The 57,671-nt window shown below is 59.8% G+C and carries 50 protein-coding genes and 2 pseudogenes (2 of these 52 only partly in view); 25 read left to right on the top strand and 27 right to left on the bottom strand.

The genetic code is table 11. The features are described from left to right. Positions 1–144, bottom strand: partial view of a hypothetical protein gene (locus tag RHEC894_RS17270; RefSeq protein WP_010066508.1) — the start only. It extends 393 nt beyond the left edge of the window; the window shows 144 of its 537 coding nt (coding positions 1–144); its start codon is at positions 142–144; its stop codon lies beyond the left edge, outside the window. Positions 145–234: 90 nt separating this feature from the next. Between RHEC894_RS17270 and RHEC894_RS17275 the strand changes: the two genes are divergently transcribed. Next, positions 235–708, top strand: coding sequence for a cupin domain-containing protein (locus RHEC894_RS17275; RefSeq protein ID WP_085738186.1), 474 nt, complete (start codon positions 235–237; stop codon positions 706–708). Between the two features lie 6 nt (positions 709–714). Here RHEC894_RS17275 and RHEC894_RS17280 read toward each other — a convergent pair whose 3' ends face one another. The 5 genes from RHEC894_RS17280 to RHEC894_RS17300 all read right to left on the bottom strand — a co-directional run bounded on the left by RHEC894_RS17280 (position 715) and on the right by RHEC894_RS17300 (position 6,690). Beyond that, entirely contained in the window at positions 715–1,824 is a 1,110-nt protein-coding gene (locus RHEC894_RS17280; RefSeq protein ID WP_085738187.1) for a sn-glycerol-3-phosphate import ATP-binding protein UgpC, read from the bottom strand. Between the two features lie 12 nt (positions 1,825–1,836). Continuing rightward, a complete protein-coding gene (locus RHEC894_RS17285) occupies positions 1,837–2,751 on the bottom strand; it encodes an ABC transporter permease subunit (protein ID WP_085738188.1) in 915 nt (304 codons plus the stop codon). A gap of 10 nt (positions 2,752–2,761) precedes the next feature. After that, positions 2,762–3,646: a sugar ABC transporter permease gene (locus RHEC894_RS17290; protein ID WP_012485023.1), complete on the bottom strand. Its 885-nt coding sequence runs from the start codon at positions 3,644–3,646 to the stop codon at positions 2,762–2,764. 118 nt (positions 3,647–3,764) lie between these two features. After that, positions 3,765–5,120 carry an extracellular solute-binding protein gene (locus RHEC894_RS17295; protein WP_085738189.1) on the bottom strand — a complete coding sequence of 452 codons (1,356 nt, stop codon included), beginning with the start codon at positions 5,118–5,120 and terminating at the stop codon, positions 3,765–3,767. Positions 5,121–5,484: 364 nt separating this feature from the next. Further along, the gene (locus RHEC894_RS17300; protein WP_085738190.1) at positions 5,485–6,690 is read right to left on the bottom strand and encodes an ROK family transcriptional regulator; all 1,206 of its coding nucleotides are present in this window, start codon (positions 6,688–6,690) and stop codon (positions 5,485–5,487) included. Positions 6,691–6,913: 223 nt separating this feature from the next. On the opposite strand from RHEC894_RS17300, the gene RHEC894_RS17305 reads away from it, so the two are divergent. The 6 genes from RHEC894_RS17305 to ugpC all read left to right on the top strand — a co-directional run bounded on the left by RHEC894_RS17305 (position 6,914) and on the right by ugpC (position 13,082). Continuing rightward, positions 6,914–8,152: an extracellular solute-binding protein gene (locus RHEC894_RS17305; RefSeq protein ID WP_085738191.1), complete on the top strand. Its 1,239-nt coding sequence runs from the start codon at positions 6,914–6,916 to the stop codon at positions 8,150–8,152. A 175-nt stretch (positions 8,153–8,327) separates the two neighbouring features. Continuing rightward, positions 8,328–9,212 (top strand): sugar ABC transporter permease, encoded by an 885-nt coding sequence (locus RHEC894_RS17310; protein WP_085738192.1) that lies wholly within the window; start codon positions 8,328–8,330, stop codon positions 9,210–9,212. Next, positions 9,212–10,057 carry a carbohydrate ABC transporter permease gene (locus RHEC894_RS17315; RefSeq protein WP_010067859.1) on the top strand — a complete coding sequence of 282 codons (846 nt, stop codon included), beginning with the start codon at positions 9,212–9,214 and terminating at the stop codon, positions 10,055–10,057. Before RHEC894_RS17310 ends, RHEC894_RS17315 begins: the two co-directional genes overlap by 1 nt. After that, positions 10,054–11,076 carry an SIS domain-containing protein gene (locus tag RHEC894_RS17320; protein ID WP_085738193.1) on the top strand — a complete coding sequence of 341 codons (1,023 nt, stop codon included), beginning with the start codon at positions 10,054–10,056 and terminating at the stop codon, positions 11,074–11,076. Before RHEC894_RS17315 ends, RHEC894_RS17320 begins: the two co-directional genes overlap by 4 nt. Beyond that, on the top strand, positions 11,077–12,006 hold the full coding sequence (locus RHEC894_RS17325) for a PfkB family carbohydrate kinase (RefSeq protein WP_085738194.1): 930 nt from the start codon (positions 11,077–11,079) through the stop codon (positions 12,004–12,006). It begins immediately after the preceding gene. Further along, on the top strand, positions 12,003–13,082 hold the full coding sequence (gene ugpC, locus RHEC894_RS17330) for a sn-glycerol-3-phosphate ABC transporter ATP-binding protein UgpC (RefSeq protein WP_085738195.1): 1,080 nt from the start codon (positions 12,003–12,005) through the stop codon (positions 13,080–13,082). Before RHEC894_RS17325 ends, ugpC begins: the two co-directional genes overlap by 4 nt. A 19-nt stretch (positions 13,083–13,101) precedes the next feature. Here ugpC and RHEC894_RS17335 read toward each other — a convergent pair whose 3' ends face one another. The 5 genes from RHEC894_RS17335 to RHEC894_RS17355 form a co-directional block, all read right to left on the bottom strand. Beyond that, on the bottom strand, positions 13,102–13,929 hold the full coding sequence (locus RHEC894_RS17335) for a glycoside hydrolase family 16 protein (protein ID WP_085738196.1): 828 nt from the start codon (positions 13,927–13,929) through the stop codon (positions 13,102–13,104). A gap of 51 nt (positions 13,930–13,980) precedes the next feature. Further along, positions 13,981–15,462, bottom strand: a complete 1,482-nt coding sequence (locus RHEC894_RS17340) for a lipopolysaccharide biosynthesis protein (protein ID WP_085738197.1) — start codon at positions 15,460–15,462, stop codon at positions 13,981–13,983. Between the two features lie 65 nt (positions 15,463–15,527). Continuing rightward, on the bottom strand, positions 15,528–16,772 hold the full coding sequence (locus RHEC894_RS17345) for a glycosyltransferase family 4 protein (RefSeq protein WP_085738198.1): 1,245 nt from the start codon (positions 16,770–16,772) through the stop codon (positions 15,528–15,530). Further along, positions 16,769–18,115: a glycosyltransferase family 4 protein gene (locus tag RHEC894_RS17350; RefSeq protein WP_085738199.1), complete on the bottom strand. Its 1,347-nt coding sequence runs from the start codon at positions 18,113–18,115 to the stop codon at positions 16,769–16,771. Before RHEC894_RS17350 ends, RHEC894_RS17345 begins: the two co-directional genes overlap by 4 nt. After that, positions 18,115–18,852: a Crp/Fnr family transcriptional regulator gene (locus RHEC894_RS17355; protein WP_085738200.1), complete on the bottom strand. Its 738-nt coding sequence runs from the start codon at positions 18,850–18,852 to the stop codon at positions 18,115–18,117. The genes RHEC894_RS17350 and RHEC894_RS17355 overlap by 1 nt, the downstream gene beginning before the upstream one ends. Before the next feature lie 469 nt (positions 18,853–19,321). On the opposite strand from RHEC894_RS17355, the gene RHEC894_RS17360 reads away from it, so the two are divergent. The 5 genes from RHEC894_RS17360 (at position 19,322) to RHEC894_RS17380 (ending at position 25,910) form a co-directional block, all read left to right on the top strand. Next, the gene (locus RHEC894_RS17360; protein ID WP_085738201.1) at positions 19,322–20,023 is read left to right on the top strand and encodes a sugar transferase; all 702 of its coding nucleotides are present in this window, start codon (positions 19,322–19,324) and stop codon (positions 20,021–20,023) included. 134 nt (positions 20,024–20,157) lie between these two features. Then, positions 20,158–21,915, top strand: coding sequence for a tyrosine-protein kinase domain-containing protein (locus RHEC894_RS17365; RefSeq protein WP_085738202.1), 1,758 nt, complete (start codon positions 20,158–20,160; stop codon positions 21,913–21,915). Further along, complete coding sequence (locus RHEC894_RS17370) at positions 21,912–22,934, top strand: glycosyltransferase family 2 protein (protein ID WP_085738203.1); 1,023 nt, start codon at positions 21,912–21,914, stop codon at positions 22,932–22,934. Before RHEC894_RS17365 ends, RHEC894_RS17370 begins: the two co-directional genes overlap by 4 nt. Before the next feature lie 4 nt (positions 22,935–22,938). Further along, complete coding sequence (locus RHEC894_RS17375; RefSeq protein WP_085738204.1) at positions 22,939–24,318, top strand: polysaccharide biosynthesis/export family protein; 1,380 nt, start codon at positions 22,939–22,941, stop codon at positions 24,316–24,318. 122 nt (positions 24,319–24,440) lie between these two features. Then, entirely contained in the window at positions 24,441–25,910 is a 1,470-nt protein-coding gene (locus tag RHEC894_RS17380; RefSeq protein WP_010069049.1) for a hypothetical protein, read from the top strand. A 188-nt stretch (positions 25,911–26,098) separates the two neighbouring features. Here RHEC894_RS17380 and RHEC894_RS17385 read toward each other — a convergent pair whose 3' ends face one another. Further along, positions 26,099–26,398, bottom strand: a complete 300-nt coding sequence (locus RHEC894_RS17385; protein WP_010069048.1) for a hypothetical protein — start codon at positions 26,396–26,398, stop codon at positions 26,099–26,101. 303 nt (positions 26,399–26,701) lie between these two features. Between RHEC894_RS17385 and RHEC894_RS17395 the strand changes: the two genes are divergently transcribed. Both RHEC894_RS17395 and RHEC894_RS17400 read left to right on the top strand, forming a co-directional pair. Further along, positions 26,702–27,613 carry a glycosyltransferase gene (locus RHEC894_RS17395; RefSeq protein WP_085738205.1) on the top strand — a complete coding sequence of 304 codons (912 nt, stop codon included), beginning with the start codon at positions 26,702–26,704 and terminating at the stop codon, positions 27,611–27,613. A 128-nt stretch (positions 27,614–27,741) separates the two neighbouring features. After that, positions 27,742–28,764, top strand: coding sequence for a glycosyltransferase family 2 protein (locus tag RHEC894_RS17400; RefSeq protein WP_085738206.1), 1,023 nt, complete (start codon positions 27,742–27,744; stop codon positions 28,762–28,764). A gap of 138 nt (positions 28,765–28,902) precedes the next feature. Here RHEC894_RS17400 and RHEC894_RS17405 read toward each other — a convergent pair whose 3' ends face one another. Then, the gene (locus tag RHEC894_RS17405) at positions 28,903–29,655 is read right to left on the bottom strand and encodes a Crp/Fnr family transcriptional regulator (protein WP_085739031.1); all 753 of its coding nucleotides are present in this window, start codon (positions 29,653–29,655) and stop codon (positions 28,903–28,905) included. Positions 29,656–30,106: 451 nt separating this feature from the next. Here RHEC894_RS17405 and RHEC894_RS17410 point away from each other — a divergent pair, with 451 nt between their 5' ends. Then, a complete protein-coding gene (locus tag RHEC894_RS17410) occupies positions 30,107–30,733 on the top strand; it encodes a sugar transferase (RefSeq protein ID WP_085738207.1) in 627 nt (208 codons plus the stop codon). A 62-nt stretch (positions 30,734–30,795) separates the two neighbouring features. Here RHEC894_RS17410 and RHEC894_RS17415 read toward each other — a convergent pair whose 3' ends face one another. Next, on the bottom strand, positions 30,796–31,095 hold the full coding sequence (locus RHEC894_RS17415; protein WP_085739032.1) for a hypothetical protein: 300 nt from the start codon (positions 31,093–31,095) through the stop codon (positions 30,796–30,798). A 489-nt stretch (positions 31,096–31,584) separates the two neighbouring features. Further along, a complete protein-coding gene (locus RHEC894_RS17420) occupies positions 31,585–32,688 on the bottom strand; it encodes an acyltransferase (protein WP_085738208.1) in 1,104 nt (367 codons plus the stop codon). Between the two features lie 255 nt (positions 32,689–32,943). On the opposite strand from RHEC894_RS17420, the gene RHEC894_RS17425 reads away from it, so the two are divergent. Both RHEC894_RS17425 and RHEC894_RS17430 read left to right on the top strand, forming a co-directional pair. After that, on the top strand, positions 32,944–35,262 hold the full coding sequence (locus RHEC894_RS17425) for a membrane-bound PQQ-dependent dehydrogenase, glucose/quinate/shikimate family (protein ID WP_085738209.1): 2,319 nt from the start codon (positions 32,944–32,946) through the stop codon (positions 35,260–35,262). Between the two features lie 112 nt (positions 35,263–35,374). Continuing rightward, entirely contained in the window at positions 35,375–37,174 is a 1,800-nt protein-coding gene (locus tag RHEC894_RS17430; protein WP_085738210.1) for an adenylate/guanylate cyclase domain-containing protein, read from the top strand. A gap of 287 nt (positions 37,175–37,461) precedes the next feature. Here the strand turns inward: RHEC894_RS17430 and RHEC894_RS17435 are convergent, their stop codons facing one another. The 3 genes from RHEC894_RS17435 to RHEC894_RS17445 all read right to left on the bottom strand — a co-directional run bounded on the left by RHEC894_RS17435 (position 37,462) and on the right by RHEC894_RS17445 (position 40,447). Then, entirely contained in the window at positions 37,462–38,235 is a 774-nt protein-coding gene (locus RHEC894_RS17435) for a FadR/GntR family transcriptional regulator (RefSeq protein ID WP_085738211.1), read from the bottom strand. Between the two features lie 196 nt (positions 38,236–38,431). Then, positions 38,432–39,418 carry a substrate-binding domain-containing protein gene (locus RHEC894_RS17440; RefSeq protein ID WP_085738212.1) on the bottom strand — a complete coding sequence of 329 codons (987 nt, stop codon included), beginning with the start codon at positions 39,416–39,418 and terminating at the stop codon, positions 38,432–38,434. 48 nt (positions 39,419–39,466) lie between these two features. After that, positions 39,467–40,447, bottom strand: coding sequence for an NAD(P)-dependent oxidoreductase (locus tag RHEC894_RS17445; RefSeq protein ID WP_085738213.1), 981 nt, complete (start codon positions 40,445–40,447; stop codon positions 39,467–39,469). Between the two features lie 252 nt (positions 40,448–40,699). Here RHEC894_RS17445 and RHEC894_RS17450 point away from each other — a divergent pair, with 252 nt between their 5' ends. Together RHEC894_RS17450 and RHEC894_RS17455 are read left to right on the top strand one after the other, a co-directional pair. Beyond that, positions 40,700–41,440 (top strand): ATP-binding cassette domain-containing protein, encoded by a 741-nt coding sequence (locus RHEC894_RS17450; protein ID WP_085738214.1) that lies wholly within the window; start codon positions 40,700–40,702, stop codon positions 41,438–41,440. A gap of 40 nt (positions 41,441–41,480) precedes the next feature. Continuing rightward, entirely contained in the window at positions 41,481–42,479 is a 999-nt protein-coding gene (locus RHEC894_RS17455; RefSeq protein ID WP_085738215.1) for an ABC transporter permease, read from the top strand. Positions 42,480–42,569: 90 nt separating this feature from the next. On the opposite strand, the pseudogene RHEC894_RS17460 reads toward RHEC894_RS17455, so the two are convergent. From RHEC894_RS17460 to RHEC894_RS17485, 6 genes and pseudogenes are all read right to left on the bottom strand, one after another. Then, a pseudogene (locus RHEC894_RS17460) lies at positions 42,570–43,593 on the bottom strand (DUF808 domain-containing protein). Positions 43,594–43,957: 364 nt separating this feature from the next. Then, positions 43,958–44,188, bottom strand: a pseudogene (locus RHEC894_RS17465) (electron transfer flavoprotein subunit beta/FixA family protein); the annotation flags it as partial. 110 nt (positions 44,189–44,298) lie between these two features. Next, complete coding sequence (locus RHEC894_RS17470; RefSeq protein WP_085739033.1) at positions 44,299–45,444, bottom strand: CaiB/BaiF CoA-transferase family protein; 1,146 nt, start codon at positions 45,442–45,444, stop codon at positions 44,299–44,301. Between the two features lie 35 nt (positions 45,445–45,479). After that, positions 45,480–47,144 (bottom strand): electron transfer flavoprotein-ubiquinone oxidoreductase, encoded by a 1,665-nt coding sequence (locus RHEC894_RS17475; protein ID WP_085738216.1) that lies wholly within the window; start codon positions 47,142–47,144, stop codon positions 45,480–45,482. 40 nt (positions 47,145–47,184) lie between these two features. Beyond that, entirely contained in the window at positions 47,185–48,072 is an 888-nt protein-coding gene (locus tag RHEC894_RS17480) for a 3-hydroxybutyryl-CoA dehydrogenase (RefSeq protein WP_085738217.1), read from the bottom strand. Positions 48,073–48,130: 58 nt separating this feature from the next. Continuing rightward, positions 48,131–49,315, bottom strand: a complete 1,185-nt coding sequence (locus tag RHEC894_RS17485) for an acyl-CoA dehydrogenase (RefSeq protein ID WP_085738218.1) — start codon at positions 49,313–49,315, stop codon at positions 48,131–48,133. Positions 49,316–49,422: 107 nt separating this feature from the next. On the opposite strand from RHEC894_RS17485, the gene RHEC894_RS17490 reads away from it, so the two are divergent. After that, positions 49,423–50,337 (top strand): LysR family transcriptional regulator, encoded by a 915-nt coding sequence (locus tag RHEC894_RS17490; RefSeq protein WP_010068924.1) that lies wholly within the window; start codon positions 49,423–49,425, stop codon positions 50,335–50,337. A gap of 128 nt (positions 50,338–50,465) precedes the next feature. Here RHEC894_RS17490 and RHEC894_RS17495 read toward each other — a convergent pair whose 3' ends face one another. Beyond that, positions 50,466–50,786 carry a 2Fe-2S iron-sulfur cluster-binding protein gene (locus RHEC894_RS17495; protein WP_085738219.1) on the bottom strand — a complete coding sequence of 107 codons (321 nt, stop codon included), beginning with the start codon at positions 50,784–50,786 and terminating at the stop codon, positions 50,466–50,468. 12 nt (positions 50,787–50,798) lie between these two features. Then, positions 50,799–51,992, bottom strand: a complete 1,194-nt coding sequence (locus tag RHEC894_RS17500; protein ID WP_085738220.1) for a cytochrome P450 — start codon at positions 51,990–51,992, stop codon at positions 50,799–50,801. 77 nt (positions 51,993–52,069) lie between these two features. On the opposite strand from RHEC894_RS17500, the gene RHEC894_RS17505 reads away from it, so the two are divergent. Then, positions 52,070–53,080, top strand: a complete 1,011-nt coding sequence (locus tag RHEC894_RS17505) for a LysR family transcriptional regulator (protein ID WP_085738221.1) — start codon at positions 52,070–52,072, stop codon at positions 53,078–53,080. A 72-nt stretch (positions 53,081–53,152) separates the two neighbouring features. On the opposite strand, the gene RHEC894_RS17510 is transcribed toward RHEC894_RS17505, so the two are convergent. Next, entirely contained in the window at positions 53,153–53,908 is a 756-nt protein-coding gene (locus RHEC894_RS17510) for an FCD domain-containing protein (protein ID WP_008532838.1), read from the bottom strand. A 228-nt stretch (positions 53,909–54,136) separates the two neighbouring features. Here RHEC894_RS17510 and RHEC894_RS17515 point away from each other — a divergent pair, with 228 nt between their 5' ends. The 4 genes from RHEC894_RS17515 to RHEC894_RS17535 all read left to right on the top strand — a co-directional run. Further along, positions 54,137–55,042: a VOC family protein gene (locus RHEC894_RS17515; protein WP_085738222.1), complete on the top strand. Its 906-nt coding sequence runs from the start codon at positions 54,137–54,139 to the stop codon at positions 55,040–55,042. A gap of 20 nt (positions 55,043–55,062) precedes the next feature. Continuing rightward, complete coding sequence (locus RHEC894_RS17520) at positions 55,063–55,950, top strand: alpha/beta fold hydrolase (RefSeq protein WP_085738223.1); 888 nt, start codon at positions 55,063–55,065, stop codon at positions 55,948–55,950. After that, on the top strand, positions 55,947–57,002 hold the full coding sequence (locus RHEC894_RS17525) for an Ldh family oxidoreductase (RefSeq protein ID WP_085738224.1): 1,056 nt from the start codon (positions 55,947–55,949) through the stop codon (positions 57,000–57,002). The genes RHEC894_RS17520 and RHEC894_RS17525 overlap by 4 nt, the downstream gene beginning before the upstream one ends. 388 nt (positions 57,003–57,390) lie before the next feature. Next, positions 57,391–57,671, top strand: partial view of a Re/Si-specific NAD(P)(+) transhydrogenase subunit alpha gene (locus RHEC894_RS17535; RefSeq protein WP_085738226.1) — the 5' portion only. 1,294 nt of this gene lie beyond the right edge of the window; only the first 281 of its 1,575 coding nucleotides appear in the window; its start codon is at positions 57,391–57,393; its stop codon lies beyond the right edge, outside the window.

The following is a 57,671-nucleotide window of genomic DNA, read 5'->3' on the forward strand; positions in this document are numbered from 1 at the left end:
GGCATAGATGCGGTGGGCGACCGGCGAATGTAACAGTGTGCGTTTCATGTTGGTCATGCGCCCGCGCAGCCTGACTTCCTCGTCATGCGCCGCCCGAACTTCCGGTGAAGCGGTGTCGTAGTCGATCTGCGGGAGGTGGCTCATCGGTCCGCTCTTTCTGCTGCATCGAGGTAAATCCGCTTGGCCGTCGCAATACTCCCGCCTAGACTGATCCGATCAATGCGGAGGCTAGGCATGAGCGGCGACCACGATCATTCTCACATCGACTGGCGGGAGCACGGCGTCAAGGTCATCCCCGGCAATTCACTCGACCCGAACACGGCCCAAACGCCGGGCATGAACCGCGCCACTGCAATCAACAATGCGCGCGCCGGCGCCGAGAAGATCTGGGCAGGCACGGTGACGATCCATGCCAATGCCAAGACCGGCGCCCACCATCACGGCGATCTCGAAAGCATCATCTATGTGGTCAAGGGCAAGGCCCGCATGCGCTGGGGCGAGCATCTGGAATTTACCGCCGAGGCCGGCCCCGGCGATTTCATCTACGTTCCGCCCTATGTGCCGCACCAGGAGATCAATGCCAGCCGCGACGAGACGCTGGAATGCGTGCTCGTCCGCTCAGGCCAGGAGCCGGTCGTGGTCAACCTGGATATCGAGCCGGTCGAGAAACCGGAAGACGTCCCCTGGATCGACCCCATCCACCGCTGACGCCGCTCAGGCGTGAACGGCGGCGGCGCTGTTCACCGCCGTGTTCTCGATGATCCGGCCGGTATCGGCGGCATAGAGGTGGATTGCATTGTGATCGATCGCGATGCCGATGGGATCACCCGATTTCACCATCACGGCCTCGGTCAGCGCCACGGCAAAGGGCAGCCCGTCGAAATCGGCATGAACGACGCGGCTGGCGCCGAGTTCTTCGATGAAATCGGCTGTCGCGACCAACGCGCCGGGCGCATCCGGGGCCACCAGCCGGGCGGCCTCGGCGCGCATGCCGAGCACGACGCGTTTGCCCTTCAGCGGTGCGGCGCGTTCGCGCGGCAGCGCGATCTTGCGGCTCTGATCGTAAACGAAGACGCCCTCGTCGTTGATCGTGCCTTCGAGCAGGTTCATCGCCGGTGTGCCGACGAAGCCGGCAACGAAACGCGAGACCGGATGATGATAGACCTCTTCCGGCGTGCCGACCTGTTCCACCCTGCCGCCGTTCATCACCACCAGCCGGTCGGCCATCGTCATCGCCTCGGTCTGATCGTGCGTGACGAAGATCGAAGTGGCGCCGAGGCGCCGGTGCAGGCGGCGGATTTCGGCACGCATGGCGATGCGCAGCTTGGCGTCGAGGTTCGACAGCGGCTCGTCGAAGAGGAACACCTTCGGTTCGCGGATCATCGCACGGCCCATGGCGACGCGCTGACGCTGGCCGCCGGAAAGAGCGGCCGGGCGGCGGTCGAGGAAAGGTTCGAGGCTGAGCGCCTTGGCGACCTCGGCGATGCGCCGATTGCGCTCCGCCTTCGCAACGCCCGCGACCTTCAAAGTGTAGCCGATATTCTCGGCGACTGTCATGTGCGGATAGAGCGCATAGTTCTGGAACACCATGGCGCAGCCGCGCTCGCGCGGCTCCAGCTGGTTGACGACGCGGCCATCGATGGCGATTTCGCCGCCGCTGATTTCCTCGAGCCCGGCGATCATGCGCAGCAGCGTGGACTTGCCGCAGCCTGACGGACCGAGGATGACGATAAATTCGCCGGACTGGATCTCCAGGTCGACGCCGTGAACGACGGGAGTCTTGCCGTAGCTTTTCTTCACATCACGGATTGAGATCGGTGCCACAGGACTGCTCCTTCACTTCTCGGTGGAGATAAGGCCGCGCACGAACCAGCGCTGCATCAGGATGACGAGCAACAACGGCGGCGACATGATGATAAGTGTGCCTGCCATGGCGACGTTCCAGTCGGGCAGGCCGAATTCGGACGGGATTAGGGTCTTGAGCTGCGTCACCGCAATGCCGAAATTCGGATCGGTGGTGACGAGCAGCGGCCAGAGATACTGGTTCCAGGCCCAGACGAACATGATGGTGAAGAGCGCAATCATGTTCGACCGCGACAGCGGCAGCAGTATGTCGATAAAAAAGCGGACGGCGCCGGCGCCGTCCATCTTCGTCGCCTCGGCAAGCTCGTCCGGAACGGTCAGGTAGAACTGACGGTAAAGGAAGGTGCCGGTCGCGGTGGCGACGAGCGGCGCCACGAGGCCGGTATAGGAATTCAACAGACCCCATTCGAGTTTGATCTGGATGCCGGACACCCAGGCGACCAGCGCGGTAATTCCGGTGATATCGAGGATCGTCTGGAAAGGCTGCAGCGCATTGGCGGCAATCGAATAGGTCGGCACGATGCGCACTTCCAGCGGCAGCATCAGCGTGATGAAGATGATCCAGAAGATCAGATGCCGGCCGCGGAAGCGGAAGTAGACGATCGAGAACGCCGCCATGGCGGAAAGGATGACCTTGCCGGCGCCGACCGCAGTGGCGAAGATGATGCTGTGGATCAGCTTGTTGCCGAGATCGGCGCGCGTCCAGGCAGCCTGTGCATTTTCCCAGAAATGCGAACTCGGGGTCAGCGGCAGCGGCACGCGGTTGACCGTCTCCAGATCGAGCGTCGATGCGATGATGACGATAACGAAAGGCAGAAGCGCGATCACCATGCCGAGCGCGAGAATGGTATAGCAGATAAAGTTGAATATCGGCGTGCGTTCGATCATGTCCGCGACCTCACTTGTAGTGCACGCGCCGCTCGATGAAGCGGAACTGGAAGATGGTGAGAAGGACGACGAGCGCCATGAGGATAATCGACTGGGCGGCCGCGCCCGAATAATCCAGTCCCCTGAAGCCATCGAAATAGATCTTGTAGACCATGAGTTCCGTCGCCCGTGCCGGCCCGCCCTGGGTCATGACGTCGACGATGCCGAAGGAATCCTGGAAGCTCTCGGTGATGTTGATGACGAGCAGGAAAAACAATGTCGGCGTCAAGAGCGGCAGTTGGAGATCCCACATGCGGCGCAACGGCCCGGAGCCATCCATGGCGGCAGCCTCGATCAGCGAACGCGGAATGCCCTGAAGCGCCGAAAGGAAGAAGATGAAATTATAGCCGATATATTTCCAGGAAAAGGCGATGATCACGGCGATCATCGCGTCCTTGCCGTCGAGCGCCGGGTTCCAGAGACCGGGCCAGACATGATTGATGACGGAGAGAAGACCGGCCTCCGGCGCCAGGATGAAGCGGAAGGCAAGACCGAGAGCGGGCGCGGCAATCGCGTAAGGCCAGATGAAGACCGACCGGTAGATTTTATGGCCGCGCAGCTCACGATCGGTCAGAAGCGCCAGGATCAGCGCCATCCCCATGGCGATCGCCGTCGAGCTGAAGCCGAAGATCATGCTGCGGGTGATCGACTCCCAATAGATCGGATCACTGAGCAATTGCTTGAAATTGTCGAAACCGACCCAGGCATTGCCGCCGCCCCACGGCTGCTCGAGCGTGAACGCCCAATAGAGCGCCTGCGCACTCGGCCAATAGAAGAAGACGAAGATCAGCAGCAGCATCGGAAACGCGAAGAGCAGTCCGATCGTCGTCGAGGAGAAGGTGACGCGCTTTTCCATGGGTGGTGGTTTTCGGCCTGGTTAGGCACGGGCGGCGAGTTCGCCTCCGCAGCCGGTATGAATGTACAAGGACACACCCGGCACGCAAGGCGGGCCGGGTGCGGCTCATATCGGTCGATCAGGGAAGCTGAACGTTCTTGTAAGTCTGCTGGAAGCGGCGCAGCAGCTGGTTGCCGCGATCGGCAGCGCCGTCGAGCGAAGCCTGAACGTCGGCGTTGTTGACGAAGATAGCCTGCAGGCCGTTGGCGAGCTCGGTGCGGACCTGCAGCAGGCCACCGAGGCGGATGCCGTGCGGAGCCGTATCGTCGGCAGGCGATGCGGTCAGGCTCTGAATGGCGAGTTCGCGGCCGGCATAAGGAGCCTTGTCGTAGAAGCCCTGCTTCTTCAGATATTCGAAGCCGGAGTTACGAACCGGGATATAGCCGGTGACGGTCGACCAGGTGAGGGCTTCTTCCGGCTTTGCGATGAAGTTGAAGAAGGCAGCGGCGGCCTTGTATTCGGCGTCGGTGTGACCCTTCAGAACCCAGAGCGAAGCACCGCCGACATAAGAGCTGTGGCGGGTTGCATTGCCGTAGGTCGGGAGCATCGCGACGCCCCAGTTCATGCCCTGCTTGGCGGTGCGGCCGATATTGCCGTGGTCGCCGACAGAGGTCAGGATGACCTGGCAATCGCCGGCGGCGAAGGCTTCGACGAAGGTCTGGCCGACGGCCTTGTTCTTGATGAAAGCCAGCTTGTTGTCGTACCAGGACTTGAGGTCCTTGATGTAGCTGACGAGCAACGGGTTCTTGTTGTAAGTCAGCTCGGCATCGAGACCTTCAAAGCCGTTCTTCTTCGTCGCGATCGCTTCGCCGTTAACGGCTTCGAACTGCTCGATATACTGCCAGACTTCGTTGTTGGAGATGTCGAAGGCGAGCGGGCAAGCATAACCTGCATCCTTCAGAGCCTTGAAATCTTCGCCGGCTTCCTGCCAGGTGGCCGGAGCATGGTCCTTGCCGATCTTGGCGAAGGCGTCCTTGTTCCAGTAGAGCAGAGCGGTCGAGGAGTTGAAGGGGAAGGAATACATCTCGCCCTTGGACGTCGCATAATAGTTTGCGATGCCGGAGAAGTAATCCTTCCAGTCGACGGTGTAGCCCATGTCGGTCATCAGCTGGTTGGCCGGGTAGTAGGCGCCGGAAAGCATGATGTCGAGCGTGCCGGCGTCGGAGACCTGAGCGATGGTCGGCTGCTTGCCGGCGCGGAAGGCGGCAATGGTGTTCTGCAGGGACGCGTCGTAGCTGCCCTGGCTGGTGCAGACGACTTCGTAATCAGCCTGCGACTGGTTGAAGCGATCGCACTGTTCCTGGACACGCTTTGCGATGTCACCGGAATTCCCGAACCAGAAGTCAATCTTGGTCTTATCGGCGGCGGCAGCGGGACCAGCAAGAAACGCTGTAGCGAGAAGGGCGCCGACGGCGCCGAGAAGCTTGGCTTGCATGAGAACCTCGAACGTAAAAGGGACGCGCACTTTCGGCGCACGCCCTATTAACTGGTTCAAATTGCCGCGGCCAATGAATATTACATGACATGCAACGATCGAAACCGCGCCGTCACAAAACCTTCATTTGGATATTATTTGCCACGGCCGAGACTATATTTGGAGAAGTCTCACCAGCCACCCCCAGCGCACTGCCGAACATTCATATTTATATTCGAATAAATATAATTTTCAAGGGTTTTCAATATTTGCTTATATTGCGACAGCCTGTCGTTATTCGCCGATATCGTTGCTTGACACTTACGAAGAAGCCCCATTTTTCAACTCTTGCACTGCTGTGCAACGCTCGGTTTCAGCCCCTGAATCAGAGGGAATCCTTCAAAATTGCAGCAAAATGCGGATCGAATGCACGACTGATCGGTCCGGCGGCGGCCCCGAGCGCCACCGACCAGGGATCGGCCATGCCGGGCTGCAGGCGCGGCAGCGTCCGGCCACGCCGTTCGGCGATCGAGGGCAGCAGCGGGCCGATGGCCGCGATCAACCGGTTCACCAAGGCCTCCGGGGCGCTGCCGCAGAGGATCACTGTCTGCGGATCGAAGACCGTTTCGATGAGATGGATGCTCCAGCGCAGGTCCGCCGCCGCCGCTGCGATCCAGGTCTCTATGCTTTGGTCGCCCTTGGAGACAAGGTTGCTGATCTGTGCGTGCAGATCGGCATCGGCCGGATCGATCGACAGGTGTTGGTAGAGCGAGGCGAGCGAGGCGCGATGTTCGAGCGGCGTCGATTTACCGTCGGCAAACAACAGCGCCATGCCGATCTCGCCGGCATTGCCGTTGGCGCCGCGGTAGAGTTCGCCATTCAGAATGAGGCCGGCGCCGATGCCGTAACCGACGAAGAGGCAGACGGCATGGTCGAGGCCATGGGCAACTCCTACCATGCGCTCGGCGGTCGCCGCCGCCGCCGCATCGTTCTGCAGGCCGACATCGAGCCCGGTACCGGCGGTCAGCGTTTCCAACAGCGGAAACTTCTGCCAGGCCTCCATCATCCAGGGGTCGTCACCGCTGCCGGCGACGCCGAAGGGGCCGGGCATGGCGATGCCAAGGCCGACCAGCCGCTTTTCCGACTGCTGGACGATTCCGGCAAGTTTTGCACGCACGCCGGCAACCAGATCGAGGATGACCTTCGCGCCTTCCGACGGACCTCCGGCGGGCAGGCCCGCCTCATCACGCACGAGAACGCTGCCGACGAGATCGACCGCGACGGCACGCGTCACATGCCGGTCGATCTGCAGGCCGATCGCGAAGGCGCCCTCGGGAACGAGCCCATAGGGCGTCGAGGGCTGACCTCGGCCCTTCCGCACCGCTGCCTGCGAACGGACGAGGCCGTCGCGCTCGAGTTCTTCGATGATATTCGACACCGTCTGCTTGGTCAGCCATGTCGCCCGCGCCAGATCGGCGCGTGAAAGTGCACCGTTCATCCTCAAGGCATCGATCATCACGCGCCGGTTATGTGCGCTGGTGCCTTCGTGATTGGTGCCGCTCTTGGCCCGGATCGGCCTGACGTCGCTCATGTGCAATTGCCTCTTGACTCCAATAGAATGTTGAAGAAGTAATAAGTCAAGACAATTGACTTATTAAGGGACCGGAGAGTTCCAGGGAACGCAGGAGGCCGGACAAGGCCCCGACGACGCTCCGAGACGACAATCGGCACGTTTCCCTACGTGCCTTCTCGAAGACCGATGGCGGGAGGGCCGCCCTCGGCAATGCGTAAATGTCACAAAACTGGAGGCTGCAATGCTGAAATCCCTTACCAAGACGCTTCTGGGTGCGGCCTTGATCGGCGCATCACTTGCGCCGCATGCTTTCGCCGAGACGACGCTGAACGCGCTTTTCATGGCGCAGGCCGCTTACAGCGAGGCCGATGTGCGCGCCATGACCGATGCCTTCGCCAAGGCGAACCCCGACATCAAGGTCAATCTCGAATTCGTTCCCTATGAAGGCCTGCACGATAAGACGGTACTGGCGCAGGGTTCCGGCGGCGGTTATGACGTCGTCCTCTTCGACGTCATCTGGCCGGCCGAATACGCCACCAATAAGGTGCTGGTCGACGTCTCCTCGCGCGTCACCGACGAGATGAAGAAGGGCGTGCTGCCGGGTGCCTGGACCACCGTGCAGTATAACGGCAAATATTACGGCATGCCGTGGATCCTCGATACCAAATACTTGTTCTACAACAAGGAAATCCTCGAAAAGGCCGGCATCAAGGCGCCGCCGAAGACCTGGGACGAACTAACCGAGCAGGCAAAGACAATCAAGGACAAGGGCCTGCTCGCCACCCCGATCGCCTGGAGCTGGTCGCAGGCGGAAGCCGCGATCTGCGACTATACCACGCTCGTCAGCGCCTATGGCGGCGATTTCCTCAAGGACGGCAAGCCCGCCTTCCAGGCCGGCGGCGGCCTCGATGCTCTGAAATACATGGTCGGGAGCTATGCCTCCGGCTTGACCAATCCGAACTCCAAGGAATTCCTGGAAGAGGACGTTCGCAAGGTCTTCGAAAATGGCGATGCCGCTTTCGCGCTGAACTGGACCTACATGTACAACATGGCCAACGACCCGAAAGACAGCAAGGTGGCGGGCAAGGTCGGCGTCGTGCCGGCACCGGGTGTGGCCGGTAAGAGCCAGGCTTCCGCCGTCAACGGCTCGATGGGCCTCGGCATCACCTCCGCCAGCCAGCATCCCGACGAGGCCTGGAAATACATCACCTTCATGACCTCGCAGGCGACACAGAACGCCTACGCCAAGCTCAGCCTGCCGATCTGGGCCTCTTCCTATGAGGACCCTGCAGTCACCAAGGGCCAGGAAGAGCTGATTTCCGCCGCCAAGGTCGGCCTTGCCGCCATGTATCCGCGCCCGACGACACCGAAATATCAGGAGCTGTCGACCGCGCTGCAGCAGGCGATCCAGGAATCGATGCTCGGTCAGTCCTCTCCCGAGGATGCGCTGAAATCGGCCGCCGAAAACAGCGGCCTCTAAAGCATGTCGCGCAAAAGTGTGCAGCGGTTTTGCGATAACGACATGTGTAAAAACAAAGACCTAAAGCGCAAGAAGCGAATCTGAAAGATCGCGACGCGCTTTAGGTCCGGCATGAACCCCCGGGCGGCGCCCGCCGCCCGGCCTCCAGAACCTATGAATGAAAAGGGTCGCCTTGATGTCGGGCACTTGGCTGACAACCCGCGCGTGGCTTCTAATGCTGCCGCTTCTCGTGGTCATGATCTCGGTGATCGGCTGGCCTCTCGTCGACACCGTCGGCCTCTCCTTCACCGATGCCAAGCTCGTTGGCACTGAGGGCAACTTCGTCGGCATCGACAATTACGCCAAGATGCTCTCCGGCTCGAATTTCCAGCGTACGCTGATCACCACTGCTTGGTTCGCGATCGTCTCGGTCGCCGCAGAAATGGTGATCGGTGTCCTCGCCGCCCTGCTGCTGAACCAGCAATTTCGCGGCCGCACTGCGCTGCGCGCCCTGATGATCCTGCCCTGGGCGCTGCCGACCGTCGTCAACGCCACGCTCTGGCGGCTGATCTATAATCCGGAATACGGCGCGCTGAACGCCGCGCTGACGCAGCTCGGCCTGCTCGACGCCTATCGCTCCTGGCTCGGCGAACCCGGCACGGCGCTCGCTGCCCTCATCGTCGCCGATTGCTGGAAGAATTTTCCCTTAGTGGCGCTGATCGCGCTCGCCGCACTTCAGGCCGTGCCGCGCGACATCACCGCCGCCTCGCTGGTCGATGGTGCCGGTCCTTTCGCCCGCTTCCGCTTCGTCATCCTGCCCTATCTCGCCGGCCCACTGATGGTGGCGCTGGTGCTGCGCACCATCGAAGCCTTCAAGGTGTTCGACATCATCTGGGTCATGACCCGCGGCGGGCCGGCCAACAGCACACGCACGCTGTCGATCCTCGTTTACCAGGAAGCCTTCTCCTTCCAGCGGGCAGGCTCGGGCGCGTCGCTGGCCCTGATCGTCACGCTGCTGGTGACGCTACTTGCCGCCGGCTATGCCGCACTGGTGCGTAAGACCGCCGGGAGTGCCGCCTGATGGAACGCCGGAGCCCGCTCTTTTCATTTTTCATTCACCTCTGTGCGCTGCTGCTTGCTGCGGTCATCCTGGTGCCGATCCTGTGGTTGTTCATCATGAGCATCTCGCCGGCCGCCGACCTTGCGGCAAAGCCGCTGCGCTGGTGGCCGCAGGCGGCGGATTTCTCGCGGTACCATCTCCTGCTGTCGACGCTGGAAAACAGCGCCGGCGCCGCCTTCACCTCATCGCTGCGCAACAGCATCGAGGTGGCCGGCATGGCGACGATCGCCGCCATCGCGCTCGCCATACCGGCCGGCTGGGCCGTGTCGCGCACACCTTCCGTGGGCTGGTCGCTGTCGATGGTGATCGCCACCTACATGCTGCCGCCGGTGGCGCTCGCCGTGCCGCTCTATATGGGTCTCTCCCATCTCGGCATGCTGAACAACGTCTTCGGCCTCGCCCTCGTCTATCTGACGATCCTGGCGCCCTTCACCACCTGGCTGATGAAATCGGGCTTTGATTCCATCCCGCGCGAGATCGAATCCGCCGCAATGATCGACGGCGCCGGCCTGTTCCAGACGCTCCGGATCATCACGCTGCCGCTCGCCGCCCCCGTGGTGGCGACATCGAGCCTCTTTGCATTCCTGCTTGCCTGGGATGAATTCTTCTATGCGCTGCTCTTCACCTCGGACCAGCGCGCCAAAACGCTCACCGTCGCCATTGCCGATCTCGCCGGCGGCCGCGTTTCCGATTACGGACTGATCGCCACGGCAGGCGTGCTCGCCGCCCTGCCCCCGGTGCTGATCGGTCTCGTCATGCAACGCGCTCTGATTTCGGGGCTTACAAGCGGCGGCGTCAAGGGATGAACATGACAACAGAAAGAACCCGGCCCGCCGGGCTTGCGGCGATCGACCGCGAAATGGCCCGCCAGCACGCCGATGCCATCGCCTCTTATGAAGCCGCCGCACCCATGGCGGCAAGAGCCGCCGCCTCGCTGAAGAAGACCGGCCGCCTTCTCCTGATCGGCATGGGCGGTTCGCATGCGGTCAACCGCGCCGTCGAGCCGCTCTATCGCGCGCTCGGCATCGACGCCATCGCCGTGCCGCTCTCCGAACAGCTCGGCCAGCCGCTGCCGATCGCCGGCAGGACGATCTTCGTCACCTCGCAATCCGGCGAAAGCGCCGAAGTCCTGCGCTGGTTCAACGAGACCGGCGGCGCGGAGGACACCTTCGGCCTTACCCTCGAAGCCGGCTCTTTCCTGGCAAGAACCGCCCCCTCGCTGGTTGGCAGCGGTGGCACCGAACTCGCCTTCGCCGCCACCCGCAGCCTGACGGTGACCTTCGCCCTGCACCTGGCAATCCTCGCCGCCCTCGGCGAAGATCCTACGGCCGCACTTGCCGCCCTCAGGGCTCCGGAAGAGCATGACATCGCCGCCGCGCTCGCCGCACTCGAAAACGTCGCGACCGTCGTCACCTCGGGCCGCCGGCTGCAGGGTGTCGCCGAGGCGTTGGCGCTCGGATTGACGGAGCTGTCGCGCCGCCCCTGCTTTTCGCTCGAAGGCGGCCAGTTGCGCCACGGTCCGATGGAGATGCTGGGGCCCGAAATCGGCGTCGTGCTGTTCCGCGGTCTGGACGAGACATCAGGTCTCGTGACCGTCATGGCGAGTTCCGCCGTCGAAACCGGCGCCGCGGTGGTCCTGTTCGATGCGTCCGGTCAGGAACCGGTCGCCGGCGCGGTGGCGATCCGCTTTGCCCCGGCAACCGGCCTTGCCGCGATCTTCGCCATGCTGCCGGTCGCCCAGCGGCTGATGATCGCTTTTGCCGATGCCCGCGTCGAGAATGCCGGAACGCCGGTCCGTTCAACCAAGATTACCCGGAGCGAATGAATGCGGCCGCTTGCAGTCATCGGCAACGTCAATGTCGATCTCATCCTCGGACCGGCCGCCCCCTGGCCGAAGGCCGGCACGGAAATCATCGTCGATCATGACGAGCTCAGGGTCGGCGGATCCGCCGGCAACAGCGCGCTCGCCTGGCAGGCGCTCGGCATCGAATTCGAGATCGCCGCCAATATCGGCAGCGACCAGTTCGGCCGGTGGCTGGCGGAGGCCTTCGGCCACCGCTCCCAAAATTGGCCGGTGCGCCCCGAGCGAACGACGCTTTCTGTCGGCATCACCCATCCGGACGGCGAGCGCACCTTCTTCACGACGACCGGCCACCTGCCGCGCTTCAGCCTCGCCGACGTCTTCGCCGTTATCGACGGCGAAAGGCTGCGCGGCGGCTACGCGCTCCTCTGCGGCGGCTTTCTGACCGACGACTTGGCGAGCGAATATGACGCCTTCTTCGACTGGGCCGACAGCCACGACATCACCGTCGCGCTCGATACCGGCTGGCCGCTCGACGGCTGGACCGAAGGAAATTGCGCGGCTGCCCGCGCCTGGCTTTCGCGCAGCGGCATCGCCCTGCTGAACGAAGTCGAGACGACGACGCTTGCCGGCATCATTGATCCGATCGACGCCGCCCGTGAGATCAGGTCGCATATGCCGGAGGGCGCAATCGTCGTCGTCAAGCGCGGCCCGGACGGTGCGATCGCCATCGGGCCGGACGGCCAGCCGGCGTCGGGGGCTGCACCCGTCGTCAAGGTCGTCGATACGATCGGCGCCGGCGATGTCTTCAACGCCGGCTTCCTGGCAGCATTGGCAGATGGTAAGCCGCTGGCCTCCTGCCTGGCGGCGGGGACGCAGGTCGCCTCGCGCGCCATTTCCACCCTTCCCCGCAGCTACGGTGATCCGTCATCTCCCCAGGAACCCGTGTCATGAGCGCGCTCGACATCGAAAACATCCGCAAGACCTATGGCGAGGTCGAGACGCTGAAAGGCATCGACATTTCGCTGGAAAGCGGCGAGTTCCTCGTGCTGCTCGGCTCATCGGGCTGCGGCAAGTCCACGCTGCTCAACATCATTGCCGGCCTTGCCGAGGCAACGAGCGGCGACGTCAGGATCGGCGGGCGATCGGTGCTCGGTGTACATCCGAAGGACCGCGACATCGCCATGGTCTTTCAATCCTATGCGCTCTATCCCAATCTGTCGGTGCACCGGAACATCGGCTTCGGCCTGGAAATGCGCAAGGTCCCGACGCCCGAGCGCGACAAGGCCGTGCGCGACGCCGCCAAACTCCTGCAGATCGAAAACCTCCTCGATCGCAAGCCGAGCCAGCTCTCCGGCGGCCAGCGCCAGCGCGTGGCGATCGGCCGCGCGTTGGTGCGCAAGCCTGAGGTCTTCCTGTTCGACGAGCCGCTTTCCAATCTCGACGCCAAGCTGCGCATGGAGATGCGCACCGAGATCAAGCGGCTGCATCAGATGCTGAAGACCACGGTGGTCTATGTCACCCATGACCAGATCGAGGCGATGACGTTGGCAAGCCGCATCGCCGTCATGCGCGACGGCCGTATCGAGCAGCTGGGCACACCGGAGGAGATCTACAACCACCCGGCAACGCTTTATGTCGCCACCTTCGTCGGCGCGCCGCCGATGAACCTGCTGCAGGCGACAGTGCGCGATGGCCGGCTGGCGATTGCAGGTTCCGATGCCAGCCTGCCCCTGCCGGCCCGCTTCGCCGAGGCCGCCGTCAATGGCCGCGACGTCATCCTCGGCATCCGCCCCGAGGCCCTTCGCACGGACGGCGCCGGCCCGTCGCTCAAGGCAACCCTGGAGGTCGCCGAGCTGACCGGCCCGGAACTCGTCGTCACCGCCCTTGCTGGAAACCAGCGGCTGATGGCTTGCCTGCCGCCGCGCACGCCGATCCGCGACAACGAAAAACTGATCCTCTTCTTCGACGAAGAGGCAATACATCTTTTCGATCCGCAAACCGGCCTCAGCCTCGTTCGCCAGGGATAGCTGACGACGCGTCCTTTGCTCAATTCGCGGCGTCGACGGGCTTCCGCTTGTAAACGTGGATATAGTCGACGAGCAAAATCGAAGGGTTCGGCGTTTCATCGATCGGCCAGCCCGAGCCGAGCGCCAGATTAACCAGCGGATAAAACGGCATGTGGAACTCCTTCGGCGTGTCGAAGCTCCAAAGGAACTGACGGTCGAAGTAGAAGCTCGTCTTGTCAGCTTGGATATCGACACCGTAGGTGTGATAGTCGCTGTTCAAAATTCCGTCCTGGACCTTGTTCCAATAGCCGCCGGTGGAGTTCTGCCCGCCCTGGCTCTGACGCCAGATATGGAAGCCCATGCTGAATTCATAGGGCGCGCGGCCGTAATATTCCAGCACGTCGATCTCGGCGGTGTATTTCGACCGGTCGAGGCCAATGAGCCAGAAGGCCGGCCAGACGCCCTTGCCCGGCGGCAGTTTCATCCGCGCTTCGAAATAGCCGAACTGCTGCGAGAAACCTTCCCCCTTCGGGTTCACCGACGACAGCAAGCCCGAGCGCCATGTGCCGTCGGCCCCCTTGCGCGCTTCGATCTTCAGAATTCCCTGATCGGTGGTAAACGGAAAGCCGGGGGCCGGATCGGTGAAACGGGCATCGCCGAAATCGCCGTTCCACGGCGTATGGGCGATCCAGCGGGAGCTTTTCTCTCCCCATGCCGAGACATCGAGGCTGTCGAAATTCTCCTCGAACGTCAGCTGGTATGCATTGATATTGAGCGGTTCCTGGGCAACGCTCGGCCGGCCCGGCAACGCTCCCAGACCGAGAACGACGAGCAGACCCAAAGCCCTAGAAGATATTCCGTAACGCATTCCGTTTCTCCGAAAACGCCAAACCAAATCGCCGGGCTGCACCTGTCTCGATCATGAGGCGAGAACCCCGTTTCGCCGCGGCATCAGCCTTTGAACGATGATGGTCTCAATGCCGTCGGGCCTTCCCAGGATCTGCCACAGCAGCAGCGCGAAAGCCCAGAAGATCGCGGCTGCCGTCCCGCCGCAAAGGGCGAGGCTGGCGATCAGATTGAAGCCGACAGGCATAGGGGCGAGCATCGGCTGTACCCAGAGCAGGAAAGCGATCATCGGCAAGCTCGCGGCCAGCGGCCGGCAAAAAGAATTCAGCTGCGCGACCAAACTCGCGCCGATCAGCCGCCGGGTGAGGACGAGCGACGCGGCATAGGCGACGAGCACAGCGATGATCCGAGCGCCGAGCGCGCCTTCCACCTGGAAATAGGCGATGCCCAGGATGGTGACCGGCACCCTGACGGCGAATTCGGCAAACATCCTGAAAGCGAGCGAACGGGTGTTATCGAGAACCATCGCCAATGCCGGCATGATGTTCGTGGGAAGACCGAGCAGGCTGACGAGGCACAGCCATTGCAGGATCGGCGCGGCGGATGCCCATTTCTCGCCGACGAGGATGCGTACGGTCGGCGCGGCGAGCATGGCGAGCGCGATGAGAACGGGTGCTGCGACGAAGGTGATCGCATTCGTCGCCTTCAGATAGGCAACGACCAGATTGCGGCGGTCCTCGACGGTGGAGAATGCCGCCATCAGCGGGCGAAGCAACGGCCCGACGAAGGTCTGGTAGGGGATCCCGGCAATATTGTCGGCGACGCTGAAAGCGCCGAACGTCGACAGGCCGGTAAAACGCGGCAGCAGCAGCCGGTCCAGCTGCCAGTTGATCGAATTCAGCACCTGCGACACGGTGTTCCAACTGATCATGTCCTGGAAATGTTTCCATTCCGAAAGGCTGAGCGCCGGCCGCATCGGCGCAAAGACGTAGGAGGTGATCATCGCCGCGGTCGGGCCTGCAACGGCGCCGACCGCCAATCCCCAATAGCTGCCTGTCGTCACCGCCACACCGACGCCGAACAGCAATGTCGATCCCTTGGTGATGAGATCGAGCGCGAACTCGCGTTTGAAATCGAAACGCTGCATGAAAAGCACCATGCGCGGACTGATCATGCTGCGCATGGCAGGCGCGATCGAGAGAACGGCGACAAGGGAAAAAAGCCGAGGGTCGCCGTAAATCACAGCCATCGGCCAGGAGATGAGGATCATCAGCAGGCTGATGGCCGCCCCCCGAAGCAGGCTGAGGGTGAAGGCGGTGGCAAACATCTCTTGGGAAGGCGATGGCTGACGCATCAGAGCCTGCGTCAACGGCAGATCCAGAATCGTCTCGACGATGACGAGCACCGAGGTTGCGATAGCGACCAGGCCGAAATCCGCGGGGCTCAAAAGCCTCGCCAGAACGAGCAGGCTGACGAAATCGAGCAGCCGCGCGAGGAATTTTCCACTGATCGTCCAGATGCTTGCCGTCGCCGTCCTCTGAGATACGCTTGACATGATCTGCTATATTCCTCGTCGGCGGGTTGAGACGGTTGCGGTCGTGGCAGCTCCAGCCCCTGCCCTCAGCCCGGCCGTCTTCCGAAGACCGCGGCGGATCGGTCGCCATGGTTGGAAAGCCGTAGCTCGATGAGATTGGTCAGGCGATCGCGGAACACGGCGGAAGAGAATTTCAGCGCGTGCGCGCGGATCGCATGCGGATCGATATCGTCCTCGACCTCTTCGAACGCCGCCATCGTCTCCAGCAGGGCTTCCGTCGTCTGTTCGGCAAAACGGAAGCCGACCTGCGGAGAGGACACGGTTTCCCTGGCGCCGCCGGCGTCGAAAGCGAGCACCGGACGGCCCGATGCCATGGCTTCCACCGGCAGAATGCCGAAATCCTCAGTGCCCGGAAACAACAGCGCGCGGCATCGCGACAGGTGATCGCGCAGCACGTTGAAGGGCTGGTGGCCGAGAAACTCAACGGTCGGCCCGGCAATCGATTTCAGATAGGATAGTTGCTCTCCCTCTCCGATCACCACCAGCTTCCGGCCGGCCTCGGTGCAGGCGCGCACGGCGATGTCAGGCCGTTTGTAGGTCGTCAGCTGTCCGGCATAGAGGTAGAATTCGCCTTTTCCCTTGCCCACCGCAAAATCGTCGGTCGCAACGGGCGGATGGATGACGACGGAATCCCGGTCGTAGAAGCGGCGGATACGGCTCGCGACATAGTCGGAGTTGGCGACGAACGTATCCACCCGCGAGGCCGTCGTCACATCCCAGGCGCGCAGCATGGGCGCGGTGATCGACATCAGGGCGCGGCCCACCCAGGGAAGGCCTTCGCGGTAGACATGGAACTGGTCCCAGATATAGCGCATCGGCGAATGGCAGTAGCAGACATGCAGAGCGTCGGCGCGAGTGATGATGCCCTTGGCAGGACCGGATTCGCTGGAGAGCACCAGATCGTAGTCCTGCAGATCGAACTGCTCGAGCGCGAAGGGCATCAGCGGCAGCATTTTGGTGTAATGCCGCTGTGCGCCGGGGATCTTCTGCAGGAAGGACGTGCGGATGTTGCGCGTCTTCAGAAAATCGCTGATGCGATCGCGGTTGCAGACGAGGGTGAAGATGTCTGCCTGCGGAAACATGCGGCACAACTCTTCGACGACCTTCTCGCCGCCACGCATCGAAACGAGCCAGTAATGCACGATGGCGACCCGGAGTTTCCCGGTTTCGCCGGAGCTTCCGGCCTCGGCGACCCGTCTTTTCGCCATGACGGGCGCATCACCAAGAAATGCCCTCGCATCGGGAAGAGAGGTTGTTGCTTTAAGGGTCAACTGAATACTCCTTGTATCGCCGCACCGTCTGTCAACTCGGAAACTACATTCGTCGAAATCAGGCTGTGATATTCGGCAAGAAGCGCGTCGCGCCATTCTTCCTGTGTCGAGGCGAGATCGGGCGACGTCAGGAAAGCCCGCTCGCTCATGGCGCGGACCTCTTGCCCTGGCATTTGGTTGAATCGCGCCAAAGTATCGGCAAAGGCGCCGTGATCTGCCGTATCGCAGGCAAGCGCCATGCCCGCTCTTTCCATTTCCTCGGCGAGAAAGGCGCTGCGTGACATGATGACGGGCAGACCGCTCCTGGCCGCTTCGATCGCGACGAGACCGAACGGCTCGGGATAGCGCGAGGGCATCAACAGCGCACGCCCCTTGCGGATGATCGGGCCGATCTCTGCATGCGATTGCCAGCCGACGGCCCTGACGTGATCTCCCGACGCTCTGACCACCGGCATCAACGGCCCGTCCCCGATCACGCACAGCCTGACGCCGGCCCTGCGCGTGGCAGCTATGGCGTCCTCCACGCCCTTCTCCTCGTCCAGCCGCCCGATGAACACGAACTCGTCATTGGCCTCCGCCTCGATGCGTTTGATCGAAAGTGGCGCGACGGGATTGCGGATCGTCGTCAGCCGTTCGGGTCGATAGCCGGCACCGACGAGAAAGCTCGCCATCTTCTCGTGCAGCAGGATTATCCGGCCGAAATCGGCCTGATCCTTCAAGAGCCGGAGGATATTGGAGCCGCGGGCGACACGCCACAATTTGTGCGAATAACTTCTCTTGTCGCAAGCCGTTGCAATGCAGCTTCCACCGAGCGGGCGTCGAAGGCAGATTTCCTGCGCCTGGTAGTCGAAAAAGGCGCCGTTGGGGCAGGCAGTAAAGAAATCATGCGCGTGAACCACGCATCGTCCGGCGACCGGCATCAGCGCCCTGAAAATCGCGGGAGACAGGATCTGGTGCCAGCCATGCACATGATAGATGGTGTTGGCGGTATCCTTTGCAGCAATCCAGTTCGCGACCATGCGGACAGCAGCGCCGTTGTGAATACCGGTGACGAACGCCTTCGCACGCTCGGCGCTCAACAGGTCGCGGCTGTTCAGTCCGACCATCGAGACCCCCAGTGCGACGAGTTCCCCATTGGCAGCGTCGTCTCCGCAAATATAGGTCACCGGGATATCGAGCCCGCGGAAAAGCCTGGCAGAGAGCACCGCCAGGCCGGTCGCACCGCCTCTGGCCACCGAGTAGTCGTCGATGATGACCACGCGATCGATCTTCGCCTTGCCGGGGTCGGGAAAACGACCGACGCTTGCGATGGATCGGATGGCCTCGGAAAGCGGCGGGCGCATCACTTCACCGAAACCGCGCCGTTGGCACAGGCCTCCAGCGCCTTTCGGTTGAGAATGCGGATTTTGCCCTGTCCCCCGTCGATGATCTTGCCTTCCCGCAGGCGCCGCAGGCATTGATTGACCTTCTCGCGGGACGCCGGCAGCGTTGCGGCCAGATCATTTTGCGAGATGATCAGCTCGTCCCCGCTGTTTGCCGCGTCTTTTCCATAGACAGCGGACAGCCGCAGCAGCGTGCTGGCCAGCCTCGACTGCAGGCTCGACGCAGCATTCGCAATGATCCGCAGTTCAAGCTCCGAAATACGCGCCAGCGCCCTGGAGAAGACCTTCTCGCGAAAGCTTGGATCGCTGGCATACATGTCGCGCAGCAGGCGGCCTTCGAAGAAATACAGCTCACAGTTGGAAGCGGCTCGGTATTCGAGGCTCAACGTCTGCCTGCGCAGAACCTCGAGCTCGCCGATCAGACCGGATTTCGGGATGATCTCGACAATGAATTCCCTGCCGTCGGGCAGCATCGTACTTGCGCTGACCACCCCCGTATGCACGCGAGCGAACATATCGATTACGACGCCGGCTCCTGCGATGACCTCGCCGCGCCGGAAGCGCCGGACGCTCGACCGGCAGGATAGAAATTCATCATCGAGCACGATGCGGCGGTCGAGATGAATGCCGCCGCTCGCCGAAATCGCCACCTTGCCGATGCCGGCCCTGCGATCCGATGCCTGTGTCGCCCCATCCATGAGCATAACTCCGAGTACTCGAATGATCATAGTTAATGCCGCACTGCAGCAATTATATTACATTCACAGACAAGTCAAATAAACGAAACATATAAACGTCGTAAATCAAAATATATATTTTAATAAAGAATCAAAAATACATCGGAATCCGAAGCGTAAGTCGGAAGAGATGAAATAACAATCGAATGACTTAATCGCGTCGCCGCCCGGAAGCCAACGCATTAAAAAGCGGCAATTGCCGAAATAGCGATATAAAAAATACAGATAAATCTCGGATGATTAATCACCTCTATGTAGATTGGATCGCGATTTAGAATGATAATAATTTGATCGAAGCACGATCAAAATTCTATTCTGCCAATTTAGTAGCATAAAGAATTTATTAAGGATTATGACTTTGGTAACAGACAACCAGAGTGCGGTGCAGCAAAGTTTAACCGTTCTTAATCCGAAAGTTTTGGAGACCCCAATGGCATGGGAAGCACACAGTTTCGAGTCATGGTCGCGTGTCGGACGGTCTGCGAAAGGCGACGACCTCCATGCGTCCCGGCCTCATGCCGCGGGCAGATCGTCCAAACGCGCGCTCGATCTCCTGATGGCGATCACCGCCCTCATCCTGCTTTCGCCGCTTCTGCTGCTCGTCGCAATGATCGTGAAGTTCTCCGATCGCGGCCCGATCTTCTATTCCCATACACGCATCGGCTTCGGCGGGGCGCCGTTCGGATGCCTCAAATTTCGCACGATGAAGACTGATGCGAGCGCTCAGCTTGCCGAATTGCTGCAAAACAACCCGGCCGCACGAAGCGAATGGGAAGCGACGCACAAGCTGAAGGATGACCCGAGGATCACGGCCGTCGGCGAGATCCTGAGGCGATCAAGCATCGACGAGCTTCCCCAGCTGATCAACGTCCTACGCGGCGAAATGAGCCTGGTCGGCCCCCGGCCGATCACCGCCGAGGAATTGCCGCGCTACGGCGAACATATCTGGGCCTATATGGCCTTCCGTCCCGGACTGACGGGGCACTGGCAGACCAGCGGGCGCAACGATGTCAGCTACGAGCACCGGGTTTCCCTCGACGTTCACTACATCGACAACTGGTCGCTCGGCCGCGACTTCGTCATCATCGCCAAGACCATTCCCGCTCTGTTTACGCAGCGTGGCTCGTACTGAGCATCAAAGCGGAGAGCTGCCGATCATACCCGAAATCGGAAGGCACGGTCCTCCCCCGCCCCTTTCAAGCTGAAACTACCTGGTCGCCCGGTACTTGACGACCCCGTGATATCGCCATTTTGGATGAGCACAACATGACCTCAAGCACGATCTTCAGTGGTGTTTCTCCGATATCTCTGCCGGCCACACCCAATGGCGGGAATTCGCCGCTGACATTGCGGGATATGCTTTTCTTTCTCAGGATGCGCTGGCTGTGGATCGTAGCAACGACGGTCGCCTTCCTCGCAGTGGCGGGGAGCTACCTGCTGACCGCCGAACCGAGTTTCCTTGCCAGTACGCAGCTCGTGATTTTCCCCCAGGTGAGCGGCTCCGAAGCACAGAGAGCTTTCGCGGAAGACGCATTCATAGAGGGGCAGCTGGAAATTGCCAGATCCAGCGATGTTGTCGGCGGAACGGTAAAGGCGCTTAACCTCGATACCGACCCTGATTTCGTCGATCAGACGCCTTCGCTTCAGGACAGGGCAAAGAGCTGGTTGATGGGGATCTCGTCAGATCCGGAGCTATCTCAGGAAACGGCGGCCGCGGGAACGAATGAAAGACGACAGCAAACCGAGGAGGAGCGGACCTACGACCGGGCGATCGCCACGCTGGCGAACATGGTGGGAATACGCCGGATCGGCAGTTCGACGATCATCGAAATATCGGCTGCGGCGTCGACCCCTCAGAAAGCCGTCGACATCGCCGACACGCTCGCCAAACAGTACATCCAGAAAAATATCGCGATGAAGGCCGATGCCTCCCGGCAATATAGCGAATGGCTGGAAAAATTCGTCAGCGAGCAGCAGCGTGGACTGGCCGAAGCTGCCAGCGCCCTGGCCAGCTTCACCAGCAATCCGCGCGATCAGTTCAAGCTTGCGGAGTTGCAGAGCGCCACCGATGCACGCCGCACCCTCTATGAAAATACCTTGAACCAGCTGACTGAAGCCAGGCAGCGCATCACCTACCCGGTATCCGACGCCACGATCGTCTCGCGGGCCACGCTGCCTCTTTCCAAAGCCAGACCACGCAGCGCGCTCATCATCGCCTTTGCGGCGGCGGTCGGTCTTGGCGTCGGCCTGGCACTTGCCATGATAAGGCATGCCGGCGATCGCCGGATCGTCCGTCCCCATCAGATCGCGGAAGCCGGTGAGCTGCCCCTGGTCACGATGCTCGAGACATCGAAAAACACCGGGGATGGACATCGCCCGCCTTTCCTCGCCGTCGGCACAGGCAGCAGCACCGCAGCCGCCTATCCTGTTATTCCGGGCATGGCGGAACTGAGCGCGACCGTCGTCGGTCTTCGGCGCAAGCGCCGGGTCGTCATCGGGATTGTCGCCGTCAATCCCGGCGGCGGAGCATCGACCATAGCATGCGAGCTTGCGGTGCTGTCGTCGACATCAGGGGCTCAGACGCTGCTGATCGATGCCGCCGCGCAGAAATCCTCGCTCAGCAAATCGATCGCGCCCCATAGTTCCACGGGTCTCGTCGATGTCCTCGACAATGGCGAACTGATCCAGGCGGCGGCATTGCCTCTCACCCCGACGCTGAAATTCCTTCCCCTCGGCGAGGTCGAAGCGGTGACGCCGGCCATTCGCTTGAGTTCACGCCGCACGCAGTTGAGCTTCGCCAACCTGAAAAAGGAGTTCGACGCCGTATTCGTCGATGTTTCCGCGTTCTCCGCGTCTCCGGACGCCAATGCGATCGCGCCGGAGCTGGACGGCGTCCTCGTCGTCACTTCGCACGGACGCACCTCGATCGACGATACCCTGCGCGTCATCGACACGCTGCGTAATGTCGGCGCCGAGATCCTCGGCGTGATCATCAACCATGCGCCGAAGAGAATGCAGTCATGACCTCGACTTCGGCAGGAAAAACCAGGCAGGACGGTTCGCTGAGGCCGGTGTCCGTTTCTTGCGGCCCAGAAGCCATGGGCGCGGGCGGGCGCCGCCCATTGCGCATTGCCGTCGGGATCGCTTCGGCAGGCCGCCCCTCGATATTGCGGGAAACGATCGACTATCTCACCAGCCTGCCGGATCAGGCGGAGCGGCTGATCGTCTGCGTGCCGGTGATCGACGACGCCGGCGGGCTCTCCGACCGCCTCGACGTGGAAGTCATCGTCGGCAGCCGTGGCCTGACCACCCAGCGCAACAGCATCATCGCGGCCGCCGCAGCCGATATGGATCTTCTGATCTTCCTGGACGACGACTTCATTCCCGCCGCGAGCTTCCTGTCGCGGATTGCCGCCGTCTTTGCGGCAAAGCCCGACGTGGCGATCGCCACCGGCGAAGTCCTGGCCGACGGCGTCCTCGACGGTGGCCTCAGCATGTCGAAAGCGTTGCAGGTTCTTGAAGCCGCCGGCGAAGGTGCCGAAAAAGTGACGGAAGTCTACAACGCTTACGGATGCAACATGGCGGTTCGCCTGTCATCCGTTCTTGAGCACGACCTGACTTTTGACGAGCAGCTGCCGCTCTATGGCTGGCTAGAGGACGTCGATTTCAGCCGGTCCATCGCCCGCTACGGCAGGTCGGTGCGTGTCGAGGGCGCCCGCGGCGTGCATCTCGGCGTCAGATCCGGGCGCCAGCCCGGCCGAAGGCTTGGTTATTCGCAGATTGCCAATCCTGTCTATCTGATCCGCAAGGGCACGATGTCGAAGGGCCGCGCAATCGCACAGATCGGCCGCAACATCCTGGCGAACGCGTCGGGCCTCTTGTTCAAAGATCACTTGGTGGACCGGCGGGGACGTTTGAACGGCAATATGCTGGCGCTGGCCGATCTTCTCGCCGGCCACGCCTCGCCGTCCCGCATTCTCGAACTCGGCAATCCGTCGCCGCGCGAGATGCCTTCACCGTCGATTGCAACGAAACGGAGATAGATCAATGCAGCCCAAATCCTGGTCCGATCGCTTTGTCTCCACGGCACTCGCTTTGCTGGCATTCTGCTGCCTGACCGGCTGGAGCGTCGCCCATGCACAAACAACCACCCTCGTGCCGGAAGACAAGGTAAGACTGCGCGTCGTCGAATGGCGCTCATCGGATTCCCGTTATGCCAGTTGGGAAGCTCTGGACGGCGTCTATACCATCGACGATACCGGCGACCTGTCGATCCCGATCGCCGGCCACGTAGAGGCGACCGGAAAGACGACCGAAGAACTCGCCGATGCCATCGCCAGCGCACTGGCCGAAAAGGCTAACCTTCCCGGCAAGCCATATATCGCCCTCGAAATTGCCGAGCATGCCCCGATCTTCGTGACCGGAACGGTGCAAACTCCCGGGCGCTATCCTTTTGAACCGAACATGACTGTCATGAAGGCCGTCAGCATCGCGGGGGGCTTCCTGCGGGAACGCGAGGACAATACCTATTTCGAGCGCGACCGGATCCAGGCTGCCGGCGCCTACCGAACCGCCGTTCTTAACCGGCGCGATCTCTTGATGCGGCAGGCGCGGCTGCGCGCGGAGATCGCCGGCGAGCAGAGTTTCGAGATCCCTGCCGAACTCGCCGGAACGGCCGATATCGACAAGCTGAAGGCACAGGAATTGAACCTGATGCGGCTGCGGCGCGTCGATATCGATAGTCAGATCGAAGCGGCAAACGACCTCACCCGTCTCTATGGACAGCAGGTCGAGTCGCTTGCGGCCAAGATCAGTTCGCAAAAACGGCAGATCGACCTTGCCCAGAAGGAATTGGACAACGTCAACAACCTCATGAGCAAGGGCCTGGTCAGCAACTCCCGTCAGGTTTCTGTCGACCGCTGGGTGGCGGATGCACAAGGCACGCTGATCGATCTCGAAGTCGCACTGACCACGGCTCGCCAGGGCCTCAGCGAAGCCGACCGCTCGAAGGTCAACATCGTCAACAGGCAGAACAGCGAAAACCAGGAGCTGCTCAACCAGGTCAATCTCGCAATCGGCAGGGCGGCGATCGATATCCAGGTGGCCCAGCTTCTGGGCGAACAGGCCGGCTACGACGCTCAACTGGCCCAGATCAATACCGACGCGCCGGGTCTCGGCAAAGCGCAGAAGAACTACAGGATCGTGCGTCGCAACGACGACGGAACCTCCCGCACCATCGCGGCGGACGAGCAAACCGCATTGCTGCCGCACGATCTCGTCGAGGTCGGTTTGGACACGAATCTTCAGGCGCCATCTCCGGCGCCGCCGACCGCACCGCAGAAACAGAGCTCGGCAGCCATCGCGTCCGACGTGGCCGGAGACAATCGGTCGGCCCCCGGCTGGATGTCGCCGACAGGATCGAATTAGGAGGCGGCTGTGACGATCGACGACAGTGGGCGGATATCGCCTCGTGCATCACGCCGAATGATGAATGCCGGCTTTCGGCAAAAGCGGCCTCGGCTGCTCACCTCCGGATCGGGATCTGAAGCATGTCGATAGAACCGATCGGTTTCATCGTTCTGCTGCTCGGCGTGCTCTGCATAGTCAACGGCGCTCGCTTTGCGATTACGATCCTCTGCCTGTCGACGCTGCTGGGCGCCGCAGCGGCTCTGCAATTGCCCGCGCTCGGCGGCAGCAGTATCCAGCCAAGCCATCTTTTGGTGCTCTTTCTCGTCGTGGCGGTGCTGCTGCGTCCGGCTCAAACGCAGGCCATGCTGGCCAGCATTGCCTATCCAGGTCCCGGCTTCTGGTTTGCCGCCTACATCCTGTTTTCCGTGGCATCGTCTTTCTTTTTGCCCCGCATCTTTGCAGGCGCGACCCTCGTCTACTCCTCTGCGCGAGACGCCTCGGGCATGATGTCGACGGTGGCCGCCCCGCTGTCACCGGGCTCGTCCAATCTCAGCCAGTCTGTCTACCTGCTCGGCGACCTCGCCTGTTTTGCCGTCATCGCCGGGCTTGCTCGGCTCGGCCATGCCCGTTTCATCGCGCAGCAGTTGATCGTGGCGTCGATCGCATGTTTTGTTCTGGCGCTGCTTGATATCGGAACCTTCCTGACCGGCCAGTCCTACCTGCTCGATGTCATCAGGAATGCGAATTATACCATGCATACGGCCGAGACGATCAGCGGCTTCAAACGCATCGTCGGCGCCTTTCCCGAAGCGAGCATGTACGGCGCCGTCGCGCTGGCCTATTTTTCCTTCACGCTTATGCTCTGGCTGGAGCGTGTTCAAAGCCGCGTGGCGGGACTTGCAACACTTTTCATCGGCCCGACGATCGTCCTTTGCACCTCGACCACCGCCTATATTGCGGGCATCTTCGTTGTCTCCATGTTCGTGCTGTTCTGCCTGAAACGGCTGATAGGCGGCCCGGCCACGACACCCCACGTGACACTCCTTGTGATCACGCTGTTCCTGATCCCTTGCGCCATCGTTGCTCTCAACCTTGTTCCCGATGCCTGGAATTCCCTCGCCGATCTCGCGACGACCACCCTGTCGGACAAGCTCCAATCGCAATCCGGCGAAGAACGCACCGCCTGGAATACGCTGGCATTGATCGCATTTGTCGATACCGCCACTTTCGGCGCCGGGCTCGGCACGGTTCGAGCCTCGAGTTTTATCGCGGCATTGCTTTCGAATGTCGGATTGACCGGCACTCTCCTCTTCGCCACCTTCCTCTACAGCCTTGCAAGAGCGGCCGGCCGGCGCATACCAGGCGATCATGAGACGCACGCGATCGGAACCGCCGCAATTATGGCATCCATCGCCCAGGTCGCCTCGGCGGCCATATCGGGAAGCGGCACCGATCTCGGCCTGCTGTTCAGCACCACGGCGGGTCTGGCGGCCGGATGCCTTGCGGTCACCGATATTTCGCCGCGACGCACGATCCGATCGCTCGCCAACCGCCCCCCGCTGGAGACATCGACATCTCTGATGAGAGCGCCGATGATTTCAACACGATGATATCAGCGCTCGAATTCCGCCCCGGCGCGGATTGGCCTCATCACACCAGCGGCGTCTCCGCACTCGGTCGGAGCCGGCCGGCCGTGTCGTGTTTTTCCCCGTCGGGTCTTTCAAGGATCGCCGCGGGAAGCAGCCCGTCGGTCGAACGCAGTCCTGCAGACGGGCATGCTGAGGGCTCTACGTCAACATCAGCCTTGCGGGCGCTCGTGGGTGGTCGCGACGTTGTCTGCGACGGAATTATTTTCCCGCGTCCTGGCATTGCGCCGCAAAAACCCCGACACGAACACACCTGCCAGATAGCCGATCTCCATGAACGCGAGGATGGCGACGCCGGAGAGGACCGCCGCGACCACGGAAGAGCCATCGGCAAAAGCCACGCCGCCGAAGCCGATTGCCACGAGCAATGCAAAAATTGCGAAAGCCCAGGCACGGATGGAAGCCCCGGCAGCGATCGAAATCAAGACTGCCACCCCTGTGGTGATCAGCATGGCGATCTCCCTTCCCTCTGCATTCCGACAGGGATCCCGGCGCCGACCACCGCAGCGCGAAACAAGATGTCGAAACACAGCCTGCTGACAGGCAAGGCACTCTTCATGGTGAATATCTCAACAATGAACACACATAAGCCGCCGGCAACCAGATCCGCTTCAGCCACACGAGACTGGTCATCGCCATATATACCGAAGGGGGCCTTCATATGACAGACCCATCGGCTCAATTCACAACCGCTCGCTCGACCGGAAAGACGATACCGGTTCATTCGTATTGCGCACAATCGGAAGGGTGATGACATGAACAATCAATGTGTCGTCTACGTCACGGATGTCGAGTATTCGTTTCCGACTATTCTCTCGGCACTTCAGGCTCGCAAATTCGCAAGCCCCGCAACCGATGTCTGCGTGCTTATGTCGGAACGCCTCGATAATTTCGAAGAGCTGAAAGCCCTGCTCGCAACGAGTGGGGTCGACTTGATCGATGCGACCGAAGCGCTGCAGGACTCGCTCGGCAAGCTCGACGGATCGCATTTCCAGGGACGCATCAGCGTCAGCACCATGGCCAAGCTGGTCCTGTGCGAGATCCTGCCTGCCAACTATACCCAGATCATCTACCTCGATGGGGATACGCAGATCGTCAGCGATCTCGGGAAGCTCGAAAGTGCCACCGTGCCCGAGGGCAGGTTTTTCGCAGCGCGCGATTACACAGCGATCCATGACTTCCTCGACACGGGAAAGAGCAGCCGCTATTTCAATGCGGGGGTCCTGAAATTCCATCGCAACGGCTGGATCGGACAGGAGGCGCTTGAGCTTTTCGCCAGAAATCCCGACGCCTGCGAGGGCAAACATGATCAGGGTGCGTTGAATTATGTCTGCGGTTCATCGCTCATCCTCGTTTCGAACCGCTGGAACTTTCCCAAACAGTTCCTTCATCTGGTGAACATGTCCTCCTTGTCGATCGTCCATTACATGGCGCATCCGAAGCCGTGGCATGGCACCTTCTTTCCCTGGACCGACAGAGAAAGCCAAGTATACGTCGACCTGCGCAAAGCCCATCCGATTTATAACGCGCTGTATCGCGGAATAAACTTCGATCGTAAGTTCCTGTATAAGTACCGGTCGGTGCGGGCCCGGATCAACCACGCAATTCAACGGAGCGGGCCCAACCCGCGGGTCCAAAGCCTGCTGGTTGGCGATTACGCCGTATGAAGCATCATTGGTTCGCTTGGGATGAATATCGTGGCTGATCTCGGCAGCGCCGGTCGAGCCGTGGATTGCAGGCGCAAGCACAAGTCTTCATCCATTCCTTCCAGGATGGATAATGTTCAGGACAGAATATGAGCTATAGGGCTTCCGCCGCCAGTATCTCGCATTACGCCAAAGCCCGCCTGCGCCGGTCGCTCAAGGCTCGTCAGCTTCGCTACGACCTGCTGCGCAGCGGGCTCAAGCAAGCGCGTCACGTCGTCGTCTGCGTCATCCGCGACGAGGGGCACCGGCTGGCATTCTTCCTCCAGTATTATCGCGATCTCGGCTTCGAGCACTTCATCTGCATCGACAACGGCTCGACCGATGGCACGGTGGAGCTGCTGTCCAGCTTCGACGATGTCTCTCTTCTTTCGGCTCACGGGTCCTACAAGGCGGCGAGATTCGGAAACGACTGGATCAACGAAGTCATCAACCGGCACTGCCGCGGGAAATGGGTTCTCTATGTCGATGCGGACGAGTTCCTGGTCTATCCGCATTGCGACACACGGCCGATCGATCAATTGACCGCCTATATCGATTCCACCGGCGGCCATTCGCTGCGCGCTGTCATGATCGACATGTATAGCCCGAATCCCGTTCTCGAAAACATCTGCGAACCCGGCCGCAATCCGCTTGAGGTCTGCAATCTCTTCGACCGATCCGGCTACGTCGCGCATTTCGACAAACGCAACTGGACGATATGGATCAAGGGAGGCGTTCGCGGGCGCGTCTATTTCCACGACAGGCTCTGGGACGGCCCCGCGCTCAACAAGATACCTCTCGTCTATGTGACGGGGGAACGTCTTTTTCTCAAGTCGTCACACCAGGTCTGGCCACTCTCTCTGAATCTGGGCGACATGCACGGAGCGCTCGGCGTATCCGGCGCGCTGCTGCATTTCAAGTTCCTGTCGACCTTCGTGCATAAGGTTGCCGACGCAGCGCACCGATCCCAGCACACGGAGGAATATACGGTATATTCCGCGGGCAAAGACATGGACGACTTCGTCTATGACGATACGGGCACCTATAGAAGCTGGAAAGACCTCTCCGATCACGGTCTCATCCAGGGTGAAGGGTGGAAATACTGGAGGAATGCAGCAGAAAGCGATGTCTGAGGTTCGCAGCCGCAACGGATGGGTCAAGGGGGTTGTCCGACAGTCCAAAATCCGCAGCGACCGGCGCGGCCGAAAGACACGTGACGCGGTAGCGGCGGATCACGGGAGTTTTCCTCTGCTCCCTCCACGGAGCGAAGCTCAGACGAGGGACGTCTCCCCCTCGGCATAAGCTTCAAGCGCTTTCCGATTGAGAATACGGATTTTGCCTTGCGTCCCGTCGACCACTTTGCTCTCGCGCAAGCGCCGCAGGCACTGGTTGACCTTTTCACGCGACGCCGGCAGCGTCGCGGCCAGGTCATGTTGGGAGATAATCAGTTCATCGCCGCTGTTCTGCGCATCCGTTCGGTACAAGGAGGAAAGACGCAATAACGTCCAGGCCAATCTCTGCCTCAAATTCGATCCGGCGTTGGAAATGATCCTCAGCTCGAGTTCGGAAACACGCGCCAGCGCCTTCGACAGGATCTTCACCTGGAATTGCGGATCGTTGGCACATAGGTCCCGCAGCAATCGGCCGTCGAAGTAATGCAGTTCACAATCGGACGAGGCTCGATATTCGAGATTGAGAGATTGCTTGCGCAGCACCTCCAGCTCGCCGATCAAGCCGCCTTTCGGAATGATCTCCACGATAAACTCCCGCCCATCGGCAAGCGGGGTGCTTGCCCTCACCATTCCGCGATGGACGCGGGCGAACATATCGATGAGGACGCCAGCGCCGGCAATAACCTCCCCGCGGCGAAATTTTCGAACACTCGTGCGGCAAAACGGAAACTCGTGATCCAAATCCGCCCGGCGGCCGTATTCGTGACCTGCAGGCCCGCAAGTAACCGCTTCACCCGTTCGCGGAGCACTTTCCTCAGTCCTGCCGCCTCGGATGTTAATCATCCCGTCCATTACGAGCAACTCCACGCAGACTAATTGGTTCACCGCCGCCGAAAACATTCGTAATGAGTCAAATTGGAAAGTCAAATAATAATAATATAAAAATTTCGTGTTAAACTATACATAAATCTGATTGGTCCTCATATTTCAATATATTAAAATTGCCATTGAATTCTATTGGACGGAAATTTCAGAAGCTATGTGACAATTTTTATACAATTGACAGCGGCCGCACACCGAAAGAATAAATCAAGAAATTCCTGATAAAAATTACAAATAAAAACAAATTCAATTAATACTCAAACCACGCAGATCGAAATGAATAATTATTTTAAGTATTCACAAGAATTTCTTTGAGGTGTAAGTATTTTATTCACGATTATGACCTTGGTCACAGACATCGAGCCTGGATTAAAACAAGCTTTGGCTGTGATTTCTGGGATTCGTTCTAATGAGGACGCGGATGACGGGAAAAAATCAAGGCATCAACGCAACCCAAACCTGGCGGGATTTCGCCGGAGCCCGACAGAACAGGCATCCCTCCAACTCGTCACAATCCCGCACGATCAGCAGAATTCTGAAGCGCGCCCTGGATATCCTCATTGCGGCAACTCTTCTATTACTTCTGTCGCCGCTCCTTTTATCGGTGGCCGTCATCGTCACGTTTGGCGACGGGGGGGCTGTTTTCAATTCCCATCGTCGGATCGGTTATAAAGGAAAAGAGTTTGGTTGCCTGGAATTTCGGACCGTGCATGTAACGGTGATCGGCGATGTATTGCAGCGCTCAAACCTTGAGAAGCTTCCGCAATTGATCAATGTGCTGCTTGGCCATATGAGCCTCGTCGGTCCCCACGCGATTACAAAAGACGAACTGCCGCGTTACGGTGAACATGCCGATGCCTATATGTCCGTCCGTCCAGGCCTGACTGGTCATTGGCAGAGCGGTGGGCGCAGCGACATCAGCTATCAAATTTCTCTCGATGTCGACTATCTGTCCGAATGGACGCTCGCGCGGGATTTCGTGATCATGGCAAGAACGGTGTTTGCCCTGGTTTCCCGGCACGCCCTGCTGCCAAGGCAGGAGCTGTGACGTTCTGACACGAGGCCGGGATAGCTCTCGCCGATGTCTCATCCCTGGCGCCAGCCATCGCTTTATCCGTGAGGGCGCTTGCCGGTCACATGCGGCCGATCGGCGATGGAGTCCCTCCTCCGGCGTTTTTGGATATGCGCCCATAATGCGAAGGCGAATAGCCCCGCCAGATAACATATTTCCATCAAAGCAAGCAGCTGGAGGCAAGAAACGCTCGTTTCCCCAAAGGAAGAACCTCTCAGCAGGATCATGGCGCCCCAGGCCGCGACCAGCAGAAATGCGAAAATTGCGAAGGCCCAGGCGCGAATTGTCGCTCCGGCAGCGACGGAGACTGCAACCACGATGAGGGTGCTTTTCAGCATCATTCCTGCTCCTCTCTTCACACCTCCTTCAAGCCGCCGTCAGCCCTGAATGCATGACGAAACGTGAAGTCGAAACGAGGTCCGATTAAAGTATTTTATCTGTTATCGTTAAAATATTGCTAAGGCCGCTCAACAAGTCGAACGAGCTACGCCGTGGAATATTCGGCTATTCATCCAGCAAAGGCGCTCTACGCCAAAAAAAATCAAGAAATTCGCAGATATTGCGGCCGAGAGGATTTAGGCATTGGGGAGCTTAACACAGGAACTATTGATGTGCAGGCGCGGCATTCTCCAATCGAACGGAAGCATTCGTCCGTTGGCGAAAAGATGGGGCTGCACATAGGTTTAGGACGCGTGCATTACATTAGAACCGCCGGCTGCCCACCTGCAACGATCGCCACAATAAAAACAGGGTTCGCGGCAATGGCGAACCCTGCTGATCCCTGGCCGATTAAGCTGCACCGGGAATTGCCGGCCTCGAACGGAAACCTATTTCGAAGCCGCCCCGGCCAATTTCGCGCCGCGCTGAAGGCTGAGGTTTTCAAGCCAGGCGACTTGTTTCCTCAATTTCAGTGCCGGCTTTTCGACGAATCTCCACGAGAGCGCAGCAAAGCAAGTGGCAACGATGCTGCAGACGAGGCCATTCAGCAACCAGTTATGCGCCCACGGCCCGAGCGCCACGAACGCCTGTTGGATGGGATAGCCATAGAGGAAGACGCCGTAGGAGTAGTCGGCTCCCCGCAGAATGCCAAGCTTGCGGGGCGAGGTCAGACCGAGGAAGACCGTGACATATCCCATCGCCGGAATGGCGATGAAGTCCCCGAAGGAGGTGAACCAATAGACCCACAGGATCACGGCCACCGAGGCGAGGAAAATTCTTACATCCCACAGCACCTTGTCCTTGTAGAGGTAAAAGGTCACCCCTACGAGAAAAGCACAAATAAGCAGATTTCCCGACGCGGTCGTGGGCATTGTTGCCCAGTCGCTTTCGTGTTTCCAATACCTTGCGATACCGAAGCCGATGATCAAAGCCGGCGTGACGATAAGGGCAATCACCCGCCGCCTGACCACGCCGAACACGAAGAGGGCGGCGATCACCATATAACACTCAAGCTCGAAGGGCACGGTCCAGAGCTGTCCATTCACCATCGCCGCGTCGGGATTATCCAGGAACACTCCGGGAAGATTGAAGTGAATATGCCCGGTGACGTTCAGCAGATAGGTAAAGAACTGAGGATCGGTGAAGTAGTCACGCAGGTCATACTCCGTATAGATCGCTCCGAGTATAAAGGCAGCCAGCAATACCTCCACCGCGAGAGCGGGATAGATCCGGATAAATCGGTTACCGAGAAAAGAGATCAATGTCTTCGACCGTTCAAGACTGCCGGCCACCAGGAAGCCGCTCAACACAAAGAACATGGGCAGCACTGACTTCATGAAAGGGCGGAAGGACGACTCCCAAAGAAAAAGGTCATCTCCATACGTGACGCGGGCCGTATGGATCCAAAGCACTGAAAAAGCCAACAGTAATCGCATGTAATCGAACCCTGTCGGTCGCCCGTTCGCTAGGTCAAGCTTTTCGCCGAGAAACATCTGTGCCCCTTTCAGAAGTATTGACGCAGTTTGAAATGGCGTTCCGTTGTCACGGAGCGGCTGCGATACCCTTGCCGGATTGGCACCGCATGTCAGTGACCACAGGTACATCAGGAAAAAATTGAACGAGAGAGCCCCCTCTCCCGAAGACGAGATAGCTGACCATCAAGCCAATGGCCCTGTGCTTCCCGAGGTGCCACGCGACGGTCGGAGTGGGAATCCAGGCGATCGGGCGGCGGATTGGATAAGCAAACTATGAAATTTCTGGCCACCCTGTTCTGTATTGTTCTCACTCTTATCGGATTGGGGCTGATGGGAGGCGGCGCGTGGCTGCTGAGCCTCGGCGGTTCGCCCTATTATGCGATCGCCGGGCTTACCTATCTGGCGGCCGCACTTCTGCTGTGGCGCCGCAAGACGTCTGGCGGCCTCCTGGTTCTGTTTGTCGCCGTCTTGACCCTTCCCTGGGCGCTCTGGGAGTCGGGCAGCAATTTCTGGGCGCTCTTTGCCCGCCTGATGTCTCCGATTGCGCTGGCGGGCTTTGCACTTTTCTTTGCACCACTGCGTTCTCCGACCGCCAACCGGAAGCTCTTCCATGGCGGCGCCCTGCTTGCCGCCATCCTCTTCGTTGCGGGTTTTAGCCTGGCTTTCACGCCGCACGGCATTGTCCGCCCCTCTCCCGATATCCCCGCCTACAAGACCGCCAAGGGCGACAACGCACCCTCCGACTGGACATCCTATGGCCGCAGCACGGCAGGAGATCGCTATTCTCCCTTCGATCAGATCAACCGGAGCAATGTCGCCAAACTCGACCTTGCCTGGACATACCGCACCGGAAAGAGCGAAGGCGCCGATCAGAACACGCCGCTGCAGATCGGCGATACGGTCTACACCTGCACGCCGACAGATGTGATTGCAGCACTGGATGCGGATACTGGCAGACCCCGCTGGACCTTCGACCCCAAGGCATCAGCGCCCTATTGGCAGCGTTGCCGCGGCCTCGGTTATTACAAGCTGCCGCAGGAGGCTCAATCCGCCGATGGTCTTTGCAACGAGCGCCTGGTGCAGACAACCATCGATGCCCGCCTCCTGGAGATCGACAGCAAGACCGGCGCGCCCTGCAAGGGCTTCGGAGACGATGGCACCGTGCTGCTTTCCCAGGGTATGGGGGAAGTCAAATCCGGCTATTATTTCCAGACGTCGGCGCCACTGATCGCCCGCAATCTGATCGTCGTCGGAGGCTGGGTCATTGACAATCAGGAGGTTGGCGAGCCCTCGGGCGTCATCCGCGCGTTCAATGTCGTCACCGGCGAGCTCGAATGGGCATGGGATCTCGGCAATCCCGAGATTACCAAACTTCCGCCGGAGGGTCAGACCTATACGCGGGCCACGCCCAATATGTGGACGACGGCCGCATTCGACGACAAGCTCGGTCTGATCTACGCACCGCTCGGCAATACCACCCCGGACTATTACGGCGTCAATCGCCCTGCTTTCGCCGATCGATACAATGCCACGCTGGTGGCCCTCGATGTCACGACGGGACGGGAGAAATGGAAATTCCAGACCGTGCATCACGACATCTGGGACTATGACCTCCCGGCTCAGCCGGCTCTGATCGACCTGCCTGATGGCAACGGCGCCACCGTGCCTGCTCTCCTGCAGACCACCAAACGCGGGCAGCTTTTCCTGCTAAACCGTCAGACCGGCGCACCGCTTGCCGAAGTTCAAGAGAAGCCAGTGCCGCAGCAAGGCGGCGCGCCGGAGGAGAAATTGTCTCCGACGCAGCCCTATTCCGTCGGCATGCCGACAATCGGCGCGGACCGCGTGACGGAAGAGACGGCCTGGGGCCTGACGATGTTCGATCAGCTGGCCTGCCGTATCGCCTTTCGGAAGCTGCGTTATGACGGCGATTTCACCCCGATCGGCACGCAGCAGGCGATCCAGCAGCCGGGGAACCTCGGCGGCCTCAACTGGGGCAGCATATCGGTCGATTTGCCCAACAACCGCGTCTTCATGAACGATATTCGCGTGCCCAGCCTCTTCGCGCTCATTCCGCGGCAAGACTATGTCGATTTCGCCCTCACGACGACGGCACACGGCCCCTCCGCCCCGCAGCGCGGCACGCCTTACGGCATGTCGACCGAGATGTGGACTTCGAGACTGCGGGTTCCCTGCACGCAACCGCCCTTCGGCACCGTTACCGCCGTGGATCTGACCACCCGCAAGATCGCCTGGCAGGTCCCGGCCGGGACCGCCGAAGAACTTGGGCCGTTCAAGGTCAAAAGCAATCTGCCGATGCCGATGGGCCTGCCGAGTTACGCCGGCACCTCGGCGACCGCCGGCGGCATCGTCTTCTTCGCCGGCTTTCAAGACTATTATATAAGAGCCTATGACGCCGAGAACGGGACCGAGCTCTGGAAATATCCCCTGCCGGTCGGCTCGAGCGCCACGCCCATGACCTATGTCTCGCCGAAAACCGGCAAGCAATATGTCCTGATATCGGTCGGTGGAGCCCCCTATTCGACAGACGACGGCGACTACGTCCTGGCGTTTTCGCTGAAGAACGGGGATTAGCTGCCGGTCATCCTCTCAGCTTCAAGAAACCGGCCGAAGGCAGTAGGGATTTGGCGGCGTCAACCGTCACTCTGTGCTATTTTGGATCCGACGAGGAACTGAGGTTACGGGCGTGACGCGAAAACTGGCGGCGATCCTGGTCGCGGATGTGGTCGGCTACAGCCGCCTCGCCGGTGCGGATGAGGATCGCATCCTGGCGCGGCTGAGAACGCTGCGCAGCGATCTGATCGATCCCACCATTGCCGTGCACAATGGCCGTGTCGTCAAGCGCACCGGAGACGGAAGCCTTATCGAGTTTCGCAGCGTCGTCGACGCCGTGCGCTGCGCGATCGAGGTGCAGACCGCCATGGTCGAGCGCAATATCGGCGTGCCCGCCGAGCATCGCATCGAGTTCCGGGTCGGGATCCATCTGGGTGATGTGGTCGAAGAGGATGACGGCGATTTGATGGGCGACGGCGTCAATATCGCCGCGCGACTGGAGGGAATTTCCAAACCCGGCGCCATCTGTCTCTCCGAAGACGCCTACCGTCAGGTGAGAGCGCGGCTCGATCTCGCCGTGACCGATCTTGGCCAAATTCAGCTCAAGAATATCGCCGAACCGATGCAGGCCTATTTACTCCAGGTCGGAACCGTCTCGCCGCCGGTCCCGGCACGGCAGCCGGGGAAGCAGCCCGCGTCAAAGCCGCCTTCAGCTGCGACCGTTGCTGACAAGCCTTCCATCGCCGTCCTGGCGTTCAACAACATGAGCGGCGACGCAGAACAGGAATATTTCTCCGATGGGATCAGCGAGGACATCATCACCGACCTCTCGAAACTGTCCGAGTTGCACGTGATCGCCCGCAACTCATCCTTCGTCTACAAGAATGTCACAGCCTCCGTGCCTGAGATGGCCAAGACGCTCGGCGTCCGCTATGTCCTTGAAGGCAGCGTGCGCAAGGCCGGCAACCGCGTGCGTGTCACCGCGCAATTGATCGACGCGAGCAATGGCGGACATATCTGGGCCAGCCGCTTCGACCGCGACCTTACCGATATTTTTGCGGTTCAGGACGAACTGACCCAGGAAATCGTGACAGCCCTCAAGCTGAACCTCACGCATGGCGACCAGGACCGCCTGGCCCAGGGACGCGCAGTCGACGTCAGCGCATATGAGTTGTTGTTGCGTGGCCGTGAGCAGGCGTCGGCCCATACCCGAACCGGAAATATGGCCGCGCGCAGCCTGGCGGCAGACGCCCTTGCCATCGATCCGGACTATGCCGCGGCCCAGGCACTCATTTCCTTCACGCATGTGCTCGACTACGTCAACGCCTGGAGCAACGATCCGGAAGCGTCGCTGCAGATCGGACTGGATCTCGCGCAGCGAACAGTGGAAATGGCCGAGGACCAGCCCAATAGCCACTTCGCACTGGGCATGGCTTGCATGTGGAACCACGAACTGGACCGGGCGCGGGCGGAAGTGCGGCAGGGCCTGGCGCTTTCTCCCAACTCCGCCGCCCTGCTGATGCTGATGGCCCATATCCAGATATTCTCCGGCGACCCCCAAGGCGCGCTGGAAACACTCGATGTATCGATGCGGCTTGACCCGCATCATCCGGAAATTCTTTTCCAATTTCTCGCCGATGCGCGCTTTTCTCTCGGTGAATATGAGCAGGCGATCGTCGCGATCGAGCAGCGGCTTCAGCAAAACGCCCAATCGGAAACGGCCTATGCCCTGCTCGCATCATGCTACGGCCACCTCGGCCGGCCGGAGGAGGCCCGACGGGCGTGGGAGAAGGCGCTGCAGATCAATCCCGATTTCTCCGTCGAGCGCCGCCGCCGCGTCCTCCCATTCCGCAACCCGGAAGATTTTGACCACCGCGTTGAAGGGCTCCGCAAAGCGGGGCTGATGGTGTCGGATCCCACCTGCGCTCTTTGACGAAGCCGGAGCACCCGACTCCGGTTTTGCAGAGGCCTTCGCGGTCGACGCGCACGCGACGGCTGATCTGGCGCAGCGCCTCCAACGACATCTTCCGGAGCGCGTTGGCGCGAAAAAGGGCATCCGAGAAGGCAAGTCGCACGCTCACCGGACAGGGCGCAGACCTCTGGAGCATGATGCCGAAAAGTGTGAGCGGTTTTCGGACGACATCATGCTCTAACTCTTCAATTTAGAACGGGATTCAGATTTCAGGCCGACCGGGCCTAAATCATCCTGTTCTAGCGCGACTACCGCGCTATGAGTTGGTCGGTGTTTGCCAATGCCTTGCGGACGGCATTGCGCGCCATGGCCGGTCGCTGCAATCGGATGCTTTTCTCGATATTTTCATGAAGTTTCAGCGCGTAACGCAAATTGTCCTCCTCTCGCGTGACATGGGCGAAGAGGTGGTTCAGCGCCGATTCGATCAATACGCCGAGCGGCACGAGCAAATCATTGCCGGAGGCGCGTAGGATCGCAATGTGAAATCGTGCATCGGATTCCGTTCGCTGCTGAAGCGATGTCGCCTGCTCCATGTCATGCAGGGCCTGGCTGATTGCGTTCATTTGCTCCTCGGTCCGGCGCTCCGCAGCCAGCGCCGTCGCTTCCGGCTCGATCATATGCCTGAGTTCCTGCACCGCCTTCAGAAACGATTCCCGATCGGGGGATGCGGCATACCAGCCGAGGACATCTCGGTCGAGCAGGTTCCAACGTTCCTTGGGTTCGACCCAACTGCCGATTTTCGGGCGGGAAGAAAGCAGGCCCTTGGCCATCAACATCTTGATGGCTTCGCGCACCGCCGATCGGCTGACTTCAAAGACCTCGGACCATTTTGCCTCATTCGGCAGGATCGTGCCCGGCGGGTAGTCGCCGCGCACAATCCGCAGCCCTATCTCGCCCGCCAGAGACACATGAACGCTCGCCCCGGCCATGCGGGGAGAATTGGGGCGCCTTGTGGCGGCGGAGCGGCCAACCGTCACCACCTCGACCGGAGCCGCCGGCTTTCCCGATTTCTTGTCAGGCATTTACGTCTACTGCCTCAGCATTCATTCGACTGTCTGCGCGTACTATCGAAACAATCGTAATAACGAGGAAGTCGCCTGCGATTGACCCCGCCAAAAAGCGCGGAATCCAGGGTACGTCAAGCCCCGCGGATCTTCCGATCTGCCTCAAGGGGACAGTCGGCGGCACCCGTGAACCGGGCGCCGCCAAACAGCAAACCTACTTTTGAATGCAGGTATCGACGGTATCCTTCGTGCACTCGTCGAGCCCGGTGAATACCGGATCTTCCACCGGTTTGCCGGCAATCAGATCCATCATCACCGAAGGGGCCTTATAGCCCATTTCGAACGGCCTTTGGCCGACGAGCGCCGTCACCAGGCCTTCGCTCGCAATAGCTACCTCGTCGCCGATCGTGTCGGCAGCGCCGATGACGAAATCGTTGCTGGCGATCTTGGCGGCCATGGGCTTGAACAGGTCGCGATAGGGTTGCGGCGCGCCGAACAACGGCCAGCCACCCATAATGCCGAATGCGTCCAGGTCGGGATTGGCCGCCAGGATATCGGTCATTGCCTGAACACCCTTGGCGCCATCGTCATTGGTGAACACCGGGCAGCCGGCGACCTCGGTCCAACCACCCTCGCCTTTCAGCGCGGCAAGGCCTTTCTGGCCGGTGAGCGTGTCGCGCATGCCTTGTGCGCGGCGTAGAATATTGTCGGCTCCCGGATTGCCTTCGATCGTGCAGATCTTGCCGCCCTTCGGCTTGGCCTTCTTGATATATTCGCCGATGCGGGCGCCCATCAGATAGTTGTCGGTGCCGAGATAGGTCTTGCGCAACGCGGCATCCTCGGCTGCAAGATCGGCATCGAGCGTCATCACCGGAACCGTCGGATTGGCGGTTTTCAGGGTCTGGGCGATGAGTTTTGCATTTGACGGCGAAATTGCGATGGCAGCGGTGTCCGCCTTGCCCAGCATATCCTGAACAATCTGCGCTTCGCCGGCTTCATCGGATGTCGATGCCGGGCCGGTGTAGAAGCACTCGTATTCCGCCGTGGGATTCTCCTTGTTCCATTTCTGGCAACCCTGATTGATTGCTTCGAAGAACGGATTGTCGAGGCCTTTGACGACGATGACGAGTTGCTTCTTGGCCAGAGCCTGCCCGGCGGTCAGTGCGAGAACTGCGGCTGTCAGTAATAATGCCTTCCTCATGGTTTCCTCCCTTGAAACAGACGGGCACGGCATGCCCGCCACACGAAATCAACCCGGATACCAGACGACGCGAGGTTCCTCCTTCGAACGCTCGTATTGCCATGCCGAGTCGATAAGCATTTCGAGATCGTAGGCTGGCCGCCAATCCAGCAGGTACTTCGCCTTGCTGTTGTCCATCCAATTGGAATGGAAGCGGCTTGGTATGTCGACGGAATCGAGATTGCGCGTGCGCTGGAGATAGGCGGCGACTTCAGCATAGTCGACGGGCCGGTCCATACAGATATTGAAGAGCTGCCGCTCCGCCCGGGGGTTGTCGATCGCTGCCAATATTGCCGATACGAGATCGTCGACATGCACGAAATTGCGTTTCAGCGGGCGTCCATCGGCATCAAGCAGCAGTGGCACCGTCCCTATGGTCGCATAGCGCCGCGCCGCATCTTCCGGGACGAGCGTCTTCCAGTCCGGGCCGCCAAAGACGTCGTCTCCAAAAGACAGCGAATACTTGAAATCGTCCTTTTCCATGATCCAGGGCGCGCGCAGGCAACAGCCATTGAGGCCATATTGAATGCCGAATTGCTCCAGCACGACCTCTTCCAGAACCTTGGAGAGCGCATAGCTTCCGGGATAGGCACAATGCGGCGCTTTCTCGGTGATCGGGCCGTCGTGGCGATAGTGGAAATGTCCGATGCCCGCATCGCCGCCGATCAGGATGAACTGGCGTGCCGTGACGCTCGTACGGAACTCCTCGAGCAGCCAGAAGAGACCTTTGACCGTGACATCGATGATATCTTCCGGCGTTTCCTTGCATGTGGCGAGATGCACGACATGCGTAACGTCTTTGAGCGCCGCTGCCACGGCATTGCGATCGGCGATCGAGCCGCGGATGACCTCGACACGGTCGGTCTCATCGCACACACGGTTATGACAAAGCGCGCGGATGCGGGCTTTGGAAAAGCTCGGATCGTCAAGCAGCCCAGCTATGAAGCGCCGCCCGACCTTGCCCGTCGCACCGGTCACAAGGATCAGCATGCCGTATCTCCCCCGCTGATAGCTAATATCCGAGCGCCGGTCTCGTCAAATGATATTTGTCTGACAAAACAGATTTTTGCGACAATAGGGCCGATACCTCGGACAATGAGTTGACGCTGTCGCCGGCTTTTGCGTAAATGCTCATGATCGCCTTTCCTGGGAGGACCTTGGAAAGGCGAACTCGCTGGAACCTCGCACCGAAGGCAAGTCGGCTGTGACGGATAGCCTGCAAATTGGGAGGCAGGGAGACGGGTGGCGGTTCTTGAGCTCACCAATATTTCCAAGCATTTCGGCGCCATCCAGGCCGTCAACGATGTTTCGTTTTCGCTCGAGGCGGGGCAGGTTGTCGGCCTGATGGGCGACAACGGTGCCGGTAAGTCTACATTGGTCAAGATGATCGCCGGCAACTTTCGCCCGAGCCACGGATCCATACGGCTCGACGGCGCCGATCTCGTGCTTCATCGGCCGAAGGAAGCGCGCCAGCATGGCATCGAGATCGTTCATCAGGATTTGGCGCTCTGCGACAATCTGACGGCGGCGGCCAACGTCTTCCTCGGGCGGGAATTGCGCCGCGGCATATGGCCTCTTCGCATCCTCGACTACAAGGCCATGTACAAGCGCGCCGGCGAGATATTCCGCGAGCTCAAATCCGAGACGCGGCCCCGCGATCTCGTCAGGCAGATGTCAGGTGGCCAGCGGCAAGCGGTAGCGATCGGCCGCACGATGCTGTCGGAAGCGAAAATCGTATTGATGGATGAACCGACAGCAGCCATTTCCGTGCGCCAGGTGGCTGAGGTTCTCAATCTCATCCGCCAATTGCGTGACCGGGGCATTGTCGTTGTCCTGATCAGCCACCGCATGCCCGACGTCTTTTCGGTCGCCGACCGCGTGATCGTGATGCGGCGGGGCAGAAAAGTGGCCGACAAGCAGATTGCGGCAAGTTCGCCGGAGGAAGTGACGGGACTGATCACCGGCGCCATCGAACAGGTTTGATCGATGCTCTCCGTTGCAACAGGAAAGAAGAAGGTCGACGATGGCAATGACACTTGACCAGACGATCGGACAGAGGCAGCGGGGCTGGCTTGCGACGATCATCAGCGGCCAGACATTCTGGGTGCTGATTGCGGTCATTCTCGCCTGCATCTTTCTGTCGATGGCGACCGATTCCTTTGCGACCGCGAAGAATATCTACAACATTACCCGCAACGTCACTTTCGTCGCCATTATCGCACTCGGCATGACACTGGTCATCATCACCGGCGGTATCGATTTGTCCGTCGGCTCGGTGCTTTGTCTGTGCAGCATGGTGCTGGCGGTCACCATGCACGCGGGATACGGTATTGAAGTCGGCATCGCCGCCTCGATCGGCACGGCTCTTCTGGTCGGAGCTTTCAACGGCGTATTGATTGCCTATCTCGGCTTCCCGCCTTTTGTCGTCACGCTGGGCATGCTGTCTATCGCGCGTAGCCTTGCGATGGTTGCATCCAACAACACCGTCGTTTTCCAGTTCGGTCCCGATCACGACAAGCTTCTGGCGCTCGGCGGCGGCGCTTGGGTTTTCGGCATCGCCAATCCCGTGCTTTACATGCTGGTGCTGGCGCTCATGACCGGTTTCGTGCTGCGTTGGACCAAGTTCGGCCGTTATGTTTTTGCTATCGGCGGCAATGAGCACGCCGCAACGCTGACCGGCGTTCCCGTGCAGCGGATCAAGGTTATCGTCTATATGATTTCTGCCTTGTCGGCGGGGATTGCCGGCATCATTCAGACCGGCTGGCTTGGCGCCGTCACCACAAATATCGGCGCTGGAATGGAACTTCAGGTCATTGCCGCCGCGGTTATCGGCGGCGCCAATCTCGCCGGCGGCGTCGGTACCGCCTTCGGAGCCTTGGTCGGCGCCGCACTTATCGAGGTCATCCGCAACAGTCTCGGCCTGCTCGGCATCAACGCCTTCTGGCAAGGATGCTTTATCGGTGGGGCAATTGTGCTCGCCGTGCTGTTTGACCGACTTCGCAACTTGCGACAGGGCGAGTAGGCGAATACGTCCTCCGGAAGTGCGCCGGCACCGATCGGCATTCAAGCCGACGATCGCTTGTGAGGCCGAAAGCCTCCCCGGATGGAGCCTTCATTTCTTCCCATCCACCAGCGCCTCTTTCCGCCGGCGGCGCGGCAGGAGCGATTTGAGGTACCCCCCAGATCGGCGAGATAACGTAGCCGACCACGGGAATTGTGATCAAGCCGACGACGATACCGACGATGCCGGCGCCTGCGGCTTCGACGATCCAGCGCAGCACGGACGTCAGAACGGGAATGGCATGCGTGACCGCCTCCCCGGCATCATGGATCAGATGCGCAAGTCCGCCCGCGCCATAGGCTTCGAGGCCGTGAACGATGATGCCGCCGCCGACCCAGATCATGGCAGCCGTTCCGACAACACCGAGTACTTTCAGAAAATAAGGCATGCCGGTGACAAGCCCTCGTCCGACCGCGCGGAAGAAGGGGCCTATCGGAGGCGCCGTCTGCGAGCGCGCCATCATCAGCCCCAGATCATCGGCCTTCACGATCAGCCCCACGCCACCATAGACCATGACCGTTATACCGAGGCCTACGACGGCAAGAATAAAGGCCTGCGTGAATATGTTGCCTGACGGCAGCGCGCCGAGCGTAATCGCCATAATTTCGGCCGAGAGAATGAAATCCGTCTTGATCGCACCGGCAACCTTCTGGTCTTCGAGCGATCGCGCATCGAGGCTTGCTGTCTCGAGTGCCGATTCATGGACGTGGGCAGCATGCGGCAGCACCAGCCCATAGACTTTTTCTACGCCTTCGTAGCAGAGAAAAAGTCCGCCGATCATAAGCAGCGGTGTGATCGCCTGCGGCGCGACAAGGCTCAGGATAAGCGCTGCTGGAAGCAGGATCAGAAGCTTGTTCTTCAGCGAACCTAGCGCGATCTTGCCGATGATCGGCAATTCGCGTGATGCCGAAAATCCGGTGACGTAGCGGGGGGTGACTGCCGCATCATCGATGACCACGCCTGCCGCTTTCGCACCGGCTTTGGCTGCTTGGCCGGCAATATCGTCAAGCGAGGCCGCAGCCACCTTGGCCAATGCGGCGATATCATCAAGAAGGGCGATCAGGCCAACACTCATTCGAGCCTCCGTTGGGAAGACAGATTTACATAACGAAAAATGGAAAACCGTCCTCCAACGACCTCGAGGCGAGACGTGGCATTCTCCGCCGGGAAGATGCCACGCACTGATCGCAACGGCAATGCCGCTTTTATTCACCCCGCATCTGGCGTAGTTAGCATACCCGCTCGTCGGATCCGAGAAGCGTCAGCTTCCGCAACTCGGTGCGCTGGAAGATGATGTCGCCGGCCAGCGATAACCGATCTCTGCCCCCAGAAACGCAAAAACCCGCCAGGAGGCGGGTTTTGGCGGAAGTAAAGATTTGGTTGCGGGGGCCTGATGGCATGGAGACTTGTAAATTGGTCGAATTTGGAGGGTGTGTGTTGGCCAGCGCCGTGCGCAGCGTCTCCTCGGCCTTGGCGGGACCGATCGAGACGACCACGACTTCCTCGGCCTTGCCGGCTTCCTTCAGCCGCAGCGCCTCTTCCACCGAGATCTCGTCGAACGGGTTCATCGACATCTTCACATTGGCTAGCTCGACACCCGTGCCATCCGGACGAACCCGGATCTTCACGTTGTAGTCGACGACGCGCTTGACGGGCACGAGAATCTTCATGGATACCTCCATTTATGCCAATGGTTAGCTGCCTCGACTGAGTTATCTGCTGCGCTGCGGCGGAAGTATTGCGCTAGATATCTCAAGTCGATATTCACGCATTCACCAAGCTAGGTCATCGATGACCAATCACACGGAACCTTGCCATTGTGCTCACCCAACTTGGGCGACCGCCTGGGGGATATAAGCGCAGTTCCGGAGAAGATGATTGGTGTCCGGATGCCTGCGATTCCATCATTTACGATCGACATTCCTCGGTGGGCGACTTGGGGATCCGCGAATACGTCTTCCACAGTGTTGATCGGTCCGGCGGGAACCCCCACACGTGCCAGGTCGGCTAGCAAATTCGTCCGCTTGAAAAGTTTCGTCTGTGCTTCCATGACCGATGTCAGCGCCTCTCGATGGCGAACTCTTCCCGCATTCGACTTGAAACGGACGTCATCTGCCACACCGGATAGCCGCAGGATATCGCATAGCCGTGCAAACTGAGCGTCGTTCCCGCACGCGACAATAATGTTGCCGTCAAATACCGGAAATACTTGGTATGGCGCGATGTTGGGATGCGCATTGCCAAGCCTCGTCGGCGTCTTTCCGGAGGCCAGGAAATTCATCGCCTGATTAGCCAGCACGCCCACCGCGCTGTCCAAAAGGGCCATATCTATATGCTGTCCCTCACCGGTCGTACTTCTGAGGATCAGCGCGGCTTGGATCGCGATGACTGAATAGAGTCCCGTGAATATATCGGCGAACGCGACGCCGATTTTCTGCGGCTCCCGATCAGGCTCACCCGTCAAATCCATGATGCCCGCCATGCCCTGGACGATGAAATCATATCCCGCACGCCCGGCATATGGGCCGGTTTGGCCAAAGCCGGTAATCGAGCAATAAATCAGCTTCGGATTAATCGCCTTCAGGCTCTCGTAATCGAGGCCGAACTTCTTCAGCCCGCCTACCTTGAAGTTCTCGATGACAACGTCAGCGTTCGCGATCAGTGCACGAAGTCTGTCGACGTCTTCCGCCGAGTTGAAATCCGCCGTTATGCTCAATTTTCCGCGATTGCAGCTATGGAAGTAGGCTGCAGCGACATCATCGCCATCGCTGATGAAAGGTGGTCCCCAGCGGCGCGTATCGTCGCCCTCCGGGCTTTCCACCTTGATGACGGTTGCTCCGAGGTCGGCAAGTGTCTGTCCAGCCCACGGACCGGCCAGGATACGCGCCAGTTCCACGACCCGAACACCTTCAAGCGGAAATTGCATCGGTAACTCCCTGATCATTGCTAAACTCGCCGGCCTCACATATTCGGATAGACCGGCCCCTCGCCGCCCTGCGGCGGCACCCAGTTGATGTTCTGGTTGGGATCCTTGATGTCGCAGGTCTTGCAGTGGACGCAGTTCTGGGCGTTGATGACGAATGTCTTGTCGCCGTCCTTCTCCACCCATTCATAGACGCCGGCCGGACAGTAACGCGTCGACGGGCCGGCATAGATGTCGTGTTCCGAACGCTTCTGCAGGCCCATGTCCTTGACCTTGAGATGCACCGGCTGATCCTCCTCGTGATTGGTGTTCGACAGGAACACCGAGGACAGACGGTCGAAGGTCAAAACCCCGTCCGGCTTCGGATAGGCGATCGGCTTGTGCTGGGCGGCCGGCTCCAGGCTTTCCGCATCGGTCTTGCCGTGACCAAGCGTGCCGAAGAGCGACAGGCCGAAGAGCTGGTTGGTCCACATGTCGAGACCGCCGAGCGCCACTCCGATCGCCGTGCCGAACCTCGACCACAGCGGCTTGACGTTCCGGACGCGCTTCAGATCCTTGCCGATGTCGGTCGCCCGCCATTCCTTCTCGATCTCGACAACCTCGTCATGGCTGCGGCCGGATACAATCGCCGCCGCCAGCTTCTCGGCCGCCAGCATGCCCGACAGCACCGCATTGTGGCTACCCTTGATGCGCGGCACGTTGACGAGACCGGCCGAACAGCCGATCAGCGCCCCGCCGGGGAAGGTCAGCTTCGGCACCGACTGGTAGCCGCCCTCGGTGATGGCGCGCGCGCCATAGGAGAGCCGCTTGCCGCCCTCGAAGGTGCCGCGAATGGCAGGATGCGTCTTGAAGCGCTGGAACTCCTCGGAGGGATAGAGATAGGGGTTCTTGTAGTTCAGGTGGACGACGAAGCCGACCGCCACCAGATTGTCTTCGAGGTGATAGAGGAAGGAGCCGCCGCCGGTCTTCATGCCGAGCGGCCAGCCGAAGGAATGCTGCACCAGTCCCTGTTTGTGGTGCTCCGGCTTGACCTGCCAGAGCTCCTTGATGCCGATGCCGAACTTCTGCGGCTCGCGGTCCTTCGACAGGTCGAACTTGGCGATCAACTGCTTGGCAAGCGAGCCGCGCACACCCTCGCCGATCAGCACATATTTGCCGCGCAGTTCCATGCCGCGGGTATAGTTCGGGCCGGGCTCGCCGTTCTTCTCGATGCCCATGTCGCCGGTGGCAACGCCGATCACCGCGCCGGCATCATCATAGAGCACTTCGGTTGCGGCAAAGCCCGGATAGATCTCGACGCCGAGCTCTTCCGCCTTGGTCGCGAGCCAGCGACAGACGTTGCCGAGCGAGACGATGTAGTTACCGTGATTGTTCATCAGCGGCGGCATCATGAAATTGGGCAGGCGGATCGAGCCGGCGGGACCGAGAAACAGAAACTGGTCGTCGGTCACCTCGGTCTTGAACGGGTGATCGGCATCCTCGCGCCAGCCGGGCAGCAGCCGGTCGATGCCGATCGGATCGACGACGGCTCCGGACAGGATATGGGCGCCGACTTCCGAACCCTTCTCCAGCACGACGACCGAAAGCTCCGGATTGACCTGCTTCAGCCGGATCGCCGCCGACAGACCGGCCGGACCAGCGCCAACGATCACCACGTCGAATTCCATGCTCTCGCGACTCTCGCCTGCGTGTTCTTCGCTCATGATCGATGCCTGACAATCTCGATGTTGGAATGCGATGGGATCAGCGGGTCGGCCGAGCCGGAGCGTAGCGATAGTCGTAGAACCCGCGCTGCGCCTTGCGGCCGAGCCAGCCGGCTTCGACATATTTGACCAGCAGCGGGCACGGCCGGTATTTGCTGTCAGCGAGCCCCTCATGAAGGACCTGCATGATGGAAAGGCATGTGTCCAAACCGATGAAATCGGCCAGCTCGAGCGGCCCCAGCGGATGATTGGCGCCGAGCTTCATGCCGGTGTCTATGGCTTCGACGTTTCCGACGCCTTCATACAGGGTATAGATCGCTTCGTTGATCATCGGGATGAGAACGCGGTTTACGATGAAAGCCGGAAAATCCTCGGAGACGGTGACGGTCTTGCCGATGGATTCGGCGAATTCCTTGGCGGTAGCGAAGGTCTCCGGATCCGTTCCGATGCCGCGGACCAGCTCGACCAGCTTCATAACCGGTACGGGATTCATGAAGTGTATCCCTATAAAACGATTGGGTCTGTCGGTTGACGCGGCAAGCCGCGTTATGGAGAGCGACGAGGTGTTCGTCGCCAGGATCGCGTCGGGCTTCAAAACGGTGCACACGTCCGTAAAGACTTTCCTTTTGATGCCTTCATTCTCGCTTACCGCTTCGACGACCAGATCGGCGCTCGCCAGATCCTGGAGAGAGAACGCTCCCTTTATTCGGGAGATCGCCTCTTCAGCCGCCTCGCCCGGCATTTTGCCGGTCTCGACCTGGCGTCTAAAATATCCGGCGCTCGCTTCAATGCTCGCGCGGACCCGGCTTTTATCGAGATCGTAAACCAAGGCCGCGTACCCATGTTTCGCCACGACTTCCGAAATCCCAGTCCCCATCTGGCCGGCGCCAATCACCGCGACGGTAGAAATCTTATTCGCTATAGGCATGCTGCCTCTCGTTGATCCGGAGGTTGAAGGACGTTTCTGCCGAACAGATTACGAGGAATTAGAAGAACGCCTGGAGGCCCGTCTGCGCGCGCCCGAGGATCAGGGCGTGGACGTCGTGGGTGCCCTCATATGTGTTGACCGTTTCCAGGTTCTGCGCGTGGCGCATGACATGGTATTCGATCTGAATGCCGTTGCCGCCATGCATGTCCCGGGCCTGCCGCGCTATATCAAGCGCCTTGCCGCAGTTGTTGCGCTTGACGAGCGAGACCATTTCCGGAGCCATCTTGTGCTCATCCATCAGACGGCCGACGCGAAGCGAGCCCTGCAGTCCGAGCGTGATCTCGGTCATCATATCGGCGAGCTTCTTTTGATAAAGCTGCATCCCCGCCAGCGGCTTGCCGAACTGCTTGCGGTCGAGACCATATTGACGGGCGCGGAACCAGCAGTCCTCGGCCGCTCCCATGACGCCCCAGGAAATGCCGTAACGGGCGCGGTTGAGACAGCCGAACGGCCCCTTGAGGCCGGAAACGCCGGGCAGAAGCGCGTCCTCGGTAACCTCGACACTGTCCATCACGATTTCGCCTGTGATCGAGGCACGCAGCGAAAGCTTGCCGCCGATCTTCGGAGCCGAAAGTCCCTTCATGCCCTTTTCGAGAACGAATCCGCGTATTTCGTTGTTGTGGGCCTCGGACTTTGCCCAGACGACGAAGACATCGGCAATCGGCGAGTTCGAGATCCACATCTTCGAGCCGCGCAATCGGTAGCCGCCTTCAATTTTTTCGGCGCGGGTCTTCATCCCACCAGGATCGGAGCCGGCGTCGGGCTCGGTCAGGCCGAAACAGCCGATCAGTTCACCCGACACGAGGCCCGGCAGATATTTCTTCTTCTGCTCGTCGGAGCCGTAGGCGAAGATCGGGTAAATGACCAGCGAGGATTGCACGCTCATCATCGAGCGAAATCCGGAGTCGATGCGCTCGACCTCGCGAGCGATCAGTCCATAAGCGACGTAGGATGCGTTCGCGGCCCCGTACTCCTCCGGCAGCGTCACACCGAGAAGGCCGGTCTGCCCCATCAATCTGAACAGTTCCGGGTCGGTCGTTTCCTCGAGGTAGGCGTCCTCAACGCGCGGCAGGAGTTCGGATTCCGCGAAAGCCGCGGCGGACTCGCGGATCATCCGCTCATCTTCGGTCAGCTGGTCATCGAGCAGAAAGGGGTCATTCCATGAAAAGGCCAAGATCGTCATCCTCCCATTGAGGTTTTCAGCAACTCGATTGGAGGGAATGAAAGCCGTTTCTCCGACATTGCGAAAGCGAGGTTTACTCATCAGCCTATGAGCTATAGTAATAGCTTATGGCAAACCTTTCGCGACGACTGCTTCCCTCGACCTCCGCTCTCGCGGCTTTCGATTCCGTCGCGCGGCTCAGCACCTTCTCCGCCGCGGCCGAGGAGCTTTCCCTGACGCAGGGTGCCATCAGCCGGCAGATCGCCGCCCTGGAAGAACAGCTGGGCGTTTTACTCTTCGAGCGCACCGGCCGTGGTGTAATTCTCACGGAGGCCGGCGCCGATTATGCGCGGGCTATTGCCAGCGCTCTCGCGGAAATCCGTTCCGCCTCACTGCACGCCATGACAAAACAGCATAACGATCAGCTCAACGTGGCGATCTTGCCAACATTCGGCACACGCTGGCTGATGCCGCGCATTCCGCAGTTTGTCGCAAGACATCCGGAGATCACATTGAACTTCGCGACCCGCATAGGAGTGTTCGATTTCGACCGCGACGACATCGATATGGCAATCCATATCGGCCAGCCTGACTGGCCAGGGGCGGAAAGCACATTTCTGATGGAGGAGATGGTGGCGCCGGTTGCCTCCCCGCCTTTTCTGAGTTCGCATCCCATCTTGAAGGCCGAAGATCTGCTTCGCCTGCCGTTGCTACAGATGGCGTCCCGTCCGGGGGCCTGGGGCCATTTTTTCGAGAGCCTCCAGGTCAGCGGCACTCCATCGCAGGCCATGCGGTTCGAACAGTTCAGCAACGTGGCCCAGGCCTGCATTGCAGGACTGGGGCTCGCATTGATGCCGCTTTTCCTCATCGACTCCGAGCTTGCGAATGGCCAGCTCGTTCAAGCCTTTCCGCATCAGGTCAAAAGCCCCAGCGCCTATTATGCGGTCGCGCCATTGAGCAGGAAGGACTTCCGCCCTGTCGCGGCGTTCCGCGCATGGCTGCTGGAAGAGGTCGCGCTTTATCAGAAAGGCGCTGCGGGCTAATCCGGGCCTATTCGACCGCTCGCTCATGTTCGATTGCAAGCGTCCTTGACTCTACAGTCAAATCCGGCTGCCGCCGCGGCGAAGCCGGCTTGCCCGGCGCCTATAATGACAACGCGCGTGGCCATGGTCTACATCCCCTTGGGGACGCGGATTATCGCGCCGTCAAGCCGAGCGTCCACCTTGATCTGGCAACCGAGGCGGCTGCCGGGCTCACGGGCCGCGGTGGTGAAATCGAGCATGTCATTTTCGTGGTCGCTGGCAGGATCGAGCCTGCTCGCGAGATCCTCGTCGATGATCACGTGGCAAGTCGCGCAGGCGGCGGCGCCATTGCATTCGGCGACGATACCCGTCACCGAATTCTGCAGGGCAACCTCCATCAGGCTGAGACCCAGGGATGCTTTGCATGCACGTACGCTTCCATCCGGAAGTATGAATGTGACGTTGGCCATTTTTTCCTCCTCTCAAACGTCCCAGGTCACGGGCAGGGTGGTTGGCCCGCGGAAAACCCATCCGTGAATGCGCACCTCGTCATGACGGGCAAGACGCAAATTGCGAAGGCGTTCGAATAGTCCGGGTACGACAAGACGACCAACCATATGGCGGGCAAGCCAGGCGCCGGCACAGAAGTGAGGGCCTGCCCCGAAAGCCAGATGCGATTTCTTTTCCCGGAAGACGTCGAAATGGTCGGGAGCCTCGAAGCGGCTTGCATCGCGGTTGGCCGCGCCGACGCATAAGCCAATCTGGTCCCCCTCGTGCAGCTGGATGCCGGAAAAAACGACGTCTCGCGCCACTCGGCGCGGATACATTCCGATCGGCGAGATCCAACGGACGGATTCCTCGAAAGCCGTCGGCCAAAGGTTCGGGTCAGCCTTGACCCGTTCCAACTGATCGGGGTTCGCGAGAAGTCCGAGCAACAGCGTCAGGATGGAGTCGCGTGGTTCGTTCAGGCCACCGCCAACCGCAACCTTGATATTCGCATAGATCTGCTCGAGGCTATGAGGATCCTCCGCATGGAGCATCGAAGACAGAACGGAACCGTTCGGCTGGTCACGATGGTAGGGCAGCGCGCGTCGGATTGCATCTTCAACGCCGCGTGCGGCGTCCTCCGCCTTTTTGGAGATTTCGGGATCGGCCGAGTAGTTGCCAGCGCCGTCGATCAAGGATTGCGACCAGAGCGCCATCGTCTGCCAGCCGACATCGATGAAGCCGAGCACCTCCGCCAATGCCCGGCCGGCCATCGGGGCGGCCAGCGCATTCAGCAGATCAGCCTCGCCGTCTTTCTCGAAAGTGGCGACCACCTCGTCGAAAATGATTTCCAGTCGCGGTGCCCAACAGGATTTGACCGCGCCCGGACGCAGCGCTGGCTCGATGGCCTTGCGTTCGCGTGCGTGAAGCTCCCCATCCTTACGCATCATGGTGTGGCCCATGACCTTGTTGACGAGGGATTGCGGATTGACCGATGAGAATGTCTCAGAATCACGTTCCATCGCCACGACGTCGTCGTAGCGGGTCGCAACCATGATATTGGCGGCTTCGATCCTGACGATGGCAGCCATTTTGCGAGCGCGTTCGAAAGTCGGATAAGGATCCTTCAAAAGCTCGCCGAACGAGACATCCGAAATTGCGGGCACAGATCTTTGATCGTTTGCAGGCATTGTATCTCCTCCAATCTCGCCCTCCAGCGAGTTGCTCAGCGAGGAAGTTACAAAGAGACTTTCCTTGCGACAATTGGATGGATACGATGAATGTCATCGGATTTTTCGATGACCAAGGAAAAGCGATGATTCCGGACGATTTGGCCCAGATCGATTTGAGATCGATGCATGTGCTTGTTGCAGTCCATGACGCAAGGTCGTTTTCTGCTGCGGCTGTGCAGTTGGATATCAGCCAGTCCACGGTGAGTTATGCGATCGACCGCCTTCGCCGCGCATTCCGCGACCCGCTCTTTGTGCGGCAGGGCAACAGCATTGCCGAGACGGACAAGTGCAAGGATCTCGTCTCGCAAGCGCGCGAGATCGTCGACCGCATGCTGGCGATTGCCGTACCTGAGGAATTCGATCCCGAGACCGCGGACGGTACAGTGACACTTTCATGCAATCACCACGAGCGCTTCCTGCTGCTGCCAACGTTCATCCCGGCCTTGCGGGCGGCGGCGCCGAAGGTGGTGCTTAATGTCCTGGAATCGGCTGTCAACGGAAAGCAGCAGTTGAAGGAAAACAGCGCCGATATCGTGCTTGGGCCAGTCCGCATCCTCGGAGAAGGCTATTTCCGTAGAAGGATATTCTCCGACCACTATTCCTGTGTCATGGATGCGCAAAATCCGCTTGCCGCCGATGAATTGACGCTTGAGCGCTTCCGCAAAGCCGCTCATGTCGCCGTCACGCACAACGGCCAATGGCAGGCGCTTTATTTCGCGGCGCTGCGTGAACACGACATTTATCTCACGCCGCAGCTCACCCTTCCGAGTCACGATAGTATTGAACTGATGATTGCTGGCACGGACCTTGTTGCGACCATTCCCAACAGGTTGGCACGTGCCTACGGCGGGCGACTCTGCGTGCGGCGTTTTCCGGTTCACATTGCAATCGACATCGACATGTATTGGACAGAGCGGACCCATAAATCGGGCTTGCATCGCTGGGCACGGCAGCTGTTGGCTGACGTGACGACGTCATGTCTCAATCGGTCGCCGGACGGAGACGATGACCGCGAGTGTCGGGGGGACGTCAGTTCAGAACGATAACCGGTAGCCTCGACCTTACACATTGATCGCCTTTTTTTCGGCGGAACAGTTAAAAAGCCACTCCGATGAGCGCTATTCGGCGGCGACGCTCGGAGGCTTCTTGGTCGGCCGCCGGGCTTCCGACGTCAATTCCGGAAATAGATGACCGGCATGCTCGATGACGTTCGCGCTCGTCTCCCGGATATGAAGTTCGATCAACTTTAATGCCGTATCGACATTCCGCTCCATGACAGCGTCAACGATCATCTTGTGTTCAACGTCCTTCTCCCGCCATTTCGTGCGAAACTGTGACGACATGCGTCGATACCGATGTGCGCGCTCAAAAAGCTTGGCTCTCATTTCGAGCAGCACTGGCGAGCCGCAGGCAGCAACAAGCGAATAGTGGAATTCGCCATGCACCACGCTCCACTCATCAGAAAGATAATATTCTCCGCCGATGCGCTGCTGGAGCCTCTCCATTCGATGAAACGCGGAAAGGATATTGCCTTCCCAAAGGTCATCGCCCTTGCGTATCGCTTTGGCAAGTGCTTCTCGTTCAATGAGGACGCGTGCATCCGTAAGATCGTTGAGATCGGCAATCGAGACGGGTGCCACGACAAAACCACGCTGTCCTTCTGCAACCACAAGATTTTCTGCAGAGAGACGTGAGAGGGCTTCTCTCAAGGTCGAGAAACTTACTTCGTAGCGTTCACGCAGGCTTTCAAAGCGCAACTTCTCACCGGGTTTGAGATCGCAATTTACGATATCGCGTCGCATGCGTTGCAGCACGTCGCCGGCTCGTGTCTCGCCGCCTGCATTTTGTTTTTCCAAGATGGTCTCCCGGCTCATGTGTTGAGATGCCACACGTTTCAACCCTTATGGAAGTTTAGGGATAATTTCGAAAAAATCAATCTTGGCGAAATTTATCATTTCCACTCGGAAAAAAACGTATTCGAAATGCGCCCTGTCATAAATTTCGTAAAACTCAATAATTTCGAAAATACCTTGCATTGACGATCAAACTGGCGTATCAGAGCTGCAGCGGAACAGAGCATCGCAATTTCAAGGGAGGAAGAAATGACGCACCTTGTGCACGCCATTGGGCACCTGAAGGTCAATGTGACGAACCCGGGGGCGGTTATTCGTGATTCGACCGAAATCTTGGGATTGAGGGTTTCTCACCAGGAAAGGGATCAGACCTGGCTCAGCTCAAACGGGCGTGCGGCTGAGCTGGTGCTGGTCCATGGAGACGAGAATTCGGCCCACACGATCGGCCTTGAAGCCCTGACAAAAACCGACGTCGAGGCTGTGGCGTCGCGTATAGAGCCTGCCGGCTGCCGTATTCTGTCTCACCAACCAAGCCTGTCCTGCATGGATGCAGGCGTGACCTTCGCGACACCGGAAGGCTTGCGTTTCGAGGTCCATACGCCGATCCGCAACAACATTCGGGGGCAGCGTTTTCCCACGAACGGCATCATGCCGCGCCGCATTGACCACATCAATCTGATTTCGCCGGATCCGGTTGCCACCAGAGCGCAGCTTGAAGCGGTTGGGGGCATGAAGCTGTCCGAGCGTATGGTCAATGATGCGCTCAGTTGGATGTATGGCGGTAACCGCCAGCACCATGTTCTTGGTGTGGTCAAGGGTGCCGCAGCCGGGCTGCACCATGTCTCGTTCGAGTTTGTAGAGTTCAACATGTATTGCCGGCTCGGCGATATCCTCGACCGCTTTGACCGGCAACTTCTTTGGGGCCCAGGACGGCATCGTCCGGGCGACAATACCTATGCCTATTACACCGATGCCAGCGGCATGATGATCGAATGCTCTGGTCCGATGTCGCACATTGCTGACGACTTGAACTTCGAACCCAACGTCATAACGAACTTGGAACGCCCCGGTAACGTCCGCGACATGAACGTCTGGGGCACGCCTGCGCCATTGGAATGGCGTGAACATTTCCACCCCTTCACCAAGATCGTCTGAACAATCCGAGGTAAGATGTCATGCAAGAAAAGCTCACGTTTATGTCGGACGGACTGAAGATATCAGCCGTGCTCCATATCCCGGACGCTCGCCAGGCCGGGCAGAAGCTCCCCGCATTCATCGTCTGCCACGGTTTTGTTGGCTCCAAGGATGAAAGTCACGCGCAGATTCAGGCCGAAATGATGGAAGCATTCGGCTATGTCGCCTTGCGGTTCGATTTTCGCAGCTGCGGCGAAAGCGAGGGGGAGCGTGCGCAGGTGCGCTGCTTCGACCAGGTTGCTGATGCCAAGAACGCCCTGACGTTCCTTGCCGGCCGAGAGGAAGTGGATTCGGCGCGTATCGGCATAACTGGTCATAGTTTCGGTGCGGCCGTCTCCGTCTACACGGCAGGTGTTGACGAGCGTGTTGCCTGCTGCCTCTCGTCCTGTGGTTGGGGTAACGGCGAGCGAAAGTTCCGCGGCCAGCACCCGACTCCCGAATCATGGGATAAGTTCATCGGCATTCTCGAAAACGGTCGCAAGCATAAGCAGGAGACCGGCCAAAGCCTCTGGATGTCCCGCTTCGATGCCGTCCCGATCCCTGAACATCTGCGCAAGAACCTCTCGCCGAAGGCAATCATGGAGATCCCGGTCGAAACTGCGTGGTCGATGTATAATTTCCGTGCGGACGATGTCATCGGCAATATCGCGCCGCGCCCCTTGCTTTTGTTCCACACCGCCAATGACATCATCACGCCGACAAGTGAATCCATCCGCATGTTCGAGAGGGCCGGCCAGCCAACCGAACTCATGTTGATCGATACGACGGCGCACTTCCCGCTTGCACCAGGCGATGCGCCGCGCACCAAGGCGATGATGAAAGGTTGGCTGGACAAGTTCTTTCCGTCTCCGCTGGGCACTGCGTCATGAGTGGAGCTTCAGAGACAAAGCCTATCAGCAGGCAGGCACTCGAGGATTTTGCGGCGGCGCTGCTGCAGGCAGGCGGTTTTAGCGAACAATACGCAAAACAGTCCGCCGAGCTTCTGGTCTGGGCCAATATGCGGGGCGCCGATTCCCACGGCGTTTTGCGCATCCCACGCTACATCGAAATGGTGGAACTCGGCATCGTAAAGGGCTGCGCCGAGCCTGCCGTGTCGCATGAATTTGGCGCGATTTGCCGTTTGGATGGCAATCTTGTTCCGGGCGCAGTCGGGATGTCGATGGCGACGAAGAGGGCCATTGAGCTTGCCGGGACGTTCGGCATCGGTCTGTGCGAAATTTCTCGCATAAGCCATTCAGGCGCCATCGGTTATTTCGCTGAGAAGATCGCCCGAGCCGGAATGATCGGTATTGTCATGGCGGCCTCAAAGCCATTGATGGTCTATCATGGAGCACGGGGTGAGGGGGTTTCGACCAATCCGATTGCGATCAGTGCACCGGCTGGAGAAGGACAAAACCCTCTCATCTTCGATATGTCGACTGCAGCAGTCGCGCTCGGCAAGATCATGGCGGCAAAGGACGCGGGCCGCCCGATTCCTCCGGACTGGGCGGTGAACATTGAGGGCGTCCCGACAACCGATCCTTCCAAAGTCAAGGCGGTTCTACCGATGGCAGGACCAAAAGGCTCCGGTCTGTCGCTGATGATTGAGGTTCTGGTGAGCGTACTTGGTGGCAATCCGCTGATTTCCGCAGCCCTCTCGCAGAAAAAGGACAACGGCTTCAACGGCTTGGCAATAGCCATCAATCCCTTCGCGTTCGGATTGCCGCATGCGGTCGTGGAAGATATCGCGGCGCTGGCACGAGCCGTCAAAGGCCTGCCGCCGGCGGCCGGCGTCAAGGAGGTGCTGTTGCCCGGAGAGCGAGGATTTCTGACGGCTGCAAGGCGAAGCGCGGACGGTATTCCCATTACCGCAGGTACCGCCAAGCGTTTGGCGGAGGAGGGTGTCAAGCGGGGCGTTGCTGTGCCGGCGGAATTTTCTTGACCGGCACCGCAGCGCTCTCGCGAAACGGCTGGCCGGACCCCTCCCCTTCAAGAGATCTATCCGGATTTGTTTTGGAAACTGAAATCACGATCGGCACTCCGCTGCATTTGGTCTGGAGTGTTCTCGATCATCTGCGGAGTTGCCGCGCTTGAAACGAAGTGCTGCCGCAGCTGAAGGGTCGCATCCGGTGTCGCAGGCGCCCGCGGCCGCATAGCGTGCGTGACATCGTCGACTGGTCCATGCAGGGCAAGATCGAGATCAAAACCGATCACCCTCCTGGCGCTCGAAGACATCAACAAACACGTCGAACTTCGGGCCAAAGCGTCCGTCGCGTGGTCGTCCGCTGACTGAGAGATTTGATTAGAATTCATAGCGTTGGGAGGATGACTTGCTGATTGGCACCCCGAAAGAGATATGGGAAGGCGAGGCCCGGGTTGCACTGACGCCCGAGAGCGCGCTCCAACTGCGCAAACTCGGATATGAGTGCGTCATCGAGACTGGTGCTGGCAGAGCAGCCGGATTTTCCGAGGATGCCTATCGTACAGCCGGCGTTGTCATAGTCGACACGGCGGCGGCCCTTTACGAAGCGGCCGACGTGATCGTTAAAGTGCGTCCGCCGGAAGCCTCGGAAGTACAGCGCCTACGTGCCGGCAAAACGCTGATCTCGTT

Origin of the sequence: Rhizobium sp. CIAT894, assembly GCF_000172795.2 — a bacterium.
Classification (GTDB): domain Bacteria; phylum Pseudomonadota; class Alphaproteobacteria; order Rhizobiales; family Rhizobiaceae; genus Rhizobium.

Excerpts from the sequence above, each read along its gene's own strand:
- RHEC894_RS17495 (WP_085738219.1), bottom strand. The coding sequence starts at position 50,786 with ATGGCCAACGTCACATTCATACTTCCGGATGGAAGCGTACGTGCATGC.
- RHEC894_RS17525 (WP_085738224.1), top strand. The coding sequence starts at position 55,947 with ATGAGTGGAGCTTCAGAGACAAAGCCTATCAGCAGGCAGGCACTCGAG.
- RHEC894_RS17310 (WP_085738192.1), top strand. The coding sequence starts at position 8,328 with ATGTCGGGCACTTGGCTGACAACCCGCGCGTGGCTTCTAATGCTGCCG.
- RHEC894_RS17520 (WP_085738223.1), top strand. The coding sequence starts at position 55,063 with ATGCAAGAAAAGCTCACGTTTATGTCGGACGGACTGAAGATATCAGCC.
- RHEC894_RS17435 (WP_085738211.1), bottom strand. The coding sequence starts at position 38,235 with ATGCCTGACAAGAAATCGGGAAAGCCGGCGGCTCCGGTCGAGGTGGTG.
- RHEC894_RS17425 (WP_085738209.1), top strand. The coding sequence starts at position 32,944 with ATGAAATTTCTGGCCACCCTGTTCTGTATTGTTCTCACTCTTATCGGA.
- RHEC894_RS17350 (WP_085738199.1), bottom strand. The coding sequence starts at position 18,115 with ATGCGCCCGCCGCTTTCCGAGGCCATCCGATCCATCGCAAGCGTCGGT.
- RHEC894_RS17445 (WP_085738213.1), bottom strand. The coding sequence starts at position 40,447 with ATGCTGATCCTTGTGACCGGTGCGACGGGCAAGGTCGGGCGGCGCTTC.
- RHEC894_RS17395 (WP_085738205.1), top strand. The coding sequence starts at position 26,702 with ATGAACAATCAATGTGTCGTCTACGTCACGGATGTCGAGTATTCGTTT.
- RHEC894_RS17475 (WP_085738216.1), bottom strand. The coding sequence starts at position 47,144 with ATGAGCGAAGAACACGCAGGCGAGAGTCGCGAGAGCATGGAATTCGAC.
- RHEC894_RS17515 (WP_085738222.1), top strand. The coding sequence starts at position 54,137 with ATGACGCACCTTGTGCACGCCATTGGGCACCTGAAGGTCAATGTGACG.
- RHEC894_RS17285 (WP_085738188.1), bottom strand. The coding sequence starts at position 2,751 with ATGATCGAACGCACGCCGATATTCAACTTTATCTGCTATACCATTCTC.
- RHEC894_RS17370 (WP_085738203.1), top strand. The coding sequence starts at position 21,912 with ATGACCTCGACTTCGGCAGGAAAAACCAGGCAGGACGGTTCGCTGAGG.
- RHEC894_RS17480 (WP_085738217.1), bottom strand. The coding sequence starts at position 48,072 with ATGCCTATAGCGAATAAGATTTCTACCGTCGCGGTGATTGGCGCCGGC.
- RHEC894_RS17360 (WP_085738201.1), top strand. The coding sequence starts at position 19,322 with ATGGCATGGGAAGCACACAGTTTCGAGTCATGGTCGCGTGTCGGACGG.
- RHEC894_RS17380 (WP_010069049.1), top strand. The coding sequence starts at position 24,441 with ATGTCGATAGAACCGATCGGTTTCATCGTTCTGCTGCTCGGCGTGCTC.
- RHEC894_RS17420 (WP_085738208.1), bottom strand. The coding sequence starts at position 32,688 with ATGTTTCTCGGCGAAAAGCTTGACCTAGCGAACGGGCGACCGACAGGG.
- RHEC894_RS17440 (WP_085738212.1), bottom strand. The coding sequence starts at position 39,418 with ATGAGGAAGGCATTATTACTGACAGCCGCAGTTCTCGCACTGACCGCC.
- RHEC894_RS17275 (WP_085738186.1), top strand. The coding sequence starts at position 235 with ATGAGCGGCGACCACGATCATTCTCACATCGACTGGCGGGAGCACGGC.
- RHEC894_RS17305 (WP_085738191.1), top strand. The coding sequence starts at position 6,914 with ATGCTGAAATCCCTTACCAAGACGCTTCTGGGTGCGGCCTTGATCGGC.
- RHEC894_RS17505 (WP_085738221.1), top strand. The coding sequence starts at position 52,070 with ATGGATACGATGAATGTCATCGGATTTTTCGATGACCAAGGAAAAGCG.
- RHEC894_RS17365 (WP_085738202.1), top strand. The coding sequence starts at position 20,158 with ATGACCTCAAGCACGATCTTCAGTGGTGTTTCTCCGATATCTCTGCCG.
- RHEC894_RS17510 (WP_008532838.1), bottom strand. The coding sequence starts at position 53,908 with ATGAGCCGGGAGACCATCTTGGAAAAACAAAATGCAGGCGGCGAGACA.
- RHEC894_RS17400 (WP_085738206.1), top strand. The coding sequence starts at position 27,742 with ATGAGCTATAGGGCTTCCGCCGCCAGTATCTCGCATTACGCCAAAGCC.
- RHEC894_RS17320 (WP_085738193.1), top strand. The coding sequence starts at position 10,054 with ATGAACATGACAACAGAAAGAACCCGGCCCGCCGGGCTTGCGGCGATC.
- RHEC894_RS17500 (WP_085738220.1), bottom strand. The coding sequence starts at position 51,992 with ATGCCTGCAAACGATCAAAGATCTGTGCCCGCAATTTCGGATGTCTCG.
- RHEC894_RS17340 (WP_085738197.1), bottom strand. The coding sequence starts at position 15,462 with ATGTCAAGCGTATCTCAGAGGACGGCGACGGCAAGCATCTGGACGATC.
- RHEC894_RS17455 (WP_085738215.1), top strand. The coding sequence starts at position 41,481 with ATGGCAATGACACTTGACCAGACGATCGGACAGAGGCAGCGGGGCTGG.
- RHEC894_RS17405 (WP_085739031.1), bottom strand. The coding sequence starts at position 29,655 with ATGGACGGGATGATTAACATCCGAGGCGGCAGGACTGAGGAAAGTGCT.
- RHEC894_RS17470 (WP_085739033.1), bottom strand. The coding sequence starts at position 45,444 with ATGCAATTTCCGCTTGAAGGTGTTCGGGTCGTGGAACTGGCGCGTATC.
- RHEC894_RS17415 (WP_085739032.1), bottom strand. The coding sequence starts at position 31,095 with ATGCTGAAAAGCACCCTCATCGTGGTTGCAGTCTCCGTCGCTGCCGGA.
- RHEC894_RS17295 (WP_085738189.1), bottom strand. The coding sequence starts at position 5,120 with ATGCAAGCCAAGCTTCTCGGCGCCGTCGGCGCCCTTCTCGCTACAGCG.
- ugpC (WP_085738195.1), top strand. The coding sequence starts at position 12,003 with ATGAGCGCGCTCGACATCGAAAACATCCGCAAGACCTATGGCGAGGTC.
- RHEC894_RS17410 (WP_085738207.1), top strand. The coding sequence starts at position 30,107 with ATGACGGGAAAAAATCAAGGCATCAACGCAACCCAAACCTGGCGGGAT.
- RHEC894_RS17375 (WP_085738204.1), top strand. The coding sequence starts at position 22,939 with ATGCAGCCCAAATCCTGGTCCGATCGCTTTGTCTCCACGGCACTCGCT.
- RHEC894_RS17290 (WP_012485023.1), bottom strand. The coding sequence starts at position 3,646 with ATGGAAAAGCGCGTCACCTTCTCCTCGACGACGATCGGACTGCTCTTC.
- RHEC894_RS17325 (WP_085738194.1), top strand. The coding sequence starts at position 11,077 with ATGCGGCCGCTTGCAGTCATCGGCAACGTCAATGTCGATCTCATCCTC.
- RHEC894_RS17490 (WP_010068924.1), top strand. The coding sequence starts at position 49,423 with ATGGCAAACCTTTCGCGACGACTGCTTCCCTCGACCTCCGCTCTCGCG.
- RHEC894_RS17335 (WP_085738196.1), bottom strand. The coding sequence starts at position 13,929 with ATGCGTTACGGAATATCTTCTAGGGCTTTGGGTCTGCTCGTCGTTCTC.
- RHEC894_RS17485 (WP_085738218.1), bottom strand. The coding sequence starts at position 49,315 with ATGACGATCTTGGCCTTTTCATGGAATGACCCCTTTCTGCTCGATGAC.
- RHEC894_RS17315 (WP_010067859.1), top strand. The coding sequence starts at position 9,212 with ATGGAACGCCGGAGCCCGCTCTTTTCATTTTTCATTCACCTCTGTGCG.
- RHEC894_RS17300 (WP_085738190.1), bottom strand. The coding sequence starts at position 6,690 with ATGAGCGACGTCAGGCCGATCCGGGCCAAGAGCGGCACCAATCACGAA.
- RHEC894_RS17355 (WP_085738200.1), bottom strand. The coding sequence starts at position 18,852 with ATGGATGGGGCGACACAGGCATCGGATCGCAGGGCCGGCATCGGCAAG.
- RHEC894_RS17385 (WP_010069048.1), bottom strand. The coding sequence starts at position 26,398 with ATGCTGATCACCACAGGGGTGGCAGTCTTGATTTCGATCGCTGCCGGG.